This is a genomic window from Gordonia phosphorivorans, from assembly GCF_042432625.1.
GTDB classification, from domain to species: Bacteria; Actinomycetota; Actinomycetes; order Mycobacteriales; family Mycobacteriaceae; genus Gordonia; species Gordonia phosphorivorans.
This window is the reverse complement of sequence record NZ_JBHLWV010000028.1, coordinates 54,891-110,270: the sequence shown is the minus strand read 5'-3', so window position 1 is coordinate 110,270 and position 55,380 is coordinate 54,891. Positions and strand designations below refer to the sequence as shown.

Below are 55,380 nucleotides of genomic sequence, written 5' to 3'. Positions count from 1 at the left end.
ATCGTCTTCGTACCACTCGATGTTGTCGCCGGCCGCGGTGGCGGTGCCTGCGGCGAGGGCGAGTGCGAACGCGGCTGCTGCGCCGGTGGTGAGGCCGGCGGCCAGGCGAGTGCGGGCGGTGGTCATGGTGATCTCCTCGAGGGGGTTCGGCAGGTCGGGGGTCAGGCGGGCTGGGGTCGGAAGGCGAGGGGCGGTCTGTGCCGGTTCAGGCGCTGACGATCGCCGCCTTCAGGGTTGTCCGGCTGTGCCGGTGGGCCCATCGTTTGATGTCACGTGACGATAAAACGTCGGATGTGTGAACGTCGTCGTGTCAACGGCGACCGGCGCGGTACGGCGCGGTGTGCACTTCACGGTTCACGTACTCCTGGCTCAGAAGGGGGGTGACTGTGTCAGATTACGGTTCTGCATCGGTCGGTTTGCGCGCTTTGGGAAACACTGCGCTTCCCGCTCGGGTGGGGCATGGTTGCCGTCACCAGACCGATGCGGACCTTGATCCGACTGCGTCGCCCTGTGCGATACATGACAACGCGGTGTGTTTCATGCAGCCGCAGTCGATCGAATCCGGAAGGTTGCCCTCCATCGCCGCCGGCGTGGGCCGGCGAGTGAATCGGAGAGCAGTTCGGTTCTGACCTGGACTTACGCCCGCGTGAGACATCCCGAACGCTAGCGTCCCACTCTGGCGTTTGTCGAGTGCAGAGGTGGTTTTTCGCCGGATCAAGCCGTCCGTATTAGTCAAATTTGTGCCGACATTCAGAAGTGACGTAGATCACAGTTTTATATTGGAGTGACATGGCTCGGTTCCGATTCTGGCGCTGTTTGTGCAGGTCGGCAGCGATGAGGGTGGTGCGGGTCGGTGCGGCACGATCCGTGCGAGACATGTCACAAATTTGACGTTCGATGGCGTCGGACAACTTTTCTTGCCGCTGAGCCGTGGAATCTGGCTACTGGGTCTGTCAGAGTACGAATCATGCAAAAGCGTGTTTCAAAAGTTTCCTTCGTGCGCCGGGCAGGTGCGCTGGCCGTCGCCGGCGCCGCCACCGCCGCACTCGCCGGCCTGGGTGCCGGTAGCGCCCAGGCTGCGCCTGGTGACAACCTTCCTGACAATTGCCTCGAGTTCTCGTCGACCGGCAACAACTGGATCACAGACGCGGACGCCGCCATCGATTGGACCGGGAACATTCCAATTCCGGACATCGGGACCACGGTCAACGAGGTGCTCAACGGCAGCGTCAAGATCCGCAACGTCTGCGACGAGCCCGCCAAGTTCCAGGTGTACGCCGGGAATTGGTCGGTGAGCGGCAATGGCTCGGCGTATGTCCGCGCCGACCTCGGCACGCAGATCGGCGTACGGAAGAACCTGGCGCCGGCGGGGAACTTCGGTATCGAGGTGGCCGCCAAGAATGTGACCAAGAACGTCCCGATGGAAGTGAAGCTCTTCCTCGGAATCCCGGCCGGTGAGACCGCCCAGGGCTTCACGATCAATCCGGGCTGGTCGTTCTCGCTCGAAGAGGTCGCCCCGGGCGGCGGCAACGGCGGCGGCGACTGCGAATCCGGTTCGCTGGCCGGCGTGGACCTGTTCGGCAGCCTCGGACAGAAGTGCGGCGACACCGGCAGCCTCGGCAGCGGATCGAGCGTGTCCAAGCAGCTGATCGACCTGAACTCCCCGGCGATCACCACCCGCTGACGCGGGCCCGCCCCAACAAAGACTTCGGCCGCACCAACCCCTCGGTGATTCCCCGGCCTTAGACGGTTGCCACGCGCAACCACCCCGTCCGTACCGGACCACCGGTGCGGACCCCTCCCCCCTCAAGCGTCCCGGGAACCCCCGGACCGCCCACGAACAGTAAGGCAACATCAATGAACAAGGTCACCAAGGGCGCCCTCGCCGCAGCAGCCGGCGCAGCCATCCTGGCCGGCGGCGCTGGCACCATGGCCGCGTGGAACTCCAACACCCAAGCTACCGACGGTGGCACCATCACCGCTGGCTCGCTGAACGTCGTCCAGAAGGCAGGCACCGGCGGCTGGGCATGGGTCAATGGGACCACCCCCGGTGCGGCTATCCCCAATTTGGAGGCGATCAAGCTGGTTCCCGGCGACCAGATCCAGTACACGGCCACCTATGACGTCACCCTGGTCGGCCAGAACCTGAAGGCTGAACTGGTTCCGACCCTCACCGGCGTGAGCGGCGACCTGGCAAATTCCCTGACTGCCACCAACACCGGCGGCGGAACCGTGCAGGTCAACCAGCCGGGTACCACGTCCCACGATGTCAGCACCGTGGTCACGTTCAGCCCGAGCGCCGACAACGACACCATGACCAAGACCGGCGTGCTGTCCGGCGTCTCGGTCACCCTGACCCAGAAGCAGTAACGGCCAAGTAAGGGAAGATTGTGAAGCCCCAACTCAAATGGGCGCTCGCAGCGGCGGCGGTTCTGCTGGTGGGATTCTTTTCCATCCAGCAGACCGGCGCACTGTGGCGTTCGGAAGTGCCCGGCGGCGGAGCCAGCACCGTCACCGCCGGCAAGCTCGACATCTCGGTGGGCGACGGTGTTAAAGCGTTCGATCTGAGTGGACTGACGCTCCCGGACGCCTCCCCGGGTGACAGCGTCCAGAAGCCGCTGCCGGTGATCAACTCCGGCAACGTGAAGATGTCTTACAAGCTGAACAGCGTCGGCGTACAGGCCGAAGCCGGTAAGACGGCGGCACCCCTTCTGGTGCGCGTCGCCAAGGTCGCCAATGAAGCTGCCTGCACCCCGACCGAGGACGTGGGCGAAGTGCTCTACAACGGCGCGGCTTCTCAGGCTTCTACCGCTGCCCGCACCGTGCCGGCCAATACCACTGAGGTCCTGTGCCTGCGCGTGACGATCGCCGACAACGCCGGCGTCTCGCAGAGTTCCAACGCCACCTTCACCTTCGGCGCGAGCTCGGTCAGCGGCGCATGATGTTCGGTCGCGGGAAACACCACACCGCCGAGACCGGTGCTCTGCCGGTCTCGGGCGAGGCGTCGGCAAAGGCAACGAGCCACGACGAAGATGCGACGCCGCCCATGTGGTGGGTCAAGAACATCTTGTCCTGGACGTTGCTGGCCGCCGCCGTCGCGCTGCTCGCAGCGCTCGTGGTGGTCCCGCGACTGACCGGCTCCACCGCCTACACGGTGCTGACCGGTTCGATGGAACCCACCTATCCGCCCGGAACCCTGATCGTGGTGAAGCCGACCGCAGGCGACCAGCTCGAGGCCGGTGACGTGATCACGTTTCAGCCGGAGTCGGGCAATCCGTCGGTCACCACCCACCGCATCGTCAGCATCGTCTACGACGCATCCGGTGTGCGACGGTTCATCACCAAGGGCGACGCTAACAACACCGCCGACGCGGTGCAGTTGGTCGAGGAGCAGATCCGCGGACGGCTCTGGTACTCGGTCCCGTATGTCGGCCGGATCAACTCGCTGATCTCCGGTTCCAGCCGCAGCATTCTCGTCGTGCTGATCGCTGGCGGCCTCGGGGCTTATGCCCTGTGGATGTGGTACTCCAGCTACCGCGACCGCGGCAAGGACACACCGGAGCCCGATGAGGCTTCACCGGACCAAGGTTCGCCGAAGGCCGGACCGCCTCCCGGTAGCGGCCCCCTGGTGGGACCGCCCCGCCCGCCCGGTGAACACGCGCCCACGGCGAGCCGCGCGCCGTACCAGCCGGGGCCGCACTCCCACGAGTTCGCTCAGCCCGCCGGTTCTTCTCCGCCGGCCACCACGCGGTTGACGTCGCAATGCGTCACCTGCGGTTCGCCGACGGAACCGTCGTCCGCGATCACCCAACCGATACCCGTTATCCAATGACTAAGGCAGAACAGATGTCTTCTCCCACTCCCACCCCGGACAAGGGGTCGCGGGTCCGCCGCCTCGTCGGTGAGACCGGCTGGACTCGTGCTCGCGCCATCGCCTCCCTCGGCATGGTCTTTGGCCTCGGAGCAGTCGGCACCCTTGCCGCCTGGTCCGACCAGGCCGTCGCGACAACCGGCATGTTCTCCACCAGCGCGGTCAACGTGCAGATGGAACTGAACGGTGAGCGTCCGACGACCGAGCTCGCTGCGTTGAGCAAGACCAACCTCGCGCGAGGTGCCACGCTCGCGGGCAAGCTCCCGGTCAAGAACACCGGCAGCGCGCCTTTCACTTACACGATCAAGGCCCTTTCTGAGGACAATGGCACCGCCGGCTACGGCGACGCCAGCGCCGCGGCCTTCGCCCAGAACCTCAAGGTGAATGTTTATCGGGGCGCCACCGTGGTCGGCACCACTTGCAGCGGCGGCACGGCAGTCAATGCCGGCGGCACGGCACTGGGGCTCGGCCCGGTCGCCATCAGCTCGGCCAGTCCGACACTTGCAGTCGGCGACAGTGACGACTTGTGCTTCCAGATCACGCTCGATTCCAACGCGCCGATCGCGGCCCGCATGTCGGCGCTCTCGATCGACTTCCAGTTCGTAGCGACCCAGGCCTGATCCGATGTCCAGTCAGCACATAGCAGCGACGGCGCCACGCCGGTCCCGGCGAGAGCTAGCGCTCAACGTCGGGGCCGTCGCGGGCCTGCTCTGCCTGGTGGTGGCGGTGGCATCGATGATCTTCGGGATCACTCCGCTCGTGTTCCGCTCGGGCTCCATGGCTCCGCAGATCACCACGGGATCGCTCGCACTGGCGCGCACCGTGCCGGCCGCGGACCTCCGCGTGGGCGACGTCGTGAGCGTCGAGAACGATTCGGGTACCCGGATCACCCACCGCGTAATAGCCGTGGAACCGGCCGGCGAAGGCGCCGTCTCGCTCACCCTGAAGGGCGACGCGAATCCGATCGCCGATGGGTCGCCGTATGTGGTGACCGAAGCCGACCGGGTGATCACCAGTGTCCCGGGCCTCGGTTACGTCGCCGCTTGGCTCTCGAGTCGGACGGCGATCTTCCTTGGTGGCGTACTGGCCGGTGCACTGCTCATGCTCGCCTTCGGTCCACTGCGTCGTCCGGGTACCGACGAACCCGAAACCGCTGCGCCCCTCGGCGCACCCCACTCCGAAACCGACCAGCCCGCCGACGGCGAGGCTCAGCTCCAGGAGGCCCACCGTGGCTAATCTCTTCTCCACCATCCGCGGCAAACTGCCGTCCAAGCGGGCGATGATGGCCATCGGCGGCGCCTCGGCGCTCGCCGTGGTCGGCGTGGTCCAGACCACCGCGACCCTCGCCGGGACCACAGATGAAACCACGGCCCAGGTGTCGCAGATTGCGAGCCAGAACTTCTTCCCGACGCCGCTGGTAGATCTGACGTGCAAGACTGACTATGACGCAGGAAAAGCAAACACCGCAGCCCTATTTAGCTGGCCGGCCATTGCCGGCATGAAATATCGAGTGTTGGTGCTCCGCAACAATAACCCCTCAAACGTACGCGCTGACTTTTTTACGACCGACACGTCGTACCGTTATCGGGCCAGTAGTGCGGGAGATGATCGTGTCAGGGTTTACACGGTCAACGTTGCCAGTGGTGCCACGGATGCAACAAGAATCATGTCGAGCGGCTACCTCAGCTGGTCGGTATACGCCAGTTCAGGGGTGTATACGAAGTGTTCGTCAAAGTTCACGGACGCACCCAATGTCGATGCGTGGGAAGACAGTGCGGCGTGGGAGCCACAAAAGAACTACAGCAGGAACACGCAGAATCGAGCGTTTGATCCGTCCAAGTCTGCGGGCGAGACTGCATTGCCTTCGAAGAGTGAAGAGCCTTCAATGAGTCCGGAACCGTCAGCCAGCGAAGCGCCGTCCAGCGCCGAAGCTCCGCCGAGTAGCGAGGCGCCGTCGACCAGCGAAGCCCCGTCGGCCACTTCGCCCGCGGAGTCGCAGGCTGAACCTACGATCACTATCGCCATCCGGGTGTCGGGAGACCGACGCGAGTTGGGGGTCTTCCACGACGGTGGCACTGACCCCGTTTGCTCGGTTCCGCTGGAGGAAGGCGACAGGCCGGCCGTCGGCAATAACAAGGTCTCGATTCAGAACGGCAACTCTGTCTACGAAGTCGACACCACGACCTGCGCCAAGAAGTAAACCTGCGCTGACCAGTCGGGTTCCACGTATGTGCGAATCCGCAGTCCTTCGGCCGTCGAATTCGACACTAATTCACCAGAAATGGAGCACTACCCCATGTCACGCACTATCTCGCGCCGCTTGATCAGCGTCGCCGCCTCCGCGGCTGTCCTCGGCGGCGGTCTCACCGGCGTCGCCACCACCACCGGTGTCGGCACCGCGGACGCTGCCACGTGCAAGAGTTCGTCGACCAAGAAGTACACCCTCGTTGTCGACTACGGCTTCGAAAAGGCCGTCAAGGGTCGCGCCGTGGCTGGCGGCACGGTGACCTACGCACTCTCGCTCAGTACCAACAGTGCCGGCAATCCCTACGTCCAGGATGTGTGGGATACGCCTCCGACCGCACTCAAGGGTGTGAAGCCGACCGTCAAGGTCAAGGCGTTTACGCTGATCGGCGGGATTCTCGGTGGCGGTGGCGCCTTTGGTGGCCTGATCGAAGAGACCCCGATCTCCCCGGGTGCGGTCAAGGCTGACGGCGACCGCTGGAAGATTTCGCACACCGGTTGGGCGGTGTTCTCCAGTAGGGCGTTCACGGCCGAGTACACCTACGAGATTCCCTCGAAGGTGCTTCCGGGTACCAAGCTCACCAGCGGTGGTGCCGCGTTCCAGGCAACGCCGAAGCCTCCGCTCGGCTACGTGAACATGCCGGACATGACCGCCTGCACCACCGTGAAGGTGCCGAATGCCGGTGAAGCGATCCTCGGTTCCATGGATATGGCCGGCCTGGGCTCGTCCGAAGGCCAGCTGTCGAGCGCCGGTTCGCTGAACGACCTGCTGCCCGGCATCATCGGCGGCATCATCGGCGGCGTCGGTGGTGGCGACAAGGACAAGGACGAGGACAAGAAGTAGTAGTCCTCCGCACTGCCTGACCGGCCCGGATTCCGTCGACACCGACGGAATCCGGGCCGGTGGCATCGATGGACTATCGTCACGTGAGGTGAGCACCAGTTTCAGCATCCCGGACGTGTCAGATCCGATGAGCCGTCATCCGAAGGCCCCGGCACCCGGCGAACCGTTCCGTCTGCACCACAATTTGTGCCACGGCTGCGGCGACGACGCCCCCGGCGGTCTGCACGTGACCGTCTACGCCGGCGAAGGCTTCGCCACCACCGCCGAGATGACGGTGGAGAAGTGGATGATGGGCGGGCCCGGCGTGATCCACGGCGGCGTCCTCACCGCGGCCTTCGACGAAGTCCTCGGCACCACGCCGCTGATCATCGGCACGCCCGTGGTCACCGGGCACCTGCAGGTGGACTTCCGCAAACCCATCCCCATCGGCACCACGCTGCATTTCAATGCCGAGGTCGTCGCCAAGGAACGTCGGAAGGTGTTCGTCCGGGCCACCGCGCACCTCGGCGACCCGACCGAGATCGTCGCCTCCGCGTCGGCCATCTTCATCGAGATCGATCTGAAGGAACACTTCGGCAAGTACGCCGACTCGGCGTCGCTCTCACGCCCGTAAGACGGCGAATCTGAAGTTTCCCTGAGAAAACACCGCCGGGGGTCAATACTGTCAGCAACCAACTGCTGCCAGGAGGAACCGGTCATGAACAGTCGTCGGGTGCGTCAGGTGCTGGTTGCGGGGCTGGCGGGAGCGGCGCTGGCCGTCACCGGCTGCTCGGCCAGCGTGCAGGTGGGCGGCAGCCCCGACTCGTCGAAGCCGGCGTTCTCCACCAAGGTCTCGTTCACGGAGAAGTCGAGCAAGCTGAGCCTGCCGAAGGAGACGGTGGAGGAGTACTCGGCCAAGCAGCTCGCCAAGGATCCGAACAATCTGCCCGAGATCCGCTGCGATGGAGGCCTGGAGGGCACCATCGGATACACCCAGGCGTGCCAGGTGCAGATCCTCGGTGAGTGGTACCCGTACACCGCCACCGTGGTGTCGGTGGTCGACGACCGGATCAACTGGCGGATCGTCGCCGACGACCCGGCCTCCATCCCGCAGTAGCGGCCGCACCCGCGAGGCCGCTTCGGGCGGTCTCGGCCCCCGGGCGACGGCCGAGCGCGGGCGGGGGAGAATCGTCGTATGTCAGGACGAGGGACGAAGGGCGTGCCCAAGGCCGAGCGGATGGCGGCCATCCTCGCTGCCGCGAGTGCCATGTTCGTGGAGCAGGGATACGCCAATACGTCGGTCGCGGCGATCGCCGCGCAGGCCGGCGTGACCAAGCCGCTGGTCTACAGCTATTTCACGTCGAAGGGTGCGCTGTACGGCGAGTGCGTTCGCGCCGCCGGCGAGCGGATCCTCGGTGACGTGGTGAGCGCCCAGCGCGGCACCTACGCCGACCGCGCCGTGGGGACCATCACCGCGATCCTGCGGGCCATCGAGCAGAGCCCCGCCGACTGGGCCCTCATCATGTTCGACACCAGCGTGCACCCCGGCATGGAGGAGTTCGAGCTGGTCGACCACTATCGACGCGCCGTGTCCGTGGTGGGCGTCGAGTCGGTGGCCGAGCTGGTCGCCTCGTCGGACGCCCCGCACGAGGGCGGCGACGAGCGGCTGCTGGCGCAGTTCTGGCTCGCGATCGTCACCACCTCGGTCACCTGGTCGATGCGGCACCCGGCCGAGTCGGCCGACCAGACCGCCGACCGGATCCGGCGGATCCTCGCCCTCCTCGCGAGCATGCTCGGCGGCGGCGGCGTCGTCGACGATGGTCCCGGAGGTCCGAACCTTTCGATATGACCGACGGTCATATATGGTCGGTTGCCGTGGGAAGCGGGGCCGACCGACGGCTCCTGCCTCCCCGGCACCTGTCGGTCAACGGAAAGGGGCACAGGATGTCGGCTGCCGACCTGGGAGCAAAGGTGTGGGATCTCCTGACCTACAAAGTGGTGAACCGCATCGAGCCGGCGAATCGGCGCGGCTACTCCGACGAGGTGCCCGAGCACTTGCCCGAGGGCGGGTGGAAGGTGGTTCACTACGGGATCATGGTCCCGGGCCTGCCGGAGCCGGTGCGCTTCTTCGACATGATCTCCATCTTCGGGACCGCCACCAACGTGCCGATCTTCGCGGCGCCGGAACTGACTCCGCACGAGCCCGATGACACCGCCTGGCTGCTTCTCGGCTCGGCCGTCTCGCGCGACAACTTCACCGCCTACAGCATCTCGAAGGACTGTGACACCCCGCCGGATCGGAGTCGGCTGGCGGTGGGCGACGGCCTCACGATCACACGGTCGCAGGGCAAGCTGCAGATGTCCGCGGCCACCGACGGGCTGGAGGCCGAGCTGACCATCCGCCCGTCCCGCGCCATCTCCCACTTCGTGCACATTCCCGGCCTGTACGACCACTGGAGCGTTCTCTGCGAATACGAGGGCACCTTCCGGCCGGCCGGGGCCGCCGAGCCCATCGTGACGTCCGGGCTGTGCACGTGGGAGTACGCGCGCGGCCGCACCGACGTCCCGATCCCTATGCGGCTGTTCACGTACCAGATCTTGAACATCGACGCGCAGACGCAGGTGCTGATGGTCGAGGTGCTGGGCCTCGGGGGAGTGCCGCTGCAGCGGCTGGTCTACGTGCGCAGCCTCGACGGAAGCTCGCACACCTACGGCAGCGGATATCGCCACCGCGTGCACGAGTACCTGCCGACCGTCACCACGCCCGACGGGGTGCCCATGCGTCTGCCGCGGACGTTCGAGTGGGCGGTGGACGACGAGCACGGCAACGAGCTCATCGTGATCCGCGGCGTCGCCAACGACGACTACGCCTACGGCATGGCCGCGGGCTACGCCGGCAGCTACCAGTACACGGGCCGCTTCCGGGGCTGCGACATCGACGGGTGCGGCTACATCGAGTGGATCGATCGTCGCGGCGGACGACGCGAGCGGTCGCTGCGCTACTAGCGGTCGGGTTCGGTCGGCGGGTCCCGCTCGACGGGGCCTGCCGGTCGTCTCTGCACAACATGGTGTGCACATCATGTTGTGCAGGGCCGTCTGGCGGGGTGCCGCCCTGCTTCATCACGGCCGTCGGTGAGCAGCCGAAATGTCGGACGCGGGTGAGATGATCGGGTCGTGGCAGTTCATCACGAATCCGATCGCGCGGGACTCGACGCTCTCTGCACCCGCTGGCGGGAGGGGTCGCTCATCGGCGACGCGTCCCTGTTGTATCCCGAGCAGTACCCGGACGTCTGGGCGCACGGTCGCCTCGTCGAACTGAACAACCGGTTCTGGGGCAACCTTCTGGAAGGTGCCGAGGGCGGCGGCCGTTTCGCGAGCAAGTGGCAGCTGCAACTGGAGGGCGCCGGCGTCGAAGTGCGGCTGCTGGCCGCCGAGTGCCTGCTGATGTACTACCTGCCGACGGTCGCTGTCGGCCGGGACCGCAAGGTGGAGATGATCAACGCCACCATCGGGTCCGACCACCCGGACCTGCACGTGAACAGCGGCAGCCCCGTGTACGAGGTGCTCAGCGGCGGGGTCGCCAACGCCGGTCAGTACTACAACTCTCGCCAGGACCTGCACGTCGGCTACCTGATGGAGCTGGTGCTGCGGATCAAGGAGAAGTCTCCGGCAGAGCGGGCCGCACTCCTCCACGACGACCCGTGGGGCTTTGTGCGGTTCGCCGAGGAGGGGGAGCGGCAGAGCGACGCGATGCGTCATTTGGTGTGCCACCTGCTGTATCCGGAGTACTTCGAGCGGATCGCGTCGAACGATCACAAGGCCTTGATACTCAGGGCTTTCGCCGAACTCGACTCGACGGGCCCGGAGGCCGGCCAGGACGAGAAGCTGTACTCGATCCGGCAGGCGCTGAAGCAACGGTTGCCCGACTGGGGTGAGGACCGCCGCGACTATTACGGCGCGGACTTGGAACCGATTTGGCGCCCCGTCAGCCGATCCGTCGACGACGACGCCGACGATCCGGCGTTCGCGGTGGCGTTCAAGAAGCAGATCGTCTTCTACGGCCCGCCCGGCACCGGCAAGACCTACCGGGCGATGCGGCTGGCCGAGACGTTGATCAGGACCGCGGCCGTGCAGCGGTGGGGTGTGGGCGGTTACTTCAACGATCTGGAGCGGGCGGACCGGGCGGTGGCCGCCAACGTCACGCGGCTGCAGATGCACCCGTCGTACGGGTACGCCGAGTTCATGGTGGGCCTGCGTCTCGACGCCGACGGCGGCACGACCCACCAGCTCGGTGCGCTGCCGCGGCTGGTGAACCGCATGCGCGTCGAGCGGGCGGAGTTGGGCGAGCGCGCCCTGCCGCACGTGCTGATCCTCGACGAGATCAATCGGACCGACTTGAGCACCATGTTCGGCGAGGCGTTCAGTGCGATGGAACGCGACAAGCGGGACACCGAGCTGGAGCTGTTCGCCGACGGCGACGACGGGGAGCCGATCCGGTTCAGCATGCCCTCGGACCTGTACATCATCGGCACCATGAACGAGATCGACCAGTCGGTGGAGGCGCTGGACTTCGCGCTGCGTCGCCGCTTCTTCTGGTTCGCGACGCCCTACGACGAGGCCGACCTCTACTCGATCTGGGCGGCGCAGTGGCGTGAGCAGGACGTGCCGGTGGACTGGGACGCGGCGAGGCCGCAGCTCGACGAGTTCGCCGCGTGCGTCACCGGATTGAACGCGCGGATCCGCGAACTGCCCGAGCTGGGGCCGGAGTACGAACTCGGTGCCGCCGTCTTCGCCGACCTGCCGTACTTCGTGGGCCGCGCATGGCGGAACAAGAGCCACGGCCGGGGCAGCGGCAAGTACCTGTGGGACGGCAACGGGAAGCCGCTGGTGCCGCTGAACTCGCTGTGGTCCCTGTCGATCCGGCCGGTGTTGGAGCAGTACCTGGCCGGCTCGGACCGGCGCGCCGAGGAACCCGAAGAACTCAAGCACCTGCTGCTGTCCCGCCCGGCCGGCTGACCATGGCCGAGGGGGTGGGAAAGGCTGTGCCGCAAGATGATTCGGCCGAGCGCCTGGTGATCGACGATCTGACCTCGGAGGCGTTCTGGGAACGTCGGCCCACCGACGACGAGCAGCGATGGTTGGCCGAGATCGCGGAACTCTCCGCCGAGCCGTTCGTGCTGAACATGCAACTGCGCGGCGATCACGAGCCGACGATCGAGCCGATCCTGACCCGCGACGTCGACGGTTGGCGGGCCAATCGGTACGTCGGCGAGATCCGCCATCGGGGCCGGGTGCTGGAGATCCGCCCGCGGCTGGGTACCGACGTGATCACCGGCTGGATCGGCACCATCCTCAACGTGCAGGTACTCCCGAACGCGGCGGCACACTCCACGGAAACCGGCACGGTGGTGACCCAACTCCTGGCCGCCCTGTGGCGGGCGTCGGTGCTCACCGCCGGCCAGCATGCGCTGCCGCGGACTCCGACCAAGGTCAGCACCACCGGACTGGCCGTGCGGGGGAGGCTCGACGTGGCGGCGGCAGCGCGCCGTCGTGCGGGTGGGCATCGCGACGTGGTATCGACCCGGGTGGTGCGCAGCTACGACAACGCTCCGGCCCGCGCGGTGCTGCTGGCCGACAGGTACTTCGGTCAGCGCCTCGCCGGCGACCGGTGGCGCGGCACCCGCCTCGACGAGCAGATGACGGTGCTGCGGAACGCGGCCGGTGCCCGGCCCGCCATGCCTACGCTGCACCAGATCCGCACCGCCCGCTACAGCCCGATCACGCTCAAGTGGCGTCGTGCCGCGGAACTGTCGTGGCGCATCCTGAACGACGACCCGCTGCGCGTGAACGCCGCCGACGACTCCACGCACGGCGTGCTGATCGACGTGGCCGAGCTGTGGGAGATGTTCGTGCTGCACTGCGTCGGGCTGGCCACCGAGCGGCCGGTGCGGCACGGCACCACCGAGCACGTGTCCGGTCACCTCGCGCGCTCCGCGGTGGACCCGCAGCGCACCATCGGCAACCTGTACCCGGATGTGCTGGTGGGGGAGACTCCGATCGACGCGGTGCTCGACGCGAAGTACAAGCAGCTCGGCGGCCGACGCGGCGTGGACCGCGAAGACCTGTACCAACTGCATGCCTACGCCACCACGTTTCAGGCGCCGATCGCCGCGCTGGCCTACCCCGAGGTGGCCGGCGACGGGGTATTCGGCGACGGGGTGTCCATGCAGGAACGCAACAGCCCGTGGCAGACCGACCACAGTGGACTCTGGTTCCAGACGCTCCCCACCGAGCGGACCGCGTGCGTCGACAATCTCAGGGCGTGGCTCGACCAGCGGTGAGGTGAGCCTCAAGCCCTGCTTATTGCTCGGTGAAAGCCTGCTCGTACGCCTTCGCTGCTGACGGCTTCAGGTTCCCAGTGACGCGCAGGAGCATCGGGCCGTTGACCGTGTCGTACTCCGATCCGAAGATCGGACTGTCCTCGAGGATCGATTGGATGTACGCCATCCGCTTGTTCGCCGCTGCCTCGGAAGGCCAGAGCTCAATGACCGCCCCGCAGTCGACGCCAAGTCCTGCATCACAATCTGCGCGCTTATCGACGATTATCGTCGCTTGTGAGTAACCGGTCGGTCGACCGAAGAGGTTGTTGGGATCGTTCTCCTCGGTGATCTCGACAACCTTCGTAGCCTGGGGGATCTTCGCTTGAATTGCTTTCGCGACTTCGTTCGTCGTTGCGGCGGGCTGCGTGCTGGACGTACCCGAGACGGCGCTCGACTCCGCCGGGGCGCTGACGTCGGACGCTTCAGATGAACAACCGGTCACGAGCAGTCCGAAGGCAACGACAGGGAGGAGCAGTTTCCGCATACGGCGAGTCTGTCATGGCGCTTGAATCTCACTAATGCTCCCCTGACCCGACCCCGTCGAGTCGTACCGCCCGCACTGCGGCAATCCCGCCCAGCGGTAGTCGCGACTTTTCCACAAGCTGGTGTGAGCGCTCGTTCTTGTCGTAGGCGGGAGTAACATTTAGCTAGAACACCAGATCTAGATAGGTGTCTCCGGTTCGCTGGGGGAGGTGAGTAGACATGGCGACGATTACCTCGTCGACCTGGCATGTCGCGGATCTGACCGACTGTGGACTCCCTGCTCGCGACGCCGAGCTGTCGACTCTGCCCGCCGAGGGTGTGTTCGCGGCGCTCACCGCCACCAAGAACGGGCACTGCTTCCTCGATTGGCAGCTCTTCCGGCTGGCGCTGTCGGTGTTCGCGCGGGTAAGCGCGTCGCGTTCCAACGTCGCGACCGTCCAGCGGTCGGTGCTCGACCTCGAGGCCCAGACCGCGCTGGAACTGCAGATGAATTTGGAAAGCACCAACTACTTCGCTGAAGCCCTACTCCACGATGCCCTCGACGCGCGGGATCGTCTGCCGACGGTCTTCTCGACGATGCGGATCGGGCTGATCGACCGCGTCCGCTTCCACAACATCGCCGCCGAGACCGCGCTGGTGACCGATGAGGCGATCATGGCCCGCCTGGACCAGCTGATCGCCGCCGAAATCCTGGGCCTCCGCGGCGGCTTCACCGCATTGTCGGTGGCCAAGACCCGTCAGATGGCCCGCCGCATGGTGGCCGAGCACGACCCCGACGCCGAGCGTCGCGAACGCGACAACGCGAAGGCCGGCCGCAGCGTCGGCTTCCAAGACCTCGACAACGGCATGGCGCAGCTGTTCCTCACCGCGACCGCCGAGGACGTCCGCCTGGTGCGACAGATGCTCGACGCCGTGATCGCCGGCCGCTGCCCCGAGGACCCCCGCACCAAGACTCAAGCGCGCTCGGACGCGGCGATCGCACTGCTGCAGCGCAGGCAGTTCAGCTGCACCTGCGACAGCGACGGCTGCACCGCGCAGATCAGCGACGTCGAACTGGACGCCCGCGCGGCCCGCATCGTGGTGCACGTCCTCTGCGACGCGACCACCCTCGAAGGTGGCGACAAGTGCGGCTACCTCGACGGCCACGGGCCGATCTCGGCTGCGCATGTGCGAGAGATCGCCGCCCGCGGTGACGCCGTGATCCACGAGCATCGCCTCGACGATCTACTCGAACCCGCCCCTGCGAGTGCATCCGACACTGCGGAGCGCCCCGATGAGGCGGCGCTGCACCGACGAGCACCCCGCCCCGAAACCCCGGACGAGCGCCGGGGCGATGACCCACGGCCACCCGCCGGAAACGGCGGCGAACCCGCCGCGGTGATCGCCAAGACCGCCTTGCCGAGCGACCCGTACCGGCCGAATCTGCTCACCGACCTCATCGCGCGCTTCCTCTGGGGCACCTGCTCCATCCCGGGCTGCGAGCGAGCGGCGTTCGCGTGCGATCTGGACCATGTGGCCGAGTTCGACAACGTCCGACCCGACCTCGGCGGCCCCACTTGCGTTTGCAATCTGCTTCCCAAGTGCCGCTATCACCATTTGGTGAAAACAAATCTGGAGGGCTTCGTCGACGACCTGTGGATCGACTCGAATGGTCGCTACCACTCGAGCGTGACCACCCCGATGGGGCAGACCGTGGAGGTGCTGGCGCCGAACCAGTGGTTGATCCCGAGACTGGCCTACCTGCGCTGCACCCACCAGCTCGCCGGCGAGCACGCGGTAGGTACCGCGAGCGGCACCGTCGAGGATGCTCCGCGGCGGGCCCGTCCTCGGACCGCGGCCAAGTACGCGCGGCGTCGCGCCGAGCGCAAGGCCAACCACGATCGGCGTCTCGCCGAAGAGGCTGTCCGGCAGCAGGAGAAGGCCGCGCTCGCAGCGATCATCGACGACTACGGCGAGCCGCCGTTCTAATCGAGGTTCCGCCTCAGAAGGGCGCGTCCCCGAGGTCCTGGTGCGGCGACTTCGGCACCGACGCGAACGACGCCGCCCGATGCGCCTCGCTCAGGTCGGACACCTTGCTCACCCGGATACCGCTCGGCATGTCCTCGTCGGTCCCGGCCGGAATCACCGCATGGGTGAAGCCCAGCCGCTTGGCCTCGGCGACGCGTCGAGCGGTGGACGAGACCCGGCGAATCTCGCCGGTCAGGCCCACCTCGCCGATCGCCACGGTGCCGTGCGGGATCGGCTTGTCGGTGAACGACGACTTCAACGCCAGGAAGATCGCCAGGTCGGCGGCCGGTTCGGTCACCTTCATGCCGCCCACCGTGGAGACGTACACCTCCTGGTCGTACGTCGGCATGTTGGAGTGCTTGGCGGCCACCGCCAACATCATCGACATGCGGGCCGAATCCAACCCGGACGCCGCCCGGCGGGGCATGTTGGCCTGCGTCTTGTGCAGCAGCGCCTGGATCTCGCCGACCATCGCCCGGCGGCCGTCCATCGCCACCAGGTTCACGCTGCCGGCGACGGCGCTGTCGTGCTGGTGCACGAAGATTCCGGACGGATCCACCACTTCGTGGATGCCGTCGGCGCGCTGCTCGAAACAGCCCACCTCGTCGGAGGCGCCGAACCGGTTCTTGATGCCGCGGATCAGCCGCAGCGACGAATGGCGGTCACCCTCGAACGAGAGCACCACGTCCACCAGATGTTCCAGCGACCGCGGCCCGGCCACATTGCCGTCCTTGGTCACGTGGCCCACCAGGATCACGGCGACCCCGGAGTTCTTGGCCAGCGACACCAGGGCCGTGGTGGACGCCCGGATCTGGGTGACACCGCCGGACACCCCGTCGGTGCCGGTGGCCACCACGGTCTGCACCGAGTCGACGATCAGCAGGGTGGGGCGCACCTGCTCGACGTGCCCCAGGATGGTGGCCAGATCGGTCTCGGCCGCCAGATAGATGTTCTCGTGGACGGCGTCGGTCCGCTCGGCGCGCAGTCGTACCTGACCGGCCGACTCCTCGCCCGTCACATACAGCGCGGTGCGTCCGGCGTGCGCCCAGTGCTTCACCGCTTCCAGCAGCAGCGTCGACTTGCCGACGCCCGGCTCGCCGGCCAGCAGAATCACCGAACCGGGGACCACACCGCGCCCGAGGACGCGATCGAGTTCCCCGATTCCGGTGGGAACGGCACCCGCGGCGTTCGCGTCGATCTCGGTGATGCGCACCGCGGGACTGCGCGGGGCCACCGAAGCGGCGCCGCTCGCCGCGACCGGCGGCAGGCCCTCCTCGATGGAACCCCACTCACCGCAATCCGGGCAGCGGCCCACCCACTTGGGGACCTGATGCCCGCAGGCCGCGCAGCGAAAGAGTGCCTTGACCTTGGCCATGCGTTACCGCTGGGCCGGTGAGATCAGTGGCCGCCCTCGCCGGCGGGGGGCTGCACGTCACGGACCACATCCTGACGATCCGGCAGCGGAGTGCCGTCGACCGGGGTGGTGATGGTGATCGACTTCTTGGCGATCGGAGCGTTACGCGGCTTGCCGTCGGCGCCCGTCTCCAGGTCGTAGATCTCGAAGTGCAGGGTCAGCGGCGTGCTGAGGCCGGCGGTGACGGTGTCGCCGGTGCCGGTCAGCTCGGCGTCGATGCGGCTGATGCCGTCGTCCTTGGCCTCGTCGGTGCTGAGGTTGGACGGCACACCGGCGTTCAGCGCGGTGTTCGGGCCGATCAGGCCGGCGTCGCCCGGGTTGGTGGAGCGGGCGCCCGCGGAGTTGATGAACTCCACCTTGCCCTTGACCGCGGTGATGCCGGTCAGCTTCACCTTGCGGATCACGCTGTCGTTGGCGATCGTGAAGACCAGCTTGAACGGGCCGCCCTCGTCGAAGACCAGGTCGGCGTTGTTGCTGGGGTACATGATCTGCAGGTTGCGGATCGCGATCGAGCCCGGGTCGACGGTCTGGCCGTCGAGCTGCTCGCCCGGTGCCAGCGACAGGGTGCCGTTGGCGCCGTTGATGGCGGCTTCCTGGTTGTTGGTCTGCGAAATCTTGCCCGAGCTGCACGCGGTGGTGCCCAGTGCGACCGCGAGGCCAAGCGCACTGATCGCGGTGCCGGTGGCGATGCGGCGGGTGGTCCGAGTGAAGGCTGACACCTGAATCCTCCGAAAGGTTCGATACGCATCACGCTACGGCTCCGCATGACGCTTCACTACGCAGCGTAGTGGTCGAGTGCCGCAAAAGTCCGACGGGGTGGCCAGATTGGGTAGAAAAAGGCCCGGCGGGAATTTTCCGCAACGGTGGTCAGTGCCCTGACCTGCGCCGTCGGGAACTCCGTCGACGCGCGCGTGTTAGACTGGAGTCACTCGAAAGGGGCATGGAGCATTGAATTTCAAAGTAGGCGACACCGTGGTCTATCCGCACCACGGTGCAGCCCGGGTGGAAGACATCGTCGTTCGGACCATCAAGGGTGAAGAGATCGAATACCTGGTCCTGAAGGTTGCCGACGGTGACATGACGGTCCAGATCCCCTCCAGCAAGCTGGAATACGTCGGTGTGCGCGACGTGGTGGGTGCCGAAGGCCTGGACGAAGTGTTCGAGGTGCTGCGCGCCGAGCATGCGGAGGAGCCGACCAACTGGGCCCGCCGTTTCAAGGCCAATCAGGAGAAGCTGATCTCCGGCGACATCATCAAGGTGTCGGAGATCGTGCGCGACCTGTGGCGTCGTGAGCAGGACCGCGGCCTGTCGGCCGGTGAGAAGCGGATGCTGACGCGCGCGCGTCGCGTGCTGGTGGACGAGCTGTCGCTGGCACAGAACACCGACGGTGAGCGTGCCGACACGATTCTCGATCAGATTTTGGCTGCGGCGTCCTGACGTCGCATCGTTCGGGGCGCGTCGTCGCCCTGATTCCCGCCGCGGGCATGGGCACCCGATTGGGGCTGCCCATTCCCAAGGCATTCGTGAAGCTGGGAGAGCGGACACTGCTGCAGCGCAGCGTGTCCGCTGCTCTCTCTTCCGGGGTGGTCGATCAGGTAGTGGTGATCGTGCCGGCCGACCTGGCCGAGCAGATCACCGCCGAATACCGGTCCCGCCCGGACGTGACGGTCACCGTCGGCGGCGCCGAACGCAGTGACTCCGTCCGCGCCGGCCTCGCCGCCGCCGGGACCGACACCGAACTCGTGCTGGTGCACGACGCCGCCCGCGCCCTCACCCCGCCCGCGCTCTTCGCCGCGGTGGTGGCCGCGCTCGACGCAGGCGCCCGCGCCGTGATCCCCGGACTGCCCGTGGCCGACACCCTCAAGCGCGTCGATCACGCCGAGACCGTCCTGGACACCCCCGACCGCGCCGAACTGCGCGCCATCGGCACCCCGCAGGGCTTCGACGCCGACCTGCTGCGTCGTGCCCATGCCGACGGCGGCGACGCCACCGACGACGCCGGGCTGGTCGAAGCCCTCGGCGTCCCCGTGCAGGTGGTGCCCGGCGATCCGCTGGCCTTCAAGATCACCACCCCGTTCGATCTGCGCCTGGCGCAGCTGCTGCTGGTCGATTCCGTTGCGAGAGTTGAGGATTCATGAGAGTGGGTATCGCCACCGACGTGCACGCGATCGAAGCCGGTCGCGAGTGCTGGATGGTGGGGCTGCTGTTCCCCGACGACGACGGCGCGGCCGGGCACTCCGACGGCGACGTGGGCGTGCACGCCCTGTGCGACGCCCTGCTGTCGGCGGCCGGCCTCGGCGACCTCGGCTCGGTGTTCGGCGTCGACCGACCCGAATGGGCCGGGGTGACCGGTGCCCGAATGCTCGAGCACGTGACGGCGCTGCTCGACGAGAACGGCTTCGCGCCCGTCAACGGCGCCGTGCAGGTGATCGGCAACCGGCCCAAGATCGGACCCCGCCGCGACGAAGCGCAACGACTGCTGTCCGGGCTGCTGGGCGCGCCGGTGTCGGTGTCGGCCACCACCACCGACGGACTGGGCCTGACCGGCCGCGGCGAAGGCATCGCGGCCGTGGCCACAGCCCTCGTCGCGCTGAAGTAGAATCGCAGGTCGTGACTCTCCGCCTGTACGACTCCGCGGCTCGTGAAATCCGCGACTTCGTCCCACTGCGCCCCGGTACCGCCACCGTGTACCTGTGTGGTGCCACCGTGCAGGGGGTGCCGCACATCGGCCACGTGCGCTCGGGCATCGCCTTCGACGTGCTCCGACGCTGGCTCGCCGCCGGGGGACTGGACGTGCTGTTCGTGCGCAACGTGACCGACATCGACGACAAGATCCTGCAGAAGGCCGCCGACCACGAGCGTCCGTGGTGGGAGTGGGCCGCCACCCACGAGCGGGCCTTCACCTCCGCCTACGACGCGCTCGGCGTGCTGCCGCCGTCGGCCGAACCGCGGGCCACCGGCTTCGTGACGCAGATGGTGCAGTACATGCAGCGCCTCATCGAACGCGGCCACGCCTATGAGGCCGACGGCAACGTCTACTTCGACGTGCGCAGCCTCCCCGAGTACGGCAGCCTGTCCGGGCATAGGCTCGACGACGTCCACCAGGGCGAGAGCGCGGGCACCGGCAAACGCGATCCGCGCGACTTCACCCTGTGGAAGAGCGCCAAGCCCGGCGAGCCGTCGTGGCCCACCCCGTGGGGCGACGGGCGCCCCGGCTGGCACCTGGAGTGCTCGGCGATGGCCACCAGCCTGCTCGGCAGCGAGTTCGACATCCATTGCGGCGGAATGGATTTGATCTTCCCGCACCACGAGAACGAGATCGCCCAGAGCCACGGCGCCGGGGACGGCTTCGCCCAGTACTGGCTGCACAACGGCTGGGTCACCATGAGCGGCGAGAAGATGAGCAAGTCGCTGGGCAACGTGGTCGCCATCCCGGAGATGCTCAAGAAGGTGCGTCCGGTGGAGCTGCGCTACTACCTGGGCAGCGCCCACTACCGCTCCATGCTGGAGTACTCCGACGGCGCGCTCCACGAGGCCGCCGCCGGATACCGGCGCGTGGAGTCGTTCGTGCATCGCGTGCTCGAGCGGGCGGGCGACGTGGAGCTCGGCGACGTGACCGACGACTTCGCCGCCGCCATGAACGACGACCTGGGCGTGCCCGCGGCCCTCGCGGCCGTGCACAACGCCGTCCGGGAAGGCAACACCGCGCTGGAAGCCGGCGACGGCGACCGGTCGCGCGTGATCGCCGGCCGGGTGCGGGCCATGATGGCCGTCCTGGGCACCGACCCGCTCGACCCGCACTGGAACACCGCGGGCGTCGACGACGAGGCGGCCACCGCCGCGCTCGACGTGCTCATCGGCGCCGAACTGGAGCGTCGTGCCGCCGCGCGCGCCGCGAAGGACTGGGCCGTCGCCGACGAGGTGCGCGACCGACTCGCCGCCGCGGGCGTGACCGTGACCGATACCCCCGACGGCGCGCAATGGGCGCTGGAACAGAAGGACTCCTAGATGGCTGGCAACTCCAAGCGCAAGGGTGCGGTCCGCAAGGACGGCAGCAAGAAGGGCCAGGTCGTCGGCTCCGGCGGTAACCGCCGCCGCGGCCTGGAGGCCCGGGGCGCCACCCCGAAGGCCGTCGACCGGACGTATCACGCGGCCCACAAGAAGGCGAAGGCCGCCACCAAGTCGGTGGCCGGTCAGCGCAGCGGTCCGCGCCGCAAGGACGACGGCCCCGAATACGTGGTGGGCCGCAACCCGGTGGTGGAATGCCTGCGCGCCGGGATCCCGGCCACCGCGCTGTACGTGATGAGCACCATCACCGCCGACGACCGCGTCCGCGAGGCCATCGCACTGGCCGGTGACATGGGCATCGCGATCCTGGAGGCCGGCAAGCCCGAGCTGGACCGGCTCACCGTCAACGGCCTGCACCAGGGCCTGGCGCTGCAGGTGCCCGAGTACCGCTACACCCACGCCGACGACCTGCTGGCCGACGCCCTCGCCGCGCCGCACCCGCCGCTGCTGGTGGCCCTGGACAACATCACCGACCCGCGCAACCTGGGCGCCGTGATCCGTAGCGTCGCCGCGTTCGGCGGCCACGGCGTGCTGATCCCGCAGCGCCGCAGCGCCAGCGTCACCGCGGTGGCCTGGCGCACCAGCGCCGGTGCGGCCGCACGGCTGCCCGTCGCGCAGGCCCCCAACCTCACCCGCACCCTGGTGGACTGGGCCAAGGCCGGCTGCCAGATCGTCGGCCTGGACGCCGGCGGCGACGTGACCCTGGACGAGTACGACGGCACCGGCCCGGTGGTCGTGGTGGTCGGCTCCGAGGGCAAGGGCCTGTCCCGCCTGGTCCGCGACACCTGCGACTCGGTGCTGTCGGTGCCGATGGCCGGCGACGTGGAGAGCCTGAACGCCTCGGTGGCCGCCGGAGTGGTGCTCGCCGAGTTCGCTAGGCAGCGTCGGATCGCCGGGGTCTGATCCGCGCGGTCTTGATCTTCACGGCGGCGTCGACGCTGAGCACCAGCAGCGCCAGCCACACGATGCCGAAGCCGATCCACCGCGCGCCGGAGATGTCCTCGCCGAGCAGGGTGACGGCGCACACCAGCTGAATCATCGGCGTCACGAACTGGATGAGGCCCACCGTGGTCAGCGGAATCCGGCGGGCCGCGGCGGCGAACAGCAGCAGCGGGACCGCGGTGGCGACACCGCTGAAGATCAGCAGCCCGGTGTGCACCGGCCCCTCGGTGCCGAAGGACAGGCCCGGACCGACCGCGATGATCACCAGGATCAGCGCGGCCACCGGCAGCAGGATCAGCGTCTCCAGCGTGAGGCCGTGCAGCGCGGGCAGGGTGGCGCCGACGCGGTTCTTCACCAGCCCGTACAGCGAGAACGACGTCGCCAGCACCAGCGCGGTGAGCGGGAACGCGCCGCCGGCCACCGCCAGATACACCGCGGCCACCGCGCCGATGCCCACCGCCAGCCACTGCAGCGGCCGCAGCTGTTCGCGCAGCACCACCACGCCCAGGGCCACCGTGGCCAGCGGGTTGAGGAAGTAGCCGAGCGCGGCGTCGCTGGTGTGCCCGGAGGTCACCGCCGCCACGTACACCACCCAGTTGATGCCGATCAGCAGCGCGGCCGCGGTGACGCCCAGCATCAGGGTGCGGCGGCGCAGCAGCGGCGGCAGCCACGACCAGTCGCGGCCGACACCGAGGATCAGCAGGCACAGCGCCGCCGGATCATCGGGCCCGGACCAGCACTCCCGCGTCGGCCAGCGCCGCCCGCGCGGCCCGGGCGTGCGCCACGGCGCCCGGGGTGTCCCCGTGCAGACAGATGGAGTCGGCGTGCACGTCGATCGCGGTGCCGTCGATCGCGGTGATCCGGCCGGTGGCGGCCAGATCCACCACGCGGGCCGCCACCGCGGCGGTATCGGTGAGGACCGCGCCCGGCTCGGTGCGCGGCACAAGCGTGCCCTCCGGGGTGTAGGCGCGGTCGGCGAAGGCCTCGGTGAACACCGGCAACCCGGCCTCGCGGGCCAACTCCAGCGCCACCGAACCGGGCAGGCTCATCAGCGGCAGCCCGGCCTCGGCCACCGCGGTCACCACGGCCAGCGCCTGCTGCCGGTGCCCGACGATCGCGTTGTACAGCGCGCCGTGCGGCTTCACGTAGTCCACGGTGCCGCCCACCGACCGGGCGATTGCGGTGAGCGCCCCGATCTGGAACAGCACGTCGGCGATCAGCTGGTCGGAGTCGATCTCCATGAAGCGCCGCCCGAAACCGTCCCAGTCCGGGTACGACACCTGCGCCCCGATCCGCACGTCGGAGGCCACCGCCAGCTCGCAGGTGCGGCGCAACTCGATCGGGGTGCCGGCGTGGAAACCGCATGCGACGTTGGCGCTGGAGACCAGGGCCACCATTGCGGCGTCGTCGCCGACCCCCTCGCCGAGGTCGGCGTTCACGTCGACCTCGGGCGGCTGCGCGGGGAGGGTCATGGCTTCCATGGTAGGTCCGCGAACGACGCGCCCGGCGGGCGGCGTTAGGCTACTCAGTCATGGCACAGATCCAGACGCTTGTCGCAACAGCCGAAGGCAAGATCGACGGTGTCCGGGGGCGCCGCAGCCGCCACGGCACCACGGCCTGGCTGGGCATTCCGTACGCCGCGCCGCCGGTGGGTCCGCTGCGATTCCGCGCCCCGCAGCCGGTGCAGCCGTGGGACGACGTGCTCGAGTGCCACGAGTACGGCAACTCGCCGATCCAGGACAAGCTGTTCACCGCGCGCGCCGACGGCTCCTACCAGCCGCGCAGCGAGGACTGCCTCACGCTCAACGTGTTCGCCCCGGACACCGTCTCGGCCACCTCGCGTCCGGTGATGGTGTTCAACTACGGCGGCGCGTACATCCTGGGCGGCTCGGCCACCCCCATCTACGACGGCGCCTTCCTGGCCCGGGCCCGCGACGTGATCGTGGTGACGGTGAACTACCGGTTCGGTCCGTTCGGCTTCCTGGACCTGAGCGACTACTCCACGCCGGAGCGTCCGTTCGACACCAACTGCGGGCTGCGCGACATGGTGGCCGCGCTCGAATGGGTGCAGCGCAACATCGCCGCGTTCGGCGGCGACCCGGAACGGGTCACCGTGTTCGGGGAGAGCGCCGGCGGCGCGGCCGTGCTGACCCTGCTGTCCACCCCGGCGGCCGAGGGCCTGTTCTCCCGCGCCATCTCGCAGAGCCCGGCCGCCGACCTGGTGGTGCAGCGTGAGAACGCGGAGATCTTCACCGACGAGTTCGTCCGCCAGGTGATGGACCCGGAGCGGCGCTCCGGCCCCGAACGCACCGAGCCGCGCCTGGACGCGGAGACGGTGGCGCGCGTCGTCGACGAGGCCGACCCGTACGAACTGTTGCGCGCGGGCAACCGGCTGCTCGGCTTCACCCGGCACGCGCAGCTGTCGGACCCGATGCCGTTTGCGCCGGTCGTCGACGGCGACTACCTGCCGCTGGGTCCGGTGGACACCGCGATCGCGGGCAAGACGCTGCGGGTGCCGCTGATCGTCGGCAGCAACCTGGACGAGGGCGAACTGTTCGCCCGGTTCTGGTCGATCCTGCCCGAGCCGACGCACATGCTGGTGGGCGTGCACGACCCCGAGGTGCGCCAGGAGCTGGCCCGCCTGTATCCGGGCACCCGCGACGAGGTCCGCCTGGCCGCTGACGCCGTGTTCTGGGTGCCGACGACGATCTTCGCCCAGCACCACTCCGAACATTCCAAGACCTACGTGTACCGCTTCGACTACTCGGTGCGCGCGCTCAAGGCCACCGGTATCGGGGCCACGCACGCCACCGAACTGTTCGCGATCTTCGGGATCTACCGCCACCCGATCGGCGCCGGCCTGGCCGCGCTGGGCAGCTGGCGGTCGACGCGCCGGATCACCTCCACCATGCAGTCGCTGTGGACGTGGTTCGCCCGGACCGGGGAACCGGCCGGGCACTGGCCCGAGTACGACACCGAGCGGCGCAGCGTCCTGGTGATCGACGACCCGGTGCGCGTGGAGCACGACCCGGACGGGCCGCGTCGAGCCGCCTGGCAGCGCGTGCACCTGGCGCTGAAGCAGTCGTGGAACGACGCGCTGCACTAGCGGTGCCCCTGGCCGCGCTGGGGCTGGCGTTGGCGCTGGCTGGGTGCGGTGGGCCGGAAGAGACGGTGCCTTCCGTGGTCCCGACGAGTTCATCGGTGGCGTCGTCGGCCGCTTCGTCGCCGGTCACTTCGTCGGCTGTCAACTCGTCGGTGGCGGTGGTGCCGCCGCCGTATGTGGCGAGCGCGTCGTGGGTGTCGACCGAGGTGGGACCGAGTCTGCAGGTGGTGCCCACCGAGGCCGGGCGGCGCGTCAGCGTGGCCAGCGCCGCCGACATCGCCTGGCGCGAGGTGCTCGCGCTGCGCCCGGACGCCGAGACCCCCGGGATGCGCGCCCAGTTCGACTGCCACTGGCGGTTCGCGCGGCTGGTGGAACCGAACAAACCGAGCTGGAACCTGGAACCGGACCGGCCGGTGGTGTCCGACGAGCAGATGGTGGCAACTCGCTGTAATCCGGGCTTCGCCGAGGAATAGTGGCAGGTGCAACGACGACAGGGGTGCACGTGCGGAAACAACTTGCGATCGGACTCGTCGCCGCCGGCCTCCTCGCCGCCGGCGCCGTCGGGACGCCGACCGCCGAGGCCGCGCCGGCCCCGCTGCGGGCCGAGCTCGACGCCTATCTGGCCGGGTCCAGCGGCTCGTCGGACCTGACCTTTCCCGGGATGCCGTGGCCGGCCACCGCGCCGGGACCGTACATCGACCGCGTGCAGTGGGTGAACCTGCCGAGCGGCCCGAGCCTGCAGATCTATCCGACGGCCGCGGGGCGGCGCGCCACCGGCTTCGGTCTGCCCGGCAAGGCCTGGCGCGAGGTCCTCGCGCTCGCCGCGAACGCCGCGACACCGGGGATGCGCGCCCAGTTCGACTGCCATTGGGTGTTCGTGCGCCTCGTGGAACCGGGCAAGCCCAGCTGGAATCTGGAGCCCGGCCGCGCCGTGGTGGGCCCGATCGACATGGTCGCCAGCGCCTGCAACCCGCCGTTCGTCGACTAGTCGCGGGCGCGCATGCCGACCACGCGGCAGATCAGGTAGATCACGAACGAGATGGTGGTGACCAGCACCGACACCGGCAGTTCCGGGGCCAGCGACAGGATCAGGCCGCCCACCGCGGCGATCATCGCGAACAGCACCGACAGCGCCACCTGCTTGGTGGGGGAGGCGGTCAGTCGGGCGGCCGAGGCGGCCGGGGTGATCAGCAGCGCCATCACCAGCAGCGCGCCGATGATCTGCACCCCCTGCGCCGCGGCCAGGCCGACGAGGATCGCGAAGACCACCGACAGCGTGCGCATGGGCACGCCGGAGGCGGTGGCCACCCGCGGGTCGAGGCTGGCGAACAGCAGCGGGCGGTAGATCACCGCGAGGACGGCCACCACCACGGCCGCGGTGATCGCCACCGCCAGCAGGCCGGAGCTGCCGACGCTGACCACCTGGCCGGTGAGCAGCGCGAAACCGGTGCCGGCGCGCCCGTACAGGTGCAGGAACAGCACGCCCAGACCCAGGCCGAAGGCCATCACGACGCCGATCACCGAGTCCCGCTCGCGGGCCCGGTTGCCGAGGAAACCGAAGACGGCCGCAGCGATCACGGCGCCGATCACGCCGCCCAGGTTCACGCTGAAACCCAGCAGCAGGGCCGCGGCGGCGCCGGTGAACGACAGCTCGGCCGCACCGTGCACCGCGAAACTCATCTGCCGGGCCACGATCATCGGCCCGAGCAGGCCGCCGATCAGGCCGAGCAGGGCCAGCGCCAGCAGCGACTGCTGCACGAAGGTGCGCGAGAGCAGGTCGGCGGTCTGGGCGAAGTCGAAGAAGCTGCTCACAGGTCGATCCCCTGCTCGTCGCAGTGATGGTGGTGGTCGCCGTCGCCGTCGCCACCGATCACCACCAGTCGTCCGGCCACCTCGGCCACCTCGACGTGGCTGCCGTACAGCTCCGACAGGGTCGCGGAGTTCATCACCTCGGCCACGGTGCCGATCCGGAACCGGCCGTCCACCAGGTACAGCACCCGGTCCACGTAGGGCAGCACCGGATTGATCTCGTGGGTCACGAACAGGATCGCGGTGTCCCGGCTGCGGCGGCGGGCGTTGAGCAGGTCCACCACCAGCCGCTGATTGTGCAGGTCCAGGCTCGACAGCGGCTCGTCGCACAGCAGGATGCCGGGGTCGTTGGTGAGCGCCTGCGCGATCCGCAGCCGCTGCTGTTCACCGCCGGAGAGCAGCCCCAGCGGGGCGTCGGCGTACGCCGTGGCACCCACCTCGGCGATCGCGGCGTCCACGCGTCGGACGCGGCGGCGGCGTCCGCGCCAGCCGATGCCCCAGCTGGCGCCGTCGACCCCGAAACCCACCAGATCGCGTCCGCGCAGGGCCATGCTGTCGGAGTCGTCGGCGTGCTGCTGCGGGACGTAGCCGAGGCGCCCGTGCAGGGTCAGAGACCCCGAGGTGAGCGGCACCTGGCCCAGGATCGCGCGCAGCAGGGTGGTCTTGCCCGAACCGTTGGGGCCCAGCACGGCGATGAACTCGCCGGCGTGCACCGACAGGGTCAGTTCCTGCCACAGGGTGCGCTCGCCCAGGGCGAGGGTGGCGTCGGTGAAGTCGACGACGTGGGGGCGGTGCTGGGCCGAATGCTCGCTCACCGGTCGAGTGCTTCCTCGAGCCGGTCGATCTGCGTCGACTGCCAGCTCAGATAGTCGGTCACGCCCGCGGGCAGGGACTCGGTCATGTCGACCACCGGGATCGACGCGGCGCGCGCCTGCTCCAGCACCGTGCGCGTCGCCGGGTCCACGGCCTGCGTGTTGTAGACGAGGGCGGCGATGCGGCGCCCGGAGATCAGATCGCCGAAGGCGGCCACGTCGGCGGCCGACGGCGACTGCCCGTTCTCCACCGCCGCGGTGAACGCGGGAGGGGCCACGTCGACCAGACCGGCGGCCTCCAGCAGGTAGGTGGACAGCGGTTCGGTGGCCGCGACCTCGGCGCCGTCGTGCCGGGCCTTGATGGCGGCGAGGCGGGCGGTGAGGCCGGCGATGCCGTCGTTGAAGGCGGCGGCGCGGTCGCGGTAGTACTGCGCGTGCATGGGCGCGATGGTGGCCAGCGCGTCGGCGGTGGCGTCGGCGACCCGGCCCACCAGCGGCAGGTCGTAGAAGACGTGCTCATTGATCGCGTGATCGTGGCCGGCGTGGTCGTCGGCGGCGTGATCGTGGTCGTGGTCGGCGTGCTCGTCGCCGGTCTCCCCGGTCGCCAGGGCGGTGGCGTCCACCTTGAGGGCCGCCGACGAGGCGGCCGCGGTCTCCACGTAGGCGTCGTAGTGGCCGCCGTTGAACACCAGCACGTCGGCGTCTTCGATCTTCGCGGTGTCGGCCATCGACGGCTCGAACTCGTGCGGATCGGCGCCGGGGGAGTTGAACAGCGCGGTGATCTCGGCGTGCTCGCCGCCGACGGCGCGGGCCACGGACGCCCACACGTCGGTGGAGGCGACCACGACGGGACGGTCGGTGGTGCGCGGGGTCTTCTCGCCCGAGCAGGCGGCGACGACGACGCCGAGCAGGGCGATCAGGACGGTCGCGAGGACGCGGCGCATGGCGCACCTTCCGTTAATGACAATGGTTACCGAAAGGAGTTTACGGGCGGCGGCGGCTGGAAACTAATACACGAACGTGCATGAATTCCAGCGCCGCTGCGGGCGTTGCCGACGCGTCCGCGGCCAGTGATTAGGCTGGACCCATGACCGGTGGAGCCAGACCGCGACGGCTAGCGGTGATTTCTGTGCACACGTCGCCGCTGGCGCAGCCGGGCACCGGAGACGCCGGCGGCATGAACGTCTACGTGTGGCAGACCGCGCAGCGCCTGGCCCGCCGCGGCGTCGAGGTGGAGATCTTCACCCGCGCCACCTCGTCGGCCGACCGGCCGGTGGTCGAGGCCGCCCCCGGGGTCCTGGTCCGGCACATCGAGGCCGGGCCGTTCGACGGTCTGGACAAGCGCGACCTGCCCGGTCAGCTCTGCGCGTTCAGCGCCAACGTGCTGCGCGTGGAGGCGGCCCAGTCGCCCGGCTACTACGACGTGATCCACTCCCACTACTGGCTGTCCGGGCAGGTCGGCTGGCTGGCGCGGGACCGCTGGCGGGTGCCGCTGGTGCACACCGCGCACACGCTGGCGGCGGTGAAGAACGCCTCGCTGGCCGGGGGCGACACCGCCGAACCGATGGGGCGGCTGATCGGGGAGCAGCAGGTGGTGGCCGAGGCCGATCGGCTGGTGGCCAACACCCGCACCGAGGCCGCCGAACTGGTGGACCTGTACGGGGCGAGCCCGGCCAAGATCGACGTGGTGCCGCCGGGCGCGGACCTGGACGCCTACTCGCCCGGCTCGCGGGCCGCCGCGCGCGCCGAACTGGGCCTGGACCCCGGGGACACGGTGGTGACCTTCGTCGGTCGCCTGCAACCGCTGAAGGCCCCCGACGTGCTGCTGGCCGCCATGGCGCCGCTGCTCCGCGCCGACGCCACCGGCACCCTGCGGCTGCTCATCGTCGGCGGGCCCTCCGGCACCGGCCTCGAACACCCGGCCGCGCTGGCCGAACTGGCCGACGCCATGGGCGTGGCCGACCGCGTCACCTTCCTGCCGCCGCAGCCGGCCGCGACCCTCGCGCAGGTCTACCGCGCCTCCGACCTGGTGGCCGTACCCAGCTTCTCGGAGAGCTTCGGGCTGGTGGCCGTGGAGGCGCAGGCGTGCGGGATCCCGGTGATCGCCGCCGACGTGGGCGGGCTCGGCGTGGCCGTGCGCGACGGCGTGACCGGCCGCCTGGTGGACGGGCACGACATCGCGACCTGGACCGCCGAACTGGCCGACCTGCTCGCCGACCCGGCGCGGCTGCAGCGCTACGGCGCCGCGGCCGTCACCCACGCCCAGGGGTACTCCTGGGAACACACCACCGACGCGCTGCTGGCCTCGTACGGCGCCGCGATGGGGAACTTCCCCGCCGGCCCGATCCGGCGCGGGGTACTGGGTCGTCGCACACGCGGCCTGCTCAAGAATCGACCGAGGATGGCGGGATGATCGACAACCTGGCCGCGCTGGAAGCGGTCCTGACCGAATCCGGCATCGACTACGCGCGCAAGGCCGGCGAGACCGCGGGCACCGAACACGTGATCGTGGAACTGGCGGGCGAGCGCAAGCTCAAGACCACCGTGCTGCTGACCGCCGGGGTGCACGGGATCCGCGTCGAGGCCTTCGTCTGCCGTCGCGCCGACGAGAACCACGAAGCCGTCTACCGCTACCTGCTGACCCGCAACCGGCGGCTGTACGGGGTGGCCTACACCCTCGACAACGTCGGCGACATCTACCTGGTGGGACGGCTCTCGCCGGAGGCCATCACCGCCGACGAGGTGGACCGGGTGCTCGGCCAGGTGCTCGCCGCGGCCGACGGCGACTTCAACAAGCTGCTGGAGATCGGTTTCCTCACCTCCATCCACCGCGAATGGGCCTGGCGCACCGCTCGCGGCGAATCGCTGGCCAACCTGCAGGCCTTCGCCCACCTCATCGACCCCGACAAGCTGCCGGACATCTCCCCGCTCGACCCCACGACCGAAGGACTTTCATGAGCTTCCGCAATCCGTACCCCGACGTCGAGATCCCGAACCTCAGCGTCTACGACTTCCTGTTCGGCTCCATCGCCGAGGGCGACCTGGACCGCACCGCGCTGATCGACTCCAAGACCGGCGCCACCACCACCTACCGGCAGCTCGTCGGCCAGATCAACGCCGCCGCGGGCGCGTTCGCGGCCCGCGGCAAGGGCGTCGGCGACGTGGTCGCGGTGCTCTCGCCCAACATCCCGGCCTTCGCCACCGTCTTCCACGGCATCCTGCGCTCCGGCGCCACCGCCACCACGCTCAACGCGCTGTTCACCGCTAACGAGATCCGCAAGCAGCTCGTCGACTCCGAGGCGTCGATGATCGTGACCATCTCGATGATGGCGCCGCAGGCCCTGGAGGCCGCGCGCGAGGTGGGTCTGGCCGACGCCGACATCATCATCCTCGACGGTGAGGGCCAGGCCGCGTCCGGTCATCCCAACGCCGCCGACCTGCTGGGCGCCGGGCTGGCCGCGCCCGACGTCGAGTTCGATCCGGCCACCCACATCGCGGTGCTGCCGTACAGCTCCGGCACCACCGGCAACCCGAAGGGCGTGATGCTGAGCCATCGCAACCTGGTGGCCAACGTGGCGCAGATCGAGCCCATCAACGGCATGACCCCCGACGACGTGGTCCTGGCCGTGCTGCCGTTCTTCCACATCTACGGCATGACCGTGCTGCTCAACGCCGCGCTCAAGGCCCGCGCCTCGCTGCTGGTGATGCCGCGCTTCGACATGATCGAGTTCCTCGAGGGCGTCCAGCAGCACAAGGTGACCTACGCGTTCATCGCGCCGCCGGTGGCCGTCGCCCTGGCCAAGCACCCCGTCGTGGACAACTACGACCTGTCGTCGATCCACACCATGCTCTCCGGCGCCGCCCCGCTGGACGCGGAGCTGGGCAACGCCGTGGCCGCGCGCCTGGACCTGAACATGGCGCAGGGCTTCGGCATGAGCGAGCTGTCCCCGGTCAGCCACCTCATCCCGTTCGACGGCGGCCGCTCCTCCGTCGGCAAGGTGGCGCCGCTGGCTTCGGTCGGCTGGGCGGTGCCCAACACCGAGAACCGGCTCGTGGATCCGGGGACCGGCGAGGACATCGACATGCCCGCCGAGGGCGTCTCGACGCCGGGCGAGCTGTGGGTGCGCGGCCCCAACGTGATGGTGGGCTACCTGAACAACGCGCAGGCCACCGCCGACACCATCGACGCCGACGGCTGGCTCAAGACCGGTGACATGGCCACCGTCGACGCCGACGGCTGCGTCACCATCGTCGACCGGCTCAAGGAGCTCATCAAGTACAAGGGCTACCAGGTGCCGCCGGCCGAGCTGGAGGCGCTGCTGCTGACCAACCCGAAGGTGGCCGACGTGGCCGTCGTCGGCGCGCACGACGAGGACGGCGAGGAAGTGCCCAAGGCCTTCATCGTGGTGGCCGAGGGCGCCGAGCTGACCGCCGACGAGGTGATCGCCTTCACCGCCGAGCGCGTGGCGCCGTACAAGAAGGTGCGGCAGGTGGAGTTCATCGCCGCCATCCCGAAGTCGAGCTCGGGCAAGATCCTGCGCAAGGACCTGCGCAAGTAACCCGCCGGGACGTCCGAGCGGGTGAACATCGCAGGTCACCGGCTCGGGCGTCCGGGCACTATGCCAGAATTAGGCCATGAGCAACGGCAAGCTGATTCTGATGCGTCACGGCGAGAGCGAATGGAACGCCTCCAACCAGTTCACGGGATGGCAGGACGTGAACCTCACCGACAAGGGCCGCGCCGAAGCCAAGCGCGCCGGTGAGCTGCTCCGGGAGAACGAGCTGCTGCCCGACGTGCTGTACACCTCGCTGATGCGCCGCGCGATCATCACCGCGCAGCTGGCCCTGGACACCGCCGACCGCGTGTGGATTCCGGTGGTCCGCGACTGGCGCCTGAACGAGCGTCACTACGGCGCGCTGCAGGGTCTGAACAAGGCCGAGACCAAGGACAAGTACGGCGACGAGCAGTTCATGCTGTGGCGCCGCAGCTACGACACCCCGCCGCCGGCCATCGAGCCCGACGCCGAGTACAGCCAGGTGGGCGATCCGCGGTACGCCGGCATCGAGGTGCCGCTGACCGAGTGCCTGCAGGACGTCGTCACCCGGCTGATGCCGTACTACGCCGAGGCCATCGGCGCCGACCTCAAGGCGGGCAAGACCGTCCTGGTGGCCGCGCACGGCAACTCGCTGCGCGCACTGGTCAAGTACCTCGACGGCATCTCCGACGAGGACATCGCCCAGCTGAACATTCCCACCGGAAATCCGCTGGTCTACGAGGTGGACGACGAGCTGCGCGCGGTGAACCCGAGCGGTGATCCGCTGGCCCCCAGCGGTCGCTACCTGGACCCCGAGGCCGCCGCCGCAGGCGTCGCCGCGGTCGCCGCCCAGGGCGGAAAGTAGTTCCCTGCGTAACCGTGTGGCCTCAGCTACATTGGATGTATGACTGACGGGGCAATCACGGTTAAGCACTTGGCCGAGCGGGAGCGCTACTCCGCCACGATCGATGAGGACGGTTCGCCCGTCGAAGTGGGCTTCATCGATTACACGCTCGACGCCGGGCACGCCGACGGCGATCACCTGGCCTTGACGCACACTGTCGTCTACGACCGGTTCGGTGGCCGCGGCTACGCCGCCGAGCTGGTCCGCCAGGTGCTCGTGGATGTGCGCACCAACGGCAACAAGGTGATTCCGGTGTGCTCGTACGTGGTGCGCTACCTGGAGAAGAACCCCGAGTACGGCGATGTGGTGGTCACGTCGACGTCGGCGTGAACCCTTCGTGAACTGCTATCGAACCGCGTCGTCCTGGCTCGCCACCTGGATGACCGGTCCGTAGACTGCTCGGTGTGTCCGAGTCCACCGGTAGCTTCAGTGCGTCCAGCGAGCAGGTCGCTCCCGGGATCGTCGGACCCGCGTTCGTCGACGGCGCCGCGTCCTTCGGGACCGGCGGTCCGGTCTCCCGCGCGGGCCTGCTGAACATTCTCGTCGCGTACTCCGAGTCGGGGATCGCCGTGGTCGACGCCGATCACGGCGTCGTCCTGTTCAATCAGCGCGCCATCGAACTGGGTCTGCTGCGCGACGTGCTCGCCGACCCGGTGGCCGAGGTGGTCAGCGAGGTCTTCAGCACCGGCGTCGATCGACACTTCGAATTCGTGCCGCCCATCTCCACCATGGGCTTCGTGTCCACCGGCCGCACCATGCCGCGCACCATCGAGAACGTGCGGTGCATGGTGCGCCTGGTCGAGGACGGCTCGTCCCGCTTCGCGCTCGTCTACGGCGACGACGACTCGACCAACCTGCGGGTGGAGGCCACCCGCCGCGACTTCGCCGCCAACGTCTCGCACGAGCTGAAGACTCCGCTCGGCGCGATCAGCCTGATGGCCGAGGCCATGCTGGAGTCGCGCGACGACCCGCAGGCCGTGGAGCACTTCGGGCATCGCGTGCTGCGCGAGGCCAACCGGATGAGCAACCTGATCAACGAACTGATCGGCCTGTCCCGCCTGCAGGAGGGCCGCATCGAGGAGTTCGCCACCGTGCCGGTGGACTCGCTGATCGACGACGCGCTCGGCTCGGCCGCCGTCGGCGCGGAGGTCTCCCAGATCGAGCTGGTCAGCGACGACGACACCGGGTACACCGTGCCCGGCGACCGCACCCTGCTGCTCACCGCCCTGAACAACCTGATCGTCAACGCCGTGAACCATTCGGTGCCCGGCGACGTGGTGTCGGTGAGTCGGCGGCTGGTGGAGGTCGACGGCGAGGAGATGGTCGCCATCGCCGTCACCGACCGCGGCATCGGCATCGCCCCGGCCGACCAGCAGCGCGTCTTCGAACGCTTCTTCCGCGTCGACAAGGCCCGCTCGCGGGCCACCGGAGGCACCGGCCTGGGCCTGGCCATCGTCAAACACGTGGCCGCCAGCCACGGCGGGCACATCGGACTGTGGAGCAAGCCCGGCACCGGGTCGACTTTCACCCTGTACATCCCCATCGAACATTCCCCCGAAGTAGAGGAACGCACGCCTTGACGCACGTACTCATCGTCGAAGATGAAGAATCTCTCGCCGATCCCCTGGCTTTCCTGCTCCGCAAGGAAGGCTTCGAGGCCAGCATCATCAACGACGGCGCCGAGGCGGTCGCCGCCTTCGATCGACTCAGCCCCGACATCGTCCTGCTCGACCTCATGCTGCCCGGCATGTCCGGCACCGAGATCTGCAAGCTGATCCGCGCCAAGTCGTCGACCCCGGTGATCATGGTGACCGCGCGCGACAACGAGATCGACAAGGTGGTCGGCCTTGAACTGGGCGCCGACGACTACATCACCAAGCCGTACTCGGCCCGCGAACTGATCGCGCGCATCCGCGCGGTGCTGCGGCGCGGCGGGGTGGTGGCCGACGACGACGACACCGCCATCGGCGTGCTCGAGGTGGGGCCGGTCCGGATGGACGTGCAGCGGCACACCGTCACCGCGGCCGGCGCCGAGGTGACCCTGCCGCTCAAGGAGTTCGACCTGCTCGAATACCTGCTGCGCAACGCCGGCCGGGTGCTCACCCGCAGCCAGCTGATCGACCGGGTGTGGGGCGCGGACTACGTCGGCGACACCAAGACCCTGGACGTGCACGTCAAGCGCCTGCGCTCCAAGATCGAGCCGGACCCGTCGCAGCCGCGCCACCTGATCACCCTGCGCGGCCTCGGGTACAAGTTCGAGCCCTGAGCGTCCGCGCTGTCGTCTCCGGTTCGCGCTGTCGGAATCTTCCGACAGCGCGGCCGTGTTTCGACAGCGGGAACCGCGAGCGTCAGAACTGCTGGTACTTGAGGTCCGTCGTGTGGCGGGTGGTGGCGGCGGCGGTCGCCGGGTGCACGGCGACGATGCCCAGGTTCGCCCGCAGGCGGCAGGCCTGGGCCAGCGCCTCGTAGGCGGGGGCGCCGATCAACTCGGTGAGCTCGGGCGCGTACGACTCGAAGACCGGCTTGGCCCCGACGTGGGCGTCGGGGGAGCCCGAGCAGTACCAGTCCAGGTCGTGCCCGCCCTCGCCCCAGCCGCGGCGGTCGTACTCGCCGATGGTGGTCTTGAGGATCTCGGTGCCGTCGGGCCGGGTGACCCACTCGTTCTCCCGGCGCACCGGCAGCTGCCAGCACACGTCGGGTTTCACCGTCAGCGGCTCCAGGCCGCGCGCCAGGGCCGCACCGTGCAGCGCGCAGCCCTGTCCCGCCGGGAAGCCGGGGCGGTTGAGGAAGATGCAGGCGCCCTTGTGCACGCGCGTCTTGAGCGCGGGCTCGCCGTCGAGGTCGTTCTCCTCCAGGTAGCCGCGGGCGCCGAGCGGATCCTTGCCGGAGCCCTTCTTGTAGAACTCCCAGTTGTCCTCGGTGAGCAGTTCCATGCCCTTGACCAGGCGCGCCCGGTCGTCCTCGTCGGTCAGGTAGGCGCCGTGCGTGCAGCACCCGTCGTCGGGCCGCTCGGCGATGATGCCCTGGCACGCGGGGGTGCCGAAGACGCACGACCACCGGGACAGCAGCCAGGTCAGATCGACGCTGATCAGGTGCTCGGGGTCGGCGGGGTCGAAGAATTCGTACCACTCGCGCGGGAAGTCGAGCGGCACCTCGGGCGCGGATTGCGCCTTGCTGCTATCGGTGGCCACAGGGCCCCACCGTAGTCCCCGGGTCGCATCCGCGCCGCGGGCGCAGTAATTTGATGACGGTGAGACTCGGAGTGCTCGATGTGGGCAGCAATACGGTGCACATGCTGGTGGTGGACGCGCAGGCCGGCGGCGCGCCGACGGCGATGAGCTCGACCAAGGCCGTGCTGCGACTGGCCGAACAGATCGACGACGACGGCCGGATGACCGACCACGGCGCCGACCTGCTGGTCTCCACCATCCAGGACTTCACCAAGATCGCGGTCTCGTCCGGGTGCGGGGAGATCATGGCCTTCGCCACCTCCGCGGTCCGCGACGCCACCAACACCGACGAGGTGCTGGCGCGCATCAAGAAGACCTCGGACCTGGACGTCACGGTGCTGTCCGGCGTCGACGAGGCCCGACTCACCTGTCTGGCCGTGCGCCGCTGGTACGGCTGGCAGGCCGGGCGCATCCTGGCCCTGGACATCGGCGGCGGTTCGCTGGAGATGTCCAACGGGGTGGACGAGGAACCGGACATCGCGATCTCGCTGCCGCTGGGCGCGGGCCGCCTGACCCGCGAATGGATCCAGGACGATCCGCCGGACCGCCGGCGCATCGCGGTGCTGCGGGACTGGCTCGACGCCGAACTGCGCGGTCCGGCCAAGGACCTCAAGGCGCCCGGTAAACCGCACCTGGCCGTCGGCTCGTCCAAGACCTTCCGCATGCTCGCGCGGCTGACCGGCGCCGCGCCGTCGAGCGCCGGCCCGCACATCCAGCGCACCGTGACCCAGGACGGCATCCGGCAGTTGATCGCCTTCATCTCGCGGATGACCACCGCCGACCGGGCCGAACTGGAAGGCGTCAGCGCTGACCGCGCCCCACAGGTGGTGGCCGGCGCCCTGGTCGCCGAGGCGACGATGCGCGCGCTCGGTGTAGATAGACTGGAAATCTGTCCGTGGGCTCTGCGGGAAGGCGTCATTTTGCGCCGTCTCGACAGCGAGCCCGCCGGACCGATGACCATCGCCCAATAGGATTGGGCCCAACCACGACCAGGATGGAGTCAGCCGCCGATGGCAACCGAGCCGGATCCGGATTCGCGTCCGATCACCGTCGAAGAACTGATCGCCCGAACCGCTGACGAAGGTGCCTTTCCGCGAGCCGATCCGCTGTCGGTGCGCCGTGCCGCGACCGGGCGGGCGACGTCCGGGCCCGCACGGGACAAACCCGCCCCCGCGGCAGGCGCTTCCGCCACCACCGCTTCCGGCATGCCCGCCTACACCCCGCCAGCCGCGGACAAGCCCGCCGCCCGGGTGGTCGGCGCCTCCGGCATGCCCGCCCACGCTCCGGCCGAGTCGGCCAACGTGGTCACCGGGATCATTCCGGTGGTCACCGACGACCCCGACACCGGTTCCCTGCGTGCGGTGGAGCGCGACGACCTGATCGGCGAGGACCTGCCGACCGGCGCCAACGCCGCCCTGGTGATCGCACCGGCCGCCGACGTCGACCCCACCGTGACCGCACCGACCGCTGTGACCGAGACCGAGACCGCAGCCGACGCGCCGGCCGAGACCGTCGCCGAGGCGCCGACCACCGAGGCCGCCGAGGTCGCGACCGACCCCGCCGAGACCGACACCGCCGAGGCCGATGCCGCGCCGCGCTCGGCCGCGTGGGGCTGGCTCGGGCTGGCCGGGGAAGTGGTGCTGGGCGTGCTGATCGGCGGCGGCCTGTTCTGGGGCTTCACCGTGCTCTGGCAACAGTACGTCTACTTCGCGCTGCTGCTGGCCGTGCTGGTGATCTTCGCGATCGTCACGTTCGCGTACGTGCTGCGCAAGCGGGACCTGCCCACCACCCTGCTGGCACTGGCGGTGGGGCTGATCGTGACGATCGGCCCGCTGGTGATGCTGGTCTAGCGTTGCGCCCCACTGGTTTGCGTCCGGAGATCCCGATCGGTCTGTCGACGGCGTCGGTGTATCCGCAGAACACCGAGGCGGCCTTCGCCTACGCGGCCGAGATCGGCTACGACGGCGTCGAATTGATGGTGTGGTCGGACCCGGTGAGCCAAGACGTGGCGCACGTGGCGCACCTGTCGCAGCAGTACCAGGTGCCGGTGCTGTCGGTGCACGCCCCGTGCCTGCTGATCTCCCAGCGCGTGTGGGGCCGCGACCCGTCGGCCAAACTGGTGCGCTCGGTGCAGGCCGCCGAGGACCTCGGCGCCGACACCGTGGTGGTCCACCCGCCGTTCCGCTGGCAGCGCGAGTACGTGCGCGGCTTCGACAAGCTGGTCCGTCGCCTCGAAGCCGAGACAGACGTGCGGGTGGCGGTGGAGAACATGTTCCCGATGCGCGCCGACCGACTGTTCGGGGCGGGTGCCCGCTCGGCCACCCGGATGGCCGAACGCGGCGGCGCCCCCGGTCTGCACGCCTCGGCGTTCGGCAAGTCGATCGACCCCACCGACCACGGCTACGACCACTACACGCTCGACCTCTCGCACGCGGCGACCGCCGGGGTGGACGCGCTGGCGCTGTCCGAACGCATGGGAGCCGGGCTGGCCCACCTGCACCTGACCGACGGCACCGGTGCGGCCACCGACGAGCATCTGATTCCCGGCGACGGCAACCAGCCGTGCGTGCAGGTGTGCCGACAGCTCGCCGACAGCGACTTCGACGGTTCGGTGGTGCTGGAGGTGCACACCGGTTCGGCCAAGAGCAAGGCCGAGCGCAGCGCCATGCTGACCCGGGCGCTGGAATTCGCCCAGACTCATCTATCCCGCAACGGGGGACAGGACCACGATGTCGACCGAACTCGGTGACCTGCTCGATTTCGAAGTGACCGACGAGGGCAGCGACTTCGTGGTCTACCGCGGCGCCGTCTCGTCGGTGTTCACCATCGGCCCCAAGGTGCACGGCGGCACCCTGCAGATGATGTCGGCTGCCGCCGCCCGCGACGCCCTGTACCGCCTGAGCGATCAGGCGCCGCCGGCCGGGACCTCGGCCATCGCGGTGGCCAGCGACTTCCTGGCCGCGCCCGACCCGGCCGAGGTGGAACTCGCCGTCCGCCTGGCCAAGCGGGGTCGCACCGTCTCGCTGGCCCAGGTGCAGGTGCGCCAGGGCGATCGGGTGATGGTCGATTCCAGCGTGACCCTCGGGCAGCCCGACGACGGGGACCCGTACCACAGCGGCGACACCGTCCTCGAGGACCTGCCCCCGGCGCCCACCCCTGACGGGGTGGCGATCGACGACTCGCCGCTGGGCGAGGTGATGCATCTGGCGCCGGCGATGGATCTGGTGCTGGACCCGCACTGGTTCCCGGTGCTGCGCGGCGAGCAGGGCGCGCCGCAGATCCGCGGCTGGACCCGGCCCAAGGACCGCGCCGCGCAGCCGTCGACGATGACGGTGGACTTCCCGGTGCTGGTGTGCGACGTGTCCCCGCCGGTGGTGATGAACCTCGGCCTGTTCGGCTGGGCGCCCACCGTGCAGCTGACCACCTACCTGCGTCGCGTGCCGCACAGCGGTCCGGACGGCACCGGGTGGCTGCGGTTCGCCGCCACCACCACCGAGGTCGGTCGGGGCATGTTTTCCGAGGACCATACGGTGGTGGACGAGACCGGCGCCCTGGTGGCGCAGTCGCGGCAGTTGGCGCTCATCCCGAGCGCGCGCTGACCGCGGACCCGAGCGAAGAGACGAAGAGGCGACATGACTGAGCGAGTAGCGATCATCGGCGGCGGCAAGATCGGCGAGGCCCTGCTGGCCGGCCTGATCAAGGCGGGCAAGCCCACCCGGGACCTCGTCGTGGTGGAGAAGCTGGCCGCGCGGTCGGCGGAACTGGCGCAGGACTACGGCGTGCGGGTCACCGAGGACGTCCGGGATGCCGCCGAGAGCGCCCAGGTGGTCTTCCTCGCGGTGAAGCCGGACGCCGTCGATTCGGTGCTGCGGGAACTGGCGCGGGCCGAGGACGACGGGGAGGCCGAGCGCATCACGGTGTCGCTGGTGGCCGGGATCCCGACGGCGCGGTACGAGAGCGCCCTGCCCGCCGGCGCCCCGGTGATCCGCGTGATGCCCAACACCCCGATGCTGGTCAACGAGGGCATGAGCGCGGTGTGCGCCGGCCGTCACGCCGACCCCGAGCAGGTGGCGGTGGCGGTGCGGCTGATGGAGGCCGTCGGCAAGGTGATGGTGGTCCCGGAGAAGCAGATGGACGCGGTCACCGCGATCTCCGGTTCCGGACCGGCCTACTTCTTCCTGATGGTCGAGGCGCTCGTCGACGCCGGCGTCGGGCTGGGCCTGACCCGCCCCCAGGCGCTGGAGCTGGCCGGACAGACCCTGAAGGGGGCCGGTGAACTGCTGGCCGAATCCGGGGTCTCGCCGGTGGACCTGCGGGCCGCGGTCACCTCGCCCGGCGGCACCACGGCCGCCGCGCTGCGCGAGTTCGAGCGTTTCGGGCTGCGGCACGCGGCGAGCGAGGCCGCCCGGGCCGCCGCCGAGACCAGCAAGATGTCCGCACGTCGAGCCGACGTTGAGGGTTCGCGCGCGGGCGGTGCGGTGGCCGCGGAATTCGCCGACGACGAGAGCTGAGCCGCCTACCTGCGGATACGTCCGGTTTTCGGGAATCACACCGTCGTAATACGACGTAAAATTGGCCACTCACGTCGCACAATTCACATCTGCCACGTTAAGCTCCTAGCAGCACGTACGTGTCTATGTCCGCCGGAGGGGAAGCCGGTGGCCACGATGCGTGCACCGGAGGTTTAGATATTCATGGCTGCAGTAGATGAGCCCGGTGCGGGAACTCAGTTTCTGACCGTTGCCGAGGTGGCCGCGCTGATGCGCGTCTCGAAGATGACCGTGTACCGCCTGGTGCACAGCGGCGAACTGCCCGCAGTGCGCGTCGGACGGTCGTTCCGTGTGCACGCGAAGGCCGTGCACGACTACCTGGAGACCTCGTACTTCGACGCAGGATAGGCATTCGAGCGCCCCGATTTCGTCTCCGGTTCATCGAATCGGTAGAATGAAACCTCGGGTCCCGGTCGCGCTGAGCGGGACTGGAGTGCCGCCATCGTCCCCTGGTCGACCGCGGCCTACGGACCATCAGCAAGATCGTGAGGAGAGCCCCATGGGTTCAGTGATCAAGAAGCGCCGCAAGCGCATGTCGAAGAAGAAGCACCGCAAGTTGCTTCGTCGCACACGTGTGCAGCGTCGTAAACTCGGCAAGTGAGTCGAGAAGCAACATGATCGAAACCCGCTCATTCGTGAGCGGGTTTCGTCGTTCGTTAGCCTGGTACTCATGACAGACGTGCCCGCGGCGAATGCGCCCCGTTCGGTGCTGGTCACCGGCGCATCGACATTCCTCGGCGGCTACCTGGTGGCGCGGCTCGCGGAGAACCCCGACGTCGAGCGGATCGTGGCCGTCGACTCGCGAGTGCCCAGCAAGACGCTGATGCGCCGGATGGGGCGCGCGGACTTCCTGCGCCTGGACATTCGCCGCCCGGCCATCGCCCGCGCGCTGGCCAGCTACGAGGTGGACACCGTGGTGCACGCCGCGCCGTCGATCATGGATTCGGCCGGCCACTCGGCGGCCATCAAGGAACTCAACGTGGTGGGCTCGATGCAGGTGTACGCGGCCTGCCAGCGCACGCCCAGCGTGAAGCGGGTGATCCTGCGGTCCTCGGCGATGATCTACGGCGCCAGCTCGGCCGACCCGGCGTACTTCACCGAGGGCACCCCGGCGCGCCGGGAGCCCCGCCGCGGCTACGGGCGCGACATGCTCGACGTGGAGAGCTACGCCCGCGGGCTGGCGCGCCGACGGCAGGACATCGACGTGACCATCCTGCGTCCGCAGGCGATCCTCGGTCCGCGCATCTCCACCCGCATGAGCAGCTACCTGTCCATGCCGATGGTGCCGGTGGTCTTCGGCCATCAGGCACGACTGCAGTTCCTGCACGAGGAGGACGCCCTCGGCGCCCTCGAATGGGCAACCACCCGCGGTCGTGCGGGCACCTTCAACCTGGCCGGCGACGGCGTGGTGACCCTGGCCCAGGCCGTGCACCGCGCCGGGCACGTGCAGCTGCCGGTGCCCTCGCAACTGCTCGCGCCGCTGATCGGCGTGCTGCGTGACGGCCGCCTGCCCGCGTTCCGGTCCGAGCAGGAGGGATACCTCTCGTTCGGCCGGGTGCTCGACACCACGCGCATGCGCACCGAGCTGGGTTTCGAGCCCCGCTACACCACGCGCGAGACGCTCGACGACTTCATCGCCCGCGGCAGCACCTCGCCGGTCGTCGGGTCGGAGTCGTGGCGGGCACTGGAGCAGCGGGCCGTGTCCGCCGCCACAGCGATCCAGTGAGGCCCGCGACTACCATGGCGCTAGCTCTGCGACGACGATCAACCGATGTGAGAAGGGGGTGGGTTCACCTGTGACACCGATGGACAAGCGCGGCGATGCGCGCACCGCCAAAGTGATTTCGCTGTACACCTCCGACCAGCGGGCGCCGTCAGCACGCCTGGGCCACCCCAACACCGACGGTTTCGGAACCGACGGCGCCGAGATCGTGCCGATCAACACCGACATCGTGCTGCCCGACGAGCCGCACACCGCGATCGATCCGGTGCGGCAGTCGCCGCTGTTCAGCCTCGGCGGCCTGCGGACGGCGGTCGCGGACTCGCTGATCGCCACCTCCGGCTTCATCCGGGAACGGATGACCGGCGACTACGCCGTCGACGACTTCGGCTTCGATCCGCACTTCACCGAATCGGTCTGGTTCCCGGCCGTCCGGCAGCTGTACCAGAAGTGGTTCCGCGTGGAAGTGACCGGCATCGAGAACCTGCCGGCCGAGGGCGCCGCGCTGCTGGTGGCCAATCACGCCGGCACCGTCCCGATCGACGCGGTGATCTGCTCGCTCGCGGTGCGCGACAACCATCCGGGCGGTCGTTACCTGCGGCCGCTGGCCGCGGACATGGCCTTCGAGACCCCGGTGGTCAGCGAGTTCGCGCGCCGCATCGGCGCCACCCTGGCCTGCCACGAGGACGCCGAGGCGCTGCTGCGCCAGGGTGAGCTCACCGCGGTGTGGCCGGAGGGCTTCAAGGGCATCGGCAAGATGTACAAGGACCGCTACAAGCTGCAGCGCTTCGGTCGCGGCGGCTTCGTGACCACCGCGATCCGCACGCAGGCCCCGATCATCCCGGTCTCCATCGTCGGCTCCGAGGAGATCTATCCGATGGTGGCGGACCTGAAGCCGCTGGCGCGGGCGCTCGGACTGCCGTACTTCCCGATCACGCCGCTGTTCCCGTGGCTGGGCCCGCTGGGTGTGATCCCGTTGCCGTCCAAGTGGCACATCCACTTCGGCCGGCCCATCGACACCTCCACCTACGATCCGGCCTCGGCCGACGACCCGATGGTGGTCTTCGATCTCACCGACCACGTGCGCGAGGAGATCCAGCAGACGCTGTTCCGAATGCTGAGCCGTCGCGCCAGCGTCTACTTCGGCTGAGCGCGCTTGGAGCGGTCGTGCAGCAGCTTGCTGGCGACCACCGCCGAGCCGGCCGCGGCGCCCACCACCGCGGTGGTGCCGACGCCGTACTTGGCGGCCTTGCGTGCGGTCCGGAAGTCGTAGGACTCCCAGCCGCGCACCTTGGCCACGTCGCGCAGATCCGAGTCGGGGTTGATGGCCACCGCGGTGCCCACCAGCGACAGCATCGGCACGTCGTTGTAGGAGTCGGAGTAGGCGGTGCACCGCTTGAGGTTCAGGCCTTCGCGGACGGCCAGGGAGCGGATGGCGTGCGCCTTGCCCGGCCCGTGCAGGATGTCGCCCACCAGGCGGCCGGTGAACACGCCGTCCTCGCTCTCGGCGACGGTGCCCAGCGCGCCGGTCAGGCCCAACCGCTTGGCGATGGTCTGCGCCAGTTCGACGGGGGTCGCGGTGACCAGCCACACCTGCTGGCCGGCCGCGAGGTGGCGCTGGGCCAGCGCCTGCGTACCCGGCCAGATCCGGTCGGCGATGTACTCGTCGTAGATCTCCTCGCCGAGCGAGATCAGTTCCTCGGTGGAGCGCCCGGCGATGAAGCTGAGGGCGGTGTCGCGGCCCTGCGCGACGTCGTCCAGGTTCTCCCGGCCGGTCAGCTGGAACTTGGCCTGCTGCCAGGCGAACCGCATGATGTCGTTGTAGGAGAAGTACTTTCGGGCCGCCAGGCCGCGGGCGAAGAGCACGATGGACGCCCCGTGCACCAGGGTGTTGTCCACGTCGAAGAAGGCGGCCGCGGTCAGGTCGGTCACCTCGGGGGTCTCCGAGTCGGTGGCCGACGGCGTGCGCTTGCGCAGCGATTCGATGGCGGCCGTGGCCGAGGCCTCACCGGCCAGCACCTGCCGCAGCTCGCTCGCGCTCTGCCGGAACCGGCCGGCGCGGTCGGCCAGCCATGCGGCCACCCGGCGGCGTTCCTCCTCCTCGCGCAGCGCGGCGGCGTCGGCCTCGCTCAGCTCGGCGTCCTCGTGCTCGTCGTCGTCCGGGCCGGCGTCGAACTGCTCGGCCGCCAGTTCCCGACTCTCGTGCAGGTGGGCGAGCAGCGCCTCGTCGCCGGGCGCGTCTTCGGCGAGCATCCCGTCTTCGAGCGCTTCGTCCTCGATCACAGCGTCCTCGAGCGACTCGTCGCGCACCTGGGCGTCGAGCGTCGCGTCGTCGTCGCGGTCGGGAGAATTGCGGCTCACGGGCTACCTCCTGGGTATCGGGTGAAGCGGGCGGGATCGCGCGGCTTCAGCCTAGCGTGATCGGACTAGACTCGCCGTTCGTGAGTGCAGAGCAGAAATCGGTTCCGGTTGTGACGTTGATGACCAGGGCGGGCTGCCACATGTGTGCGGCCGCGCGCACGCAGCTGGAGGCGATCCTGGCCGATTACGGCCTGACGCCGCAGGTGTCGGACGTCGATGAGCTGGCCGCCGCCGGCGATACGCTGCCGCGCGCCGAGTACGGCGACCGCGTGCCGGTGATCCTGCTCGACGGTGTGGAGCACGGTTACTGGGAGGTCGACGAGCCGCGCCTGCGGGCCGACCTGGCCGGGGCGATGGAGATCGCGCGGGGAAGTGAACTACCCTGATCGGGTGAGTCTTTTGTTGTTCGGGGTCTCCCATCGGAGCGCTCCAGTACCGGTCCTCGAACGACTTGCCGTGTCCGAACACGATCGGCCCAAGCTGGTCGAGTCGATGTTGCAGTCGCACGCGATCAGCGAAGCGATGCTGGTCTCCACCTGTAACCGCATCGAGCTGTACGCCGTCGTCGACGCCTTCCACCCGGCGCTGGAGGTCGTGGGTCAGGTGCTCGGCGAGCACTCGGGCATGAGCTACGGCGAGATGACCGACCACGCCTACGTGCACTACTCCGAGGCCGCGGTGGAGCATCTGTTCACCGTCGCCGCCGGACTGGACTCGATGGTCGTCGGCGAGCAGCAGATCCTCGGCCAGATCCGTACGGCCTACACGGTGGCCGACGAGACCAAGACCGCCGGACGCACCCTGCACGAGCTGGCCCAGCAGGCGCTGCGCGTGGGCAAGCGCGTGCACACCGAGACCGGCATCGACCGCGCCGGCGCCTCCGTGGTGTCGGTGGCCGTGGCGCGCGCCGACGCCGTGCGCGGCACCGGTCAGCCCCCGATGCGCCGGGCCGTGGTGATCGGCGCCGGGGCGATGGGTTCGCTGGCCACCAGCGAACTCGCCCGGATGGGCATCACCGAGATGTTCGTGGTCAACCGCACCGCCGAACGCGCCAACGAACTGGCCGCCCGCGTCACCGAGCGCTACGGCATCGCCGCGCGCGGCGCCAGGATCGACGACGTGGCGCAGGTGATGGCCGACGCCGACATCGTGGTGACCGCGACCGGCTCGGTGACCCCGGTGCTGCAGGTGGGCGACGTGCACCAGGCCCTGCTGCGGCGCGCGTCGATGGTTCCGCTGATGATCTGCGACCTCGGTCTGCCCCGCAACGTGGATCCGGCCGCGGCCCGCCTGCCCGGCGCGCACGTCATCGACATCGAGAGCCTGCGCGGGGACAGCGGCGCCCGGGCGGCCGCCGACGACACCGCCGCGGCCTCGGCCATCGTGGCCGGCGAGCTCGCCGGTTACCTGTCCGCCCAGCGCCAGGCCGAGGTGACCCCGACCGTCGCCGCGCTGCGCCAGCGCGCCGCCGACCTGGTCGACGCCGAGATCCTGCGCCTGCAGAGCCGCCTGCCCGACCTGGACCCCGCGCAGCGCGACGAGGTGGCCAAGACGGTGCGCCGGGTGGCCGACAAGCTGCTGCACGCGCCGACGGTGCGGGTGAAGCAACTGGCCTCGTCGGGCAGTGGCACGCACTACGCCGAGGCGCTGCGTGAACTGTTCGAACTCAAGCCGGGTACCGCCGAACAGGTGGCGGCCCCGGACCCCGGTCCCCGTTAGGTCCCGGGCCTCCTTCGCTCAGAGAGGACCTTCGTGTCTGTCGCCCCCCTCCGTATCGGTACCCGCGGTTCGCTGCTCGCCACCACTCAGGCGCAGGGCATCGCCGACCGGCTGACGGCCGCCGGACACCCCGCGGAACTGGTGATCATCAGCACCGACGGCGACACGTCGACGGCCCCGGTCGCGCAGATCGGCGTCGGCGTCTTCACCACCGCGATTAGAATCGCGCTCCGCGACAACGAATGCGACGTCGCGATCCACTCCTACAAGGACCTGCCGACCAAGCCCGAGCCGGACCTCGCGATGGCCGCCGTGCCCACCCGCGTGGATCCGCGAGATGCGCTGGTCAGCCGGGATGGGCTGGTGCTGGGGCAGCTGCCGCCGGGGTCCCTGGTGGGAACCTCGTCGCCGCGCCGGGCCGCACAGCTTAGAGCACTGGGTCTCGGTTTGGAAATTCGCCCCCTACGGGGCAACCTTGATTCTCGGTTGGGCAAAGTCGCGAACGGGGAACTGGACGCGGTGGTCGTCGCCCGAGCCGGACTGGTTCGCATCGGTCGTACCGACGCGGTCACCGAAGCAATCGACCCTGTGGTCATGTTGCCAGCGCCGGCGCAGGGGGCTCTCGCCGTCGAATGCCGTGCCGACGATGCCGAACTGGTGAGAATCCTCGCCGAGTTGGACGACCCGTCCACCCGTGCGGCGGTGGACGCCGAACGCGCAGTACTCGCGACCCTCGAGGCCGGGTGTACCGCACCGGTCGGAGCCATTGCCGAGGTGGTCGAATCGATCAACGAGGACGGACACATCTTCGCCGAACTGTCGCTGCGTGCGGCGGTGGCGGCCGAGGACGGATCGGAAGTGATCCGTGCCTCGCGGGTGGGTCCGGTGGAGAGGGCCGCTGAACTGGGCAAGGATCTCGCCGCCGAACTGCTGGAGCTCGGTGCCGCCGCACTCGTCGATCCGGAGTCGTAACCGCGACGCCGACTGACGGCTCCCGCAGAGAACGAACTGCAGCCCTTCGCGGGCAGGAGAGTGCGAACGCATGAGCCGTACCAAGAATGCTAGTCCGGGCCGAATTCTGTTCGTCGGGTCGGGTCCCGGAAATCCGGATCTGCTGACCGTACGTGCCCTTGAAGTGCTGGCCGCGGCGACGGTCGCCTATGTCGACCCCGACGTGGCCCCGGCCGTCGTCGACCTGATCGGCTCGGCGCACGCCACCGTCGAGGTCCCGCCGGCCCGCAGCGGCCGCAAGGCGGCCGAGGCGGCGCCCGCCCCCGAGCCGGTCGACGAGGCCGAAGCCGTGGTCCGCCCCGCCCTCGGCGATCCCGCCCAGGTCGCCAAGACCCTGGTCACTCAGGCCCGCACCGGCACCGACGTGGTGCGCGTGGTGGCCGGTGACCCGATGACCACCGACGCGGTGCTCGCCGAGATCACCGCCGTGGCCCGCACCACCGTCGTCTTCGAGGTGCTGCCCGGGCTGCCGCACGCCGCGGCCGTCCCCGGCTTCGCCGGTCTGCCCCTGGGCTCCGGCCACACTGTCGCCGACGTTCGCGGCGAGGTGGACTGGGCGGCCCTGGCCGCCGCGCCCGGCCCCCTGGTCCTGCACGCCACCGACGGTCACCTCGGCGAGGTCGCCAGCGCGCTCACCGAGCACGGCCTGGCCCCGCAGACGCCCGTCGCGATCACCGTCAACGGCACCACCTGCCAGCAGCGCACCATCGACACCACGCTGGCCGCGCTCACCGATCACGCCGCCGCCATGACCGGCGCGCTGATCCTGACCGTCGGCAAGCTGGTCGGCTCGCGCGCCAAGTTCTCCTGGTGGGAGTCGCGGGCGCTGTACGGCTGGACCGTGCTGGTGCCGCGCACCAAGGATCAGGCCGCCGAGATGAGCGACCGACTGGTCTCGCACGGCGCCATCCCGCAGGAGGTGCCGACCATCGCCGTCGAGCCGCCGCGCAGCCCCGCCCAGATGGAACGGGCGGTCAAGGGTCTGGTCGACGGCCGCTACCAGTGGCTGGTGTTCACCTCCACCAACGCGGTGCGTGCCGTGTGGGAGAAGTTCGCCGAGTTCGGCCTGGATGCCCGCGCCTTCTCCGGCGTCAAGATCGCCTGCGTCGGCGAGGGCACCGCGAACGCCGTCCGCGCCTTCGGCGTGGAGCCGGAGCTGGTGCCCACCGGCGAACAGTCGTCGCTGGGTCTGCTCGCCGACTTCCCGCCGTACGACGAGATCTTCGACCCGGTGGACCGCATTCTGCTGCCCCGCGCCGACATCGCCACCGAGACGCTCTCCGAGGGTCTGCGCGAACGCGGCTGGGAGATCGACGACGTGACCGCCTACCGCACCGTGCGCGCCGCGCCGCCGCCCGCGGCCACCCGCGAGATGATCAAGACCGGCGGCTTCGACGCGGTCTGCTTCACCTCCAGCTCCACCGTGCGCAACCTGGTCGGCATCGCCGGTAAGCCGCACGCCCGCACCATCGTCGCGTGCATCGGTCCCAAGACCGCCGAGACGGCGATCGAGTTCGGGCTGCGCGTGGACGTGCGCCCCGAGGACGCCTCCATCACCGCGCTGGTCGACGCCCTCGCCGTGCACGCCGCCGAGCTGCGCGCCGAAGGCACCCTGCCGCCGCCTCGGAAGAAGTCGCGGCGCTCGCGCTCGTAAGATGAGCGACATGAGCCTGCACCGCCCCCGTCGACTCCGGACCACGGAGGCGATGCGGTCCCTCGTCGCCCAGACCCGACTCTCGCCGAAGCAGCTGGTGCTGCCGATGTTCGTCGCCGACGGCCTCGACGCGCCCCGGCCGATCTCGTCGATGCCGGGCGTGGTGAACCACACCCTGGACTCGCTGTCGGAGGCGGCCCGCGCGGCCGTCGACGCCGGTGTGGGCGGCCTGATGCTGTTCGGCGTGCCCCGTCCCGAGGACAAGGACGCGACCGGATCGTGCGGGCAGGCGCCGGACGGCATCCTCAACCGGGCGCTGACCAGGCTGGCCGCCGAACTCGGCGACACCACGGTGCTGATGGCCGACACGTGCCTCGACGAGTTCACCGATCACGGTCACTGCGGCGTGCTCGACGCGGCCGGCCGGGTGGACAACGACGCCACCCTCGAGCACTACCGGGCCCTGGCCCTGGCGCAGGCGCGCGCCGGCGCCCACGTGGTCGCGCCCAGCGGCATGATGGACGGCCAGGTGGCCGCCATCCGTGACGCGCTCGACGGCGAGGGTTTCACCGACGTCGGGATCCTGGCCTACACGGCCAAGTACGCCTCCGCCTTCTACGGTCCGTTCCGCGAGGCGGTCGGGTCGTCGTTGGACGGGGACCGCCGCACCTACCAGCAGGATCCGGCCAACCGCACCGAGGCGGTCCGCGAGCTGCTCGCCGACCTCGACGAGGGCGCGGACATGGTGATGGTGAAACCGGCCATGAGCTACCTGGACATCGTGCGCGAGGTGGCCGATCGGTCCGATCGTCCGGTCGCGGCCTACCAGATCAGCGGCGAATACTCGATGATCTGCGCGGCCGCCGAACGCGGCTGGATCGATCGGGAGGCCGCCCTCGACGAGGCCGTGCTGTCGATCGTGCGGGCCGGGGCGTCGATCGTGCTGACCTACGCCGCCGTCGAGATCGCCGAGCGACTGCAGCAGCGGAGTCGCTGATGACGCGGCCCGCCGTGCCCGACACCGTGCGCACCGCCCTGCAGTTGACGCTGGGTGCGCTCGTCTTCGAACTGATCGCGCTGATCGGCACCTATTCGGTGATGCGGGGCGAGGCGCTGACCTACGCGCGCAAGATGGCCGAGGAACCGAACGGCCCGCAGGACGTGGAGCAGATCGCCACCATCGTGGCCATCCTCTCGCTGGTGATCGCCGCCGTGGTGGCGCTGGTGCTCACCTCGGGGCTGGGCTGGCTGGTGTGGCGCGGCATCGGGTGGGCTCGGTTCGTGCTGGCGTGGATCGCCGCGGTGGTCGCGGTGATGCTGGTGTTCGACGTGCTGGGCCTGCTCTTCGGCTTCTCCGCCGGTGACGCGGCCGCCCAGCTGCCGACCTGGGCGATGGTCCCGCGGATCATCGGCGGGGTCGCGGCGATGGGCGCGGCGGCGGCGCTGCTGCATCCGGACACGAAGAAGTTCATGGACCAGAGCGCGGCGTACCGTCGGAAGGGATCCGGTCCGCAACCACAAGGGGACAACAGATGACCGACCAGACGGTGACCTATCAACCCGATCCGTCCACCCGGCCGCCGCAGGTGCGGTGGGCGTTCCGACTGTGGCTCGGCTCGGGCGCGCTGCTGCTGGCGCTCGGCGCCTACCTGTTGATCGCGTCGCTCTTCGACGCCGGCTGGCACCTGGATCGGATCGCGATCGAGATCCTGGTTATGCTCCTCGGTCTGACCTACATCTCCCTGTCCCGCAAGGCCTGCAGCGGCGCCCAGTGGCGCGGCTCGCTCGCCGCGCTCACCAGCGTGGTGGCCGTGATGCTGCTGGTGCTCACCATCGGCTTCCAGTCGGGCCTGCTCGCGGCCGTGTTCGCGGCCTCGGTGGTGGGTCTGGGTGCCACCATCCTGGCCTACCGCCCCGTCGCGAACGCCTGGTTCACCGGGAAGCACACGGACCCGCAGTGACCGACGAGCCGCAGACCGAGGCCGACGCCGACGCACCCGAGGGCGAAGAACTGTTCTACGAGGCCGGCGGCAGCTGGTGGGTGGTGGCCATCGGGCCGGTGATGATCGCGGCCGTTCTGATCCTGGAGATCGTCGGTGGCGGACGCATCCACTGGCCGGTGCTGACCATCTTCGGCGTGGTCCTGGTGGGCTTCGCGCTCCTGCAGGTCGCGGCCGCGCGGCAGCACGTCTCGGTGCGGCTCACCGAGACCACCCTGCGCCAGGGCGCGCAGACCATCGGCCTGGACGAGATCGCCGAGGTGTATCCGGCGAACCGATCGGCCGAGCACAAGAAGTGGGAGAGTGCCCGCGCGCTCGGCGAACTGCCCGCGGTGCCGCGGCGCCGCAAGGGCGTCGGCGTGAAGCTGACCAACGGCAAGCTGGCGCAGGCGTGGGCGCGCGACGTCGACGTCTTCCGCACCGAACTCACCCAGGCGCACCTGGCCGTTCAGCTGGGACTGGCGCCCACGCAGAAGCGGGCGACCGAGAAGGACGCGTGAGGCGCGTCTTCGCGGGGGCGGTGGCGGTGCTGCTGGCGCTCACCGGCTGCGCGGGCGACGTCGACCAGGCGGACCCGGCGGGCCAGACGGCCCCGGTGACCCGACAGGCGCACCTGGGCGACAGCTTCGCCGCCGGGACCGGACTGCGGCCGCTGGTGGCCGACTCGTCGTTCCTGTGCCAGCGCGCCGACGGCAACTACGGTCGGCTCGTCTCGCGCGGCCGCGGCACCGAACTCACCGACGTCTCGTGCGCCGGTGCCACCACCGAGGACCTGACCGCGGCCCAGTACGAGGGCGTCGGCCCCCAGCTGGCGGCGCTCGACGCCGACACCGACCTGGTGACGCTCACCCTGGGCGGCAACGACGCCGGCGTCTTCGCGACGGCGGTGGGCGAGTGCACCCGGCTGGGCCGGGCCGAACCCGCCGGTGCGCCGTGCGCGCGGGCGCAGGGGCAGACCCTGCTGACCGCACTGGACACCCGCACCCGACCCGCGCTGACCCGGGGACTGCGCGCGATCGTCGAGCGGGCGCCGTCGGCGCGCGTGCTGGTCGTCGGCTACCCGTGGCTGCTGCCGCCGACCGACGGTTGCTTCGCGCAGGTACCGATCGCCGCCGGCGACGTGCCCTACCTGCACCGTCTGCAGCGGCGGCTCAACGCGGTGGTCGCCGAGGCGGCGGCCGCGACCGGGGCCACCTACGTCGACGTCGCGGGCCCGTCGGCCGCACACACCGCCTGCGCCGCGGACGATCAGCGGTGGATCGCGCCGCTGCGCAGCGGCCCCGGCTCGCTGCATCCCACCGAACTCGGCCAGCGCGCGATGGCCGATGCGGTGCTGGCGGCCCTCGACTGAGGGCGGGGAATGACCTGGGTCACCGGTTTTCCGGTGAACCTGTGAGGGGCCTGAATGTCGGCGGCGGCGATTGGGCGCTCGCGCGATCATTTGGAACACTGGAGGTCATGGTCCATTCTCCCGTCGACTCCGCAGCCACCGAGGTGAGCGCGGAACTGTTCGCCAGGGCCGCACGGTCCATCCCGGGAGGAGTGAACTCTCCGGTCCGCGCCTTCTCCGCGGTCGGCGGCACCCCACGGTTCATCGCCGAGGCGTCCGGCTCGCAGCTGATCGACGTAGACGGCAACCACTACACCGACCTGGTGTGCTCCTGGGGTCCGATGATCCTCGGTCACGCCCACCCGGAGGTGGTGGACGCGGTGCGGTCGGCGGCCGTGCACGGGCTGAGCTTCGGTGCGCCGACGGAGGCCGAGATCGCGCTGGCCGAGGCCATCGCCGCGCGCGTGGAGCCGGTGCAGCGGGTCCGCCTGGTGAACTCGGGCACCGAGGCCACCATGTCGGCGGTCCGGTTGGCCCGCGGGTTCACCGGCCGCAGCAAGATCATCAAGTTCTCCGGCTGCTACCACGGCCACGTCGACGCCCTGCTGGCCGACGCAGGCTCCGGCGTCGCCACCCTGGGGCTGCCCACCTCGCCGGGCGTCACCGGTGCCGCCGCGCACGACACCCTGGTGCTGCCGTACAACGACCTCGACGCCGTGGCCGCGACCTTCGAGGCGTACCCCGGCGAGATCGCCGCGGTGATCACCGAGGCCGCCGCGGGCAACATGGGTGCCGTCGCGCCCGTCGACGGTTTCAACGCCGGCCTCCGGGACCTGACCCGGCGGCACGGCGCCCTGCTGATCATGGACGAGGTGATGACCGGATTCCGCGTGAGCGGTTCGGGCTACTACGGGATCGACGGCGTGGCCGGCGACCTGTACACCTTCGGCAAGGTGATGAGCGGCGGTCTGCCCGCCGCGGCCTTCGGCGGTCGCGCCGACGTGATGGATCACCTGGCCCCGGTGGGCCCGGTGTACCAGGCGGGCACCCTGTCGGGGAACCCGGTGGCCGTCGCCGCCGGTCTGGCCACCCTCTCGCTGGCCACCGACGAGGTCTACGCCCGGCTCGACGCGAACGCGCTGCGCGTGCAGGAACTGCTGACGCAGGCGCTGACCGCCGCGGGCGTGCCGCATCGCGTGCAGGCCGCGGGCAACCTGTTCAGCGTCTTCTTCACCGACAGCGACGAGCAGATCGTCGACTACGCGGGCGTCAAGGCCACCGACACCTGGCGCTTCGCGCCGTTCTTCCACGCCCTGCTCGACGGCGGGATCTATCCGCCGCCCAGCGCTTTCGAGGCCTGGTTCGTTTCCACCGCACTGAGCGACGACGATTTCACGCGCCTCGCCGATGCCCTTCCGGCTGCCGCCGCCGCGGCCGCCGCCGCCGTCGCCCCCGGACAGGACTGAGATGAAGACGATCGTCCACATGATGCGCCACGGTGAGGTGCACAATCCCGACCAGATCCTGTACGGTCGCCTGCCCGGCTTCCGGCTGGGGGACAACGGCAGGGCCCAGGCGCAGGTGGTCGCCGACGCGCTCGCCGATCACGACATCGCCGCGGTCTTCGCCTCGCCGCTGCAGCGCGCCCAGGAGACGGCCACGCCGATCGCCGCCGCGCACGGCCTGGACATCATCACCAACGACGACCTGATCGAGGCCGACAACCAGTTCGAGGGGTTGCGCGTCTCGGTGGGCGACGGTGCCCTGAGTAAGCCGCGGCACTGGAGCAAGCTGCGCGATCCGTTCACCCCGTCGTGGGGCGAGCCGTACCTGCAGATCGCGCACCGCATGCTGTCGGCGGCCAACCTGGCCCGCAAGACCGGCGCCGGACACGAGGTGGTGTGCGTGAGCCACCAGCTGCCCGTGTACACGCTGCGCCGCTTCCTGGAGGGTCGTCGTCTCTGGCACGATCCCCGCATCCGCCAGTGCTCGCTCGCCTCGCTGACCAGCCTGGTGTACGACGGCGACGAACTGGTCGACATCGTCTACTCCGAACCGGCAGGCGCCTCTGATCCGCGCATCACCGGAGCGTGAGCGCGGTGCGGTTTCCTCGTTCCCTGTCCGCGGTGGTGCTCGCTGTGGTCGCGCTGCTGGTGGTGACCGGCTGTGCCACCGGCGACGACGCCGTGGTGCAGGGCGGGCCCAACCAGATCGTCGCGCCCGACGGCAAGACCGTGATCCGCTACGACGTGGCCGACCGCAAGCCGATCGGCCACGTGTCCGGCCCCGACCTGCTCGGTGACGGGACGGTGGACCTGAACTCGTACAAGGGCAAGGTCGTGGTGGTCAACGTGTGGGCGTCGTGGTGCCCGCCGTGCCGCAAGGAGGCCCCCGAGCTGGAGAAGGTGTA

General features: G+C 69.5%; 61 protein-coding genes (1 of these 61 cut by a window edge). 51 read left to right on the top strand and 10 right to left on the bottom strand.

Annotation, left to right across the window (positions count from 1 at the left end; all coding sequences use genetic code 11):
* Positions 1-997 precede the first annotated feature (997 nt).
* The 14 genes from ACFFJD_RS16025 to ACFFJD_RS15960 all read left to right on the top strand — a co-directional run bounded on the left by ACFFJD_RS16025 (position 998) and on the right by ACFFJD_RS15960 (position 13,279).
* Positions 998-1,684: a hypothetical protein gene (locus ACFFJD_RS16025; RefSeq protein WP_382365958.1), complete on the top strand. Its 687-nt coding sequence runs from the start codon at positions 998-1,000 to the stop codon at positions 1,682-1,684.
* A gap of 173 nt (positions 1,685-1,857) precedes the next feature.
* Positions 1,858-2,370 carry an alternate-type signal peptide domain-containing protein gene (locus ACFFJD_RS16020; RefSeq protein WP_382365956.1) on the top strand — a complete coding sequence of 171 codons (513 nt, stop codon included), beginning with the start codon at positions 1,858-1,860 and terminating at the stop codon, positions 2,368-2,370.
* Positions 2,371-2,390: 20 nt separating this feature from the next.
* A complete protein-coding gene (locus ACFFJD_RS16015) occupies positions 2,391-2,942 on the top strand; it encodes a hypothetical protein (protein WP_382365954.1) in 552 nt (183 codons plus the stop codon).
* A complete protein-coding gene (locus ACFFJD_RS16010) occupies positions 2,939-3,832 on the top strand; it encodes a signal peptidase I (RefSeq protein WP_382365952.1) in 894 nt (297 codons plus the stop codon). Before ACFFJD_RS16015 ends, ACFFJD_RS16010 begins: the two co-directional genes overlap by 4 nt.
* 14 nt (positions 3,833-3,846) lie before the next feature.
* Complete coding sequence (locus ACFFJD_RS16005; protein WP_382365951.1) at positions 3,847-4,491, top strand: SipW-dependent-type signal peptide-containing protein; 645 nt, start codon at positions 3,847-3,849, stop codon at positions 4,489-4,491.
* 4 nt (positions 4,492-4,495) lie between these two features.
* A complete protein-coding gene (locus ACFFJD_RS16000) occupies positions 4,496-5,107 on the top strand; it encodes a signal peptidase I (RefSeq protein WP_382365949.1) in 612 nt (203 codons plus the stop codon).
* Positions 5,100-6,071, top strand: coding sequence for a hypothetical protein (locus ACFFJD_RS15995; RefSeq protein WP_382365947.1), 972 nt, complete (start codon positions 5,100-5,102; stop codon positions 6,069-6,071). Before ACFFJD_RS16000 ends, ACFFJD_RS15995 begins: the two co-directional genes overlap by 8 nt.
* A gap of 96 nt (positions 6,072-6,167) precedes the next feature.
* Positions 6,168-6,959 carry a hypothetical protein gene (locus tag ACFFJD_RS15990; RefSeq protein ID WP_382365945.1) on the top strand — a complete coding sequence of 264 codons (792 nt, stop codon included), beginning with the start codon at positions 6,168-6,170 and terminating at the stop codon, positions 6,957-6,959.
* A gap of 88 nt (positions 6,960-7,047) precedes the next feature.
* Positions 7,048-7,572: a PaaI family thioesterase gene (locus ACFFJD_RS15985; protein ID WP_382365944.1), complete on the top strand. Its 525-nt coding sequence runs from the start codon at positions 7,048-7,050 to the stop codon at positions 7,570-7,572.
* An 84-nt stretch (positions 7,573-7,656) separates the two neighbouring features.
* Positions 7,657-8,055 carry a hypothetical protein gene (locus ACFFJD_RS15980; protein WP_382365942.1) on the top strand — a complete coding sequence of 133 codons (399 nt, stop codon included), beginning with the start codon at positions 7,657-7,659 and terminating at the stop codon, positions 8,053-8,055.
* Positions 8,056-8,133: 78 nt separating this feature from the next.
* Entirely contained in the window at positions 8,134-8,787 is a 654-nt protein-coding gene (locus ACFFJD_RS15975; RefSeq protein WP_382365940.1) for a TetR/AcrR family transcriptional regulator, read from the top strand.
* Between the two features lie 95 nt (positions 8,788-8,882).
* Entirely contained in the window at positions 8,883-9,944 is a 1,062-nt protein-coding gene (locus tag ACFFJD_RS15970; protein WP_382365938.1) for a DUF6670 family protein, read from the top strand.
* 168 nt (positions 9,945-10,112) lie between these two features.
* Complete coding sequence (locus ACFFJD_RS15965; protein WP_382365936.1) at positions 10,113-11,954, top strand: AAA family ATPase; 1,842 nt, start codon at positions 10,113-10,115, stop codon at positions 11,952-11,954.
* A gap of 26 nt (positions 11,955-11,980) precedes the next feature.
* Positions 11,981-13,279, top strand: a complete 1,299-nt coding sequence (locus ACFFJD_RS15960; RefSeq protein ID WP_382365934.1) for a 5-methylcytosine restriction system specificity protein McrC — start codon at positions 11,981-11,983, stop codon at positions 13,277-13,279.
* 19 nt (positions 13,280-13,298) lie between these two features.
* Here ACFFJD_RS15960 and ACFFJD_RS15955 read toward each other — a convergent pair whose 3' ends face one another.
* On the bottom strand, positions 13,299-13,802 hold the full coding sequence (locus tag ACFFJD_RS15955) for a hypothetical protein (protein ID WP_382365932.1): 504 nt from the start codon (positions 13,800-13,802) through the stop codon (positions 13,299-13,301).
* A gap of 218 nt (positions 13,803-14,020) precedes the next feature.
* Here ACFFJD_RS15955 and ACFFJD_RS15950 point away from each other — a divergent pair, with 218 nt between their 5' ends.
* Positions 14,021-15,769 (top strand): HNH endonuclease signature motif containing protein, encoded by a 1,749-nt coding sequence (locus tag ACFFJD_RS15950; protein WP_382365930.1) that lies wholly within the window; start codon positions 14,021-14,023, stop codon positions 15,767-15,769.
* 13 nt (positions 15,770-15,782) lie between these two features.
* Here ACFFJD_RS15950 and radA read toward each other — a convergent pair whose 3' ends face one another.
* Together radA and ACFFJD_RS15940 are read right to left on the bottom strand one after the other, a co-directional pair.
* Positions 15,783-17,183 (bottom strand): DNA repair protein RadA, encoded by a 1,401-nt coding sequence (gene radA, locus ACFFJD_RS15945; protein ID WP_382365928.1) that lies wholly within the window; start codon positions 17,181-17,183, stop codon positions 15,783-15,785.
* 23 nt (positions 17,184-17,206) lie between these two features.
* A complete protein-coding gene (locus ACFFJD_RS15940) occupies positions 17,207-17,941 on the bottom strand; it encodes a copper-binding protein (protein ID WP_382365926.1) in 735 nt (244 codons plus the stop codon).
* 229 nt (positions 17,942-18,170) lie between these two features.
* On the opposite strand from ACFFJD_RS15940, the gene ACFFJD_RS15935 reads away from it, so the two are divergent.
* From ACFFJD_RS15935 to rlmB, 5 genes are read left to right on the top strand one after another with little or no spacing between them, the layout of a single operon-like run.
* Positions 18,171-18,659 carry a CarD family transcriptional regulator gene (locus tag ACFFJD_RS15935; RefSeq protein WP_382365924.1) on the top strand — a complete coding sequence of 163 codons (489 nt, stop codon included), beginning with the start codon at positions 18,171-18,173 and terminating at the stop codon, positions 18,657-18,659.
* On the top strand, positions 18,656-19,360 hold the full coding sequence (gene ispD / locus ACFFJD_RS15930) for a 2-C-methyl-D-erythritol 4-phosphate cytidylyltransferase (protein WP_382365972.1): 705 nt from the start codon (positions 18,656-18,658) through the stop codon (positions 19,358-19,360). Before ACFFJD_RS15935 ends, ispD begins: the two co-directional genes overlap by 4 nt.
* The gene (gene ispF / locus ACFFJD_RS15925; protein ID WP_382365922.1) at positions 19,357-19,821 is read left to right on the top strand and encodes a 2-C-methyl-D-erythritol 2,4-cyclodiphosphate synthase; all 465 of its coding nucleotides are present in this window, start codon (positions 19,357-19,359) and stop codon (positions 19,819-19,821) included. Before ispD ends, ispF begins: the two co-directional genes overlap by 4 nt.
* 11 nt (positions 19,822-19,832) lie before the next feature.
* On the top strand, positions 19,833-21,230 hold the full coding sequence (cysS, locus tag ACFFJD_RS15920; protein ID WP_382365920.1) for a cysteine--tRNA ligase: 1,398 nt from the start codon (positions 19,833-19,835) through the stop codon (positions 21,228-21,230).
* Positions 21,231-22,193, top strand: a complete 963-nt coding sequence (gene rlmB / locus ACFFJD_RS15915; protein ID WP_382365918.1) for a 23S rRNA (guanosine(2251)-2'-O)-methyltransferase RlmB — start codon at positions 21,231-21,233, stop codon at positions 22,191-22,193.
* Here the strand turns inward: rlmB and rarD are convergent.
* Together rarD and ACFFJD_RS15905 are read right to left on the bottom strand one after the other, a co-directional pair.
* Positions 22,165-22,932, bottom strand: coding sequence for an EamA family transporter RarD (rarD, locus tag ACFFJD_RS15910; RefSeq protein WP_446685296.1), 768 nt, complete (start codon positions 22,930-22,932; stop codon positions 22,165-22,167). The genes rlmB and rarD overlap by 29 nt on opposite strands.
* Before the next feature lie 19 nt (positions 22,933-22,951).
* Positions 22,952-23,704, bottom strand: coding sequence for a 5-oxoprolinase subunit PxpA (locus ACFFJD_RS15905; protein ID WP_382365916.1), 753 nt, complete (start codon positions 23,702-23,704; stop codon positions 22,952-22,954).
* 59 nt (positions 23,705-23,763) lie between these two features.
* Here ACFFJD_RS15905 and ACFFJD_RS15900 point away from each other — a divergent pair, with 59 nt between their 5' ends.
* The 3 genes from ACFFJD_RS15900 to ACFFJD_RS15890 are packed head-to-tail and all read left to right on the top strand — an operon-like array spanning position 23,764 to position 26,323.
* Positions 23,764-25,338, top strand: a complete 1,575-nt coding sequence (locus ACFFJD_RS15900) for a carboxylesterase/lipase family protein (protein ID WP_382365914.1) — start codon at positions 23,764-23,766, stop codon at positions 25,336-25,338.
* On the top strand, positions 25,317-25,808 hold the full coding sequence (locus ACFFJD_RS15895) for a DUF2599 domain-containing protein (protein WP_382365912.1): 492 nt from the start codon (positions 25,317-25,319) through the stop codon (positions 25,806-25,808). Before ACFFJD_RS15900 ends, ACFFJD_RS15895 begins: the two co-directional genes overlap by 22 nt.
* 29 nt (positions 25,809-25,837) lie before the next feature.
* Entirely contained in the window at positions 25,838-26,323 is a 486-nt protein-coding gene (locus ACFFJD_RS15890) for a DUF2599 domain-containing protein (RefSeq protein WP_382365910.1), read from the top strand.
* Here ACFFJD_RS15890 and ACFFJD_RS15885 read toward each other — a convergent pair.
* From ACFFJD_RS15885 to ACFFJD_RS15875, 3 genes are read right to left on the bottom strand one after another with little or no spacing between them, the layout of a single operon-like run.
* Positions 26,320-27,147 carry a metal ABC transporter permease gene (locus ACFFJD_RS15885; protein WP_382365908.1) on the bottom strand — a complete coding sequence of 276 codons (828 nt, stop codon included), beginning with the start codon at positions 27,145-27,147 and terminating at the stop codon, positions 26,320-26,322. The genes ACFFJD_RS15890 and ACFFJD_RS15885 overlap by 4 nt on opposite strands.
* Positions 27,144-27,959 (bottom strand): metal ABC transporter ATP-binding protein, encoded by an 816-nt coding sequence (locus tag ACFFJD_RS15880; protein WP_382365906.1) that lies wholly within the window; start codon positions 27,957-27,959, stop codon positions 27,144-27,146. The genes ACFFJD_RS15885 and ACFFJD_RS15880 overlap by 4 nt, the downstream gene beginning before the upstream one ends.
* Positions 27,956-28,900 carry a metal ABC transporter solute-binding protein, Zn/Mn family gene (locus ACFFJD_RS15875; RefSeq protein WP_382365904.1) on the bottom strand — a complete coding sequence of 315 codons (945 nt, stop codon included), beginning with the start codon at positions 28,898-28,900 and terminating at the stop codon, positions 27,956-27,958. Before ACFFJD_RS15875 ends, ACFFJD_RS15880 begins: the two co-directional genes overlap by 4 nt.
* Before the next feature lie 143 nt (positions 28,901-29,043).
* Here ACFFJD_RS15875 and mshA point away from each other — a divergent pair, with 143 nt between their 5' ends.
* From mshA to ACFFJD_RS15840, 7 genes are all read left to right on the top strand, one after another.
* On the top strand, positions 29,044-30,369 hold the full coding sequence (gene mshA, locus ACFFJD_RS15870; RefSeq protein WP_382365902.1) for a D-inositol-3-phosphate glycosyltransferase: 1,326 nt from the start codon (positions 29,044-29,046) through the stop codon (positions 30,367-30,369).
* Entirely contained in the window at positions 30,366-30,914 is a 549-nt protein-coding gene (locus tag ACFFJD_RS15865; protein WP_382365900.1) for a type III secretion system chaperone family protein, read from the top strand. The genes mshA and ACFFJD_RS15865 overlap by 4 nt, the downstream gene beginning before the upstream one ends.
* Positions 30,911-32,515 carry an AMP-binding protein gene (locus ACFFJD_RS15860; RefSeq protein ID WP_382365898.1) on the top strand — a complete coding sequence of 535 codons (1,605 nt, stop codon included), beginning with the start codon at positions 30,911-30,913 and terminating at the stop codon, positions 32,513-32,515. Before ACFFJD_RS15865 ends, ACFFJD_RS15860 begins: the two co-directional genes overlap by 4 nt.
* Positions 32,516-32,591: 76 nt before the next feature.
* The gene (locus ACFFJD_RS15855) at positions 32,592-33,356 is read left to right on the top strand and encodes a phosphoglyceromutase (protein ID WP_382365896.1); all 765 of its coding nucleotides are present in this window, start codon (positions 32,592-32,594) and stop codon (positions 33,354-33,356) included.
* Positions 33,357-33,395: 39 nt separating this feature from the next.
* The gene (locus tag ACFFJD_RS15850) at positions 33,396-33,725 is read left to right on the top strand and encodes a GNAT family N-acetyltransferase (protein WP_382365894.1); all 330 of its coding nucleotides are present in this window, start codon (positions 33,396-33,398) and stop codon (positions 33,723-33,725) included.
* Positions 33,726-33,799: 74 nt separating this feature from the next.
* Positions 33,800-34,975 (top strand): sensor histidine kinase, encoded by a 1,176-nt coding sequence (locus tag ACFFJD_RS15845; protein ID WP_382365892.1) that lies wholly within the window; start codon positions 33,800-33,802, stop codon positions 34,973-34,975.
* Complete coding sequence (locus tag ACFFJD_RS15840; RefSeq protein WP_382365890.1) at positions 34,972-35,661, top strand: response regulator; 690 nt, start codon at positions 34,972-34,974, stop codon at positions 35,659-35,661. Before ACFFJD_RS15845 ends, ACFFJD_RS15840 begins: the two co-directional genes overlap by 4 nt.
* A gap of 82 nt (positions 35,662-35,743) precedes the next feature.
* Here the strand turns inward: ACFFJD_RS15840 and ACFFJD_RS15835 are convergent, their stop codons facing one another.
* Complete coding sequence (locus ACFFJD_RS15835) at positions 35,744-36,586, bottom strand: DUF3109 family protein (RefSeq protein ID WP_382365888.1); 843 nt, start codon at positions 36,584-36,586, stop codon at positions 35,744-35,746.
* A 59-nt stretch (positions 36,587-36,645) separates the two neighbouring features.
* Between ACFFJD_RS15835 and ACFFJD_RS15830 the strand changes: the two genes are divergently transcribed.
* The 9 genes from ACFFJD_RS15830 to ACFFJD_RS15790 all read left to right on the top strand — a co-directional run bounded on the left by ACFFJD_RS15830 (position 36,646) and on the right by ACFFJD_RS15790 (position 44,045).
* A complete protein-coding gene (locus ACFFJD_RS15830) occupies positions 36,646-37,596 on the top strand; it encodes a Ppx/GppA family phosphatase (protein WP_382365886.1) in 951 nt (316 codons plus the stop codon).
* Between the two features lie 39 nt (positions 37,597-37,635).
* A complete protein-coding gene (locus tag ACFFJD_RS15825; RefSeq protein ID WP_382365884.1) occupies positions 37,636-38,475 on the top strand; it encodes an Rv0497 family membrane protein in 840 nt (279 codons plus the stop codon).
* A gap of 2 nt (positions 38,476-38,477) precedes the next feature.
* Positions 38,478-39,374: a sugar phosphate isomerase/epimerase family protein gene (locus tag ACFFJD_RS15820; RefSeq protein ID WP_382365882.1), complete on the top strand. Its 897-nt coding sequence runs from the start codon at positions 38,478-38,480 to the stop codon at positions 39,372-39,374.
* Complete coding sequence (locus tag ACFFJD_RS15815; RefSeq protein WP_382365880.1) at positions 39,355-40,224, top strand: thioesterase family protein; 870 nt, start codon at positions 39,355-39,357, stop codon at positions 40,222-40,224. The genes ACFFJD_RS15820 and ACFFJD_RS15815 overlap by 20 nt, the downstream gene beginning before the upstream one ends.
* A gap of 33 nt (positions 40,225-40,257) precedes the next feature.
* On the top strand, positions 40,258-41,136 hold the full coding sequence (gene proC, locus ACFFJD_RS15810; RefSeq protein WP_382365878.1) for a pyrroline-5-carboxylate reductase: 879 nt from the start codon (positions 40,258-40,260) through the stop codon (positions 41,134-41,136).
* A gap of 183 nt (positions 41,137-41,319) precedes the next feature.
* Positions 41,320-41,523, top strand: a complete 204-nt coding sequence (locus ACFFJD_RS15805) for a helix-turn-helix domain-containing protein (protein WP_246992309.1) — start codon at positions 41,320-41,322, stop codon at positions 41,521-41,523.
* A 151-nt stretch (positions 41,524-41,674) separates the two neighbouring features.
* Positions 41,675-41,776 (top strand): 30S ribosomal protein bS22, encoded by a 102-nt coding sequence (locus tag ACFFJD_RS15800; RefSeq protein WP_003402602.1) that lies wholly within the window; start codon positions 41,675-41,677, stop codon positions 41,774-41,776.
* Positions 41,777-41,845: 69 nt separating this feature from the next.
* Complete coding sequence (locus ACFFJD_RS15795; RefSeq protein WP_382365871.1) at positions 41,846-42,901, top strand: NAD-dependent epimerase/dehydratase family protein; 1,056 nt, start codon at positions 41,846-41,848, stop codon at positions 42,899-42,901.
* 79 nt (positions 42,902-42,980) lie between these two features.
* A complete protein-coding gene (locus tag ACFFJD_RS15790) occupies positions 42,981-44,045 on the top strand; it encodes a lysophospholipid acyltransferase family protein (protein WP_382365968.1) in 1,065 nt (354 codons plus the stop codon).
* Here the strand turns inward: ACFFJD_RS15790 and ACFFJD_RS15785 are convergent.
* Positions 44,033-45,148 carry an HAD family hydrolase gene (locus ACFFJD_RS15785; RefSeq protein ID WP_382365966.1) on the bottom strand — a complete coding sequence of 372 codons (1,116 nt, stop codon included), beginning with the start codon at positions 45,146-45,148 and terminating at the stop codon, positions 44,033-44,035. The genes ACFFJD_RS15790 and ACFFJD_RS15785 overlap by 13 nt on opposite strands.
* A 227-nt stretch (positions 45,149-45,375) precedes the next feature.
* Here ACFFJD_RS15785 and ACFFJD_RS15780 point away from each other — a divergent pair, with 227 nt between their 5' ends.
* From ACFFJD_RS15780 to ACFFJD_RS15725, 12 genes are all read left to right on the top strand, one after another.
* The gene (locus ACFFJD_RS15780; protein WP_382365964.1) at positions 45,376-45,642 is read left to right on the top strand and encodes a glutaredoxin family protein; all 267 of its coding nucleotides are present in this window, start codon (positions 45,376-45,378) and stop codon (positions 45,640-45,642) included.
* A 4-nt stretch (positions 45,643-45,646) separates the two neighbouring features.
* Positions 45,647-46,975: a glutamyl-tRNA reductase gene (locus tag ACFFJD_RS15775; protein ID WP_382365869.1), complete on the top strand. Its 1,329-nt coding sequence runs from the start codon at positions 45,647-45,649 to the stop codon at positions 46,973-46,975.
* A 33-nt stretch (positions 46,976-47,008) separates the two neighbouring features.
* Positions 47,009-47,947, top strand: a complete 939-nt coding sequence (gene hemC, locus ACFFJD_RS15770) for a hydroxymethylbilane synthase (protein WP_382365867.1) — start codon at positions 47,009-47,011, stop codon at positions 47,945-47,947.
* 70 nt (positions 47,948-48,017) lie between these two features.
* On the top strand, positions 48,018-49,640 hold the full coding sequence (locus ACFFJD_RS15765; RefSeq protein ID WP_382365865.1) for a bifunctional uroporphyrinogen-III C-methyltransferase/uroporphyrinogen-III synthase: 1,623 nt from the start codon (positions 48,018-48,020) through the stop codon (positions 49,638-49,640).
* Positions 49,641-49,650: 10 nt separating this feature from the next.
* Positions 49,651-50,637, top strand: a complete 987-nt coding sequence (gene hemB / locus ACFFJD_RS15760; RefSeq protein WP_382365863.1) for a porphobilinogen synthase — start codon at positions 49,651-49,653, stop codon at positions 50,635-50,637.
* On the top strand, positions 50,637-51,176 hold the full coding sequence (locus tag ACFFJD_RS15755) for a hypothetical protein (RefSeq protein ID WP_382365861.1): 540 nt from the start codon (positions 50,637-50,639) through the stop codon (positions 51,174-51,176). Before hemB ends, ACFFJD_RS15755 begins: the two co-directional genes overlap by 1 nt.
* Positions 51,173-51,601 (top strand): hypothetical protein, encoded by a 429-nt coding sequence (locus ACFFJD_RS15750; protein ID WP_382365859.1) that lies wholly within the window; start codon positions 51,173-51,175, stop codon positions 51,599-51,601. The genes ACFFJD_RS15755 and ACFFJD_RS15750 overlap by 4 nt, the downstream gene beginning before the upstream one ends.
* Entirely contained in the window at positions 51,598-52,140 is a 543-nt protein-coding gene (mce1N, locus tag ACFFJD_RS15745; RefSeq protein ID WP_382365857.1) for a transport-regulating membrane protein Mce1N, read from the top strand. Before ACFFJD_RS15750 ends, mce1N begins: the two co-directional genes overlap by 4 nt.
* A complete protein-coding gene (locus ACFFJD_RS15740) occupies positions 52,137-52,991 on the top strand; it encodes an SGNH/GDSL hydrolase family protein (protein WP_382365855.1) in 855 nt (284 codons plus the stop codon). The genes mce1N and ACFFJD_RS15740 overlap by 4 nt, the downstream gene beginning before the upstream one ends.
* A 107-nt stretch (positions 52,992-53,098) precedes the next feature.
* Positions 53,099-54,436, top strand: coding sequence for a glutamate-1-semialdehyde 2,1-aminomutase (gene hemL, locus ACFFJD_RS15735; RefSeq protein WP_382365853.1), 1,338 nt, complete (start codon positions 53,099-53,101; stop codon positions 54,434-54,436).
* A 1-nt stretch (position 54,437) separates the two neighbouring features.
* Positions 54,438-55,064 carry a histidine phosphatase family protein gene (locus ACFFJD_RS15730; protein WP_382365851.1) on the top strand — a complete coding sequence of 209 codons (627 nt, stop codon included), beginning with the start codon at positions 54,438-54,440 and terminating at the stop codon, positions 55,062-55,064.
* Positions 55,065-55,069: 5 nt separating this feature from the next.
* Positions 55,070-55,380, top strand: partial view of a TlpA family protein disulfide reductase gene (locus ACFFJD_RS15725; protein WP_382365849.1) — the 5' portion only. It continues 286 nt past the right edge of the window; 311 of the gene's 597 nt are visible here — the first part of the coding sequence; the start codon lies at positions 55,070-55,072; its stop codon lies off the right edge, out of view.

What these genes read in the sequence shown, in the direction of transcription:
- ACFFJD_RS15950 (WP_382365930.1), top strand. Translation starts at nt 14,021, where the DNA reads ATGGCGACGATTACCTCGTCGACCTGGCATGTCGCGGATCTGACCGAC.
- ACFFJD_RS15905 (WP_382365916.1), bottom strand. Translation starts at nt 23,704, where the DNA reads ATGACCCTCCCCGCGCAGCCGCCCGAGGTCGACGTGAACGCCGACCTC.
- ACFFJD_RS15865 (WP_382365900.1), top strand. Translation starts at nt 30,366, where the DNA reads ATGATCGACAACCTGGCCGCGCTGGAAGCGGTCCTGACCGAATCCGGC.
- ACFFJD_RS15785 (WP_382365966.1), bottom strand. Translation starts at nt 45,148, where the DNA reads ATGCTCGCCGAAGACGCGCCCGGCGACGAGGCGCTGCTCGCCCACCTG.
- ACFFJD_RS16010 (WP_382365952.1), top strand. Translation starts at nt 2,939, where the DNA reads ATGATGTTCGGTCGCGGGAAACACCACACCGCCGAGACCGGTGCTCTG.
- ACFFJD_RS15860 (WP_382365898.1), top strand. Translation starts at nt 30,911, where the DNA reads ATGAGCTTCCGCAATCCGTACCCCGACGTCGAGATCCCGAACCTCAGC.
- ACFFJD_RS15800 (WP_003402602.1), top strand. Translation starts at nt 41,675, where the DNA reads ATGGGTTCAGTGATCAAGAAGCGCCGCAAGCGCATGTCGAAGAAGAAG.
- ACFFJD_RS15900 (WP_382365914.1), top strand. Translation starts at nt 23,764, where the DNA reads ATGGCACAGATCCAGACGCTTGTCGCAACAGCCGAAGGCAAGATCGAC.
- ACFFJD_RS15990 (WP_382365945.1), top strand. Translation starts at nt 6,168, where the DNA reads ATGTCACGCACTATCTCGCGCCGCTTGATCAGCGTCGCCGCCTCCGCG.
- ACFFJD_RS15850 (WP_382365894.1), top strand. Translation starts at nt 33,396, where the DNA reads ATGACTGACGGGGCAATCACGGTTAAGCACTTGGCCGAGCGGGAGCGC.
- ACFFJD_RS15855 (WP_382365896.1), top strand. Translation starts at nt 32,592, where the DNA reads ATGAGCAACGGCAAGCTGATTCTGATGCGTCACGGCGAGAGCGAATGG.
- ACFFJD_RS15755 (WP_382365861.1), top strand. Translation starts at nt 50,637, where the DNA reads ATGACGCGGCCCGCCGTGCCCGACACCGTGCGCACCGCCCTGCAGTTG.
- ACFFJD_RS15790 (WP_382365968.1), top strand. Translation starts at nt 42,981, where the DNA reads ATGGACAAGCGCGGCGATGCGCGCACCGCCAAAGTGATTTCGCTGTAC.
- ACFFJD_RS15780 (WP_382365964.1), top strand. Translation starts at nt 45,376, where the DNA reads ATGACCAGGGCGGGCTGCCACATGTGTGCGGCCGCGCGCACGCAGCTG.
- hemB (WP_382365863.1), top strand. Translation starts at nt 49,651, where the DNA reads ATGAGCCTGCACCGCCCCCGTCGACTCCGGACCACGGAGGCGATGCGG.
- ACFFJD_RS16000 (WP_382365949.1), top strand. Translation starts at nt 4,496, where the DNA reads ATGTCCAGTCAGCACATAGCAGCGACGGCGCCACGCCGGTCCCGGCGA.
- radA (WP_382365928.1), bottom strand. Translation starts at nt 17,183, where the DNA reads ATGGCCAAGGTCAAGGCACTCTTTCGCTGCGCGGCCTGCGGGCATCAG.
- ACFFJD_RS16020 (WP_382365956.1), top strand. Translation starts at nt 1,858, where the DNA reads ATGAACAAGGTCACCAAGGGCGCCCTCGCCGCAGCAGCCGGCGCAGCC.
- ACFFJD_RS15765 (WP_382365865.1), top strand. Translation starts at nt 48,018, where the DNA reads ATGAGCCGTACCAAGAATGCTAGTCCGGGCCGAATTCTGTTCGTCGGG.
- ACFFJD_RS15825 (WP_382365884.1), top strand. Translation starts at nt 37,636, where the DNA reads ATGGCAACCGAGCCGGATCCGGATTCGCGTCCGATCACCGTCGAAGAA.
- ACFFJD_RS15805 (WP_246992309.1), top strand. Translation starts at nt 41,320, where the DNA reads ATGGCTGCAGTAGATGAGCCCGGTGCGGGAACTCAGTTTCTGACCGTT.
- ACFFJD_RS15875 (WP_382365904.1), bottom strand. Translation starts at nt 28,900, where the DNA reads ATGCGCCGCGTCCTCGCGACCGTCCTGATCGCCCTGCTCGGCGTCGTC.
- hemL (WP_382365853.1), top strand. Translation starts at nt 53,099, where the DNA reads ATGGTCCATTCTCCCGTCGACTCCGCAGCCACCGAGGTGAGCGCGGAA.
- ACFFJD_RS15970 (WP_382365938.1), top strand. Translation starts at nt 8,883, where the DNA reads ATGTCGGCTGCCGACCTGGGAGCAAAGGTGTGGGATCTCCTGACCTAC.
- ACFFJD_RS15980 (WP_382365942.1), top strand. Translation starts at nt 7,657, where the DNA reads ATGAACAGTCGTCGGGTGCGTCAGGTGCTGGTTGCGGGGCTGGCGGGA.
- mshA (WP_382365902.1), top strand. Translation starts at nt 29,044, where the DNA reads ATGACCGGTGGAGCCAGACCGCGACGGCTAGCGGTGATTTCTGTGCAC.
- ACFFJD_RS15750 (WP_382365859.1), top strand. Translation starts at nt 51,173, where the DNA reads ATGACCGACCAGACGGTGACCTATCAACCCGATCCGTCCACCCGGCCG.
- ACFFJD_RS15975 (WP_382365940.1), top strand. Translation starts at nt 8,134, where the DNA reads ATGTCAGGACGAGGGACGAAGGGCGTGCCCAAGGCCGAGCGGATGGCG.
- ACFFJD_RS15795 (WP_382365871.1), top strand. Translation starts at nt 41,846, where the DNA reads ATGACAGACGTGCCCGCGGCGAATGCGCCCCGTTCGGTGCTGGTCACC.
- ACFFJD_RS15815 (WP_382365880.1), top strand. Translation starts at nt 39,355, where the DNA reads ATGTCGACCGAACTCGGTGACCTGCTCGATTTCGAAGTGACCGACGAG.
- ACFFJD_RS15730 (WP_382365851.1), top strand. Translation starts at nt 54,438, where the DNA reads ATGAAGACGATCGTCCACATGATGCGCCACGGTGAGGTGCACAATCCC.
- proC (WP_382365878.1), top strand. Translation starts at nt 40,258, where the DNA reads ATGACTGAGCGAGTAGCGATCATCGGCGGCGGCAAGATCGGCGAGGCC.
- rlmB (WP_382365918.1), top strand. Translation starts at nt 21,231, where the DNA reads ATGGCTGGCAACTCCAAGCGCAAGGGTGCGGTCCGCAAGGACGGCAGC.
- ACFFJD_RS16005 (WP_382365951.1), top strand. Translation starts at nt 3,847, where the DNA reads ATGTCTTCTCCCACTCCCACCCCGGACAAGGGGTCGCGGGTCCGCCGC.
- ACFFJD_RS15955 (WP_382365932.1), bottom strand. Translation starts at nt 13,802, where the DNA reads ATGCGGAAACTGCTCCTCCCTGTCGTTGCCTTCGGACTGCTCGTGACC.
- ispF (WP_382365922.1), top strand. Translation starts at nt 19,357, where the DNA reads ATGAGAGTGGGTATCGCCACCGACGTGCACGCGATCGAAGCCGGTCGC.